This window comes from Blastopirellula retiformator (genome assembly GCF_007859755.1).
Lineage (GTDB): Bacteria > Planctomycetota > Planctomycetia > Pirellulales > Pirellulaceae > Blastopirellula > Blastopirellula retiformator.
On record NZ_SJPF01000001.1, the window covers coordinates 115,344 to 173,014 of the forward strand.

The following is a 57,671-nucleotide window of genomic DNA, read 5'->3' on the forward strand; positions in this document are numbered from 1 at the left end:
CCGCTTCGTAGTAGCCATGCTCTTCGTCCCAGGTTTTGAAGTTCCGCCCCTGGGCAAAATGGTAGCGCGGCTCTTCGTCATCATACGGATCACGAAACAGCTCAAAGAACTTGGGCAACGTCCCGACCACGCGGAACCGTTTGTAATAGTCCCCCAGACAAACCGGAATTGCGAAGTCGGTGTGTTGGGCGTACTTGCCGTCCTTCACCTCGCCCAGCACGTCTTTCGACATCAGTTCTAGTTCTTTCCGCTGTTGGTCGGCGGTCAGAAACTGCTGGTAGAAATCGTAAGGGATGTTCTCAACCGGTTCGCTCAAGTAGTAGGTCGTATTGAGAACCAGCTGCAGCTTGCCCCCTTTTGCGCCGGCGATCAGGCCGTAGCCAAGGTTCGAGTTCCCCATGAAAGAACGGGAAACCATGCCGTAGGTCAGCAACACCCCGGTTACCAGGGCGACTCCCATCGCCATCGACAACGCCGTCAAACTGGAAGCGAGCGCCCGTTGGGTGACGCTGCGCCATGCAATCGCCCACCGCGTCATGTCGTCACCTTGCTTAGTTGGTTGATTTCGTCGAGACGTTCGACCCGGTCGAACTGACCCGCCACTTCCATCGAGTGCGTCACCATCATCAAGGCGATCTTCTCTTCGTTACAGGTTTCGCGAATCAAGTCGATGATTGACTGTTGATTCGAAGGATCGACGTTGGCGGTCGGCTCGTCGGCCAGCAGCAACTTGGGTCGATTGGCAAGCGCCCGAGCGACGGCGACGCGTTGTTGTTCGCCAACCGACATCGTCTTTGGTTTGTGTGTGATGCGATGCGACAGGCCAACTCGCTCGAGCAACTGCGTCGCCCGGCTGCGATCGGCGCCTTTGCCAGAGAATGACATCCCCAATAGGACGTTCTCTATCGCCGTAAACGCCGGCAGCAGATTGAACGTCTGAAAGACGTAGCCGATCTTCTCGGCTCGCAGCCGATCGCGCCCTTGTTCCGACAGCCGGCGGAGATCGAGACCGTCGATCTGCACCGTGCCGCTGTCGGCGTGGCTGATCCCAGAGATAACGTGCAGCAGCGTCGTTTTGCCGCAACCGCTCCGCCCGACCAGAATCATCTGCTCGGCCTCGGATAGCTCAAATCGGGGGATATCGAGAATTGGCAGGAGCGCCCCGTTGGGCTCCGTGTATGATTTTTTGACGTTTTCCAGCAGCAACATATCGCTTGTCTGTCTAACGTTAGAACCAAGGAAAAGAACGGCAATCCGCCCAATAAGGTCGGTTTTGACCGGTTCTGGGAAACCCTCTATTGAAGTTCAGCCGGCCAGGATCGTCCAGGGCCGCCGGGTCTCTTTTTGCAAATCAATTGTAGAAACTTAACTACGGGGTCGCTAGCAAAAAGGTTCGCAGTGGTCCTGCGGAAAGGGTAAACTCGCACTTTCCTCCTCAAAACCTCCCACACCACAGCCAAGACGACCCCAATCATGCACCGCTACGGATTCCCGCTCTTGCTTCTCTTCGCTTCCATGACCGCCATCGCCCAAGCGGACGATGCGGATTCGCCTGTCAGGTTAACCGGACAGCCAGGAGTCGTTTCGGTGGAATACCTTACTGATGGCGCCCCGCACGACAGTTGCCATGCGTCGACCATCGCCCTGACGAAGAATGGCCTGGTCGCCGCGTGGTTCGGCGGCACCCGCGAAGGCGCCAAAGATGTCGGGATCTTCTTCAACCGGCAGGTCGACGGCAAATGGATCACGCCGGTCGAAGTCGCCAATGGCGTGCAGTACGTCACGCCCGATGGCAAAGAGCATCGTCATCCCTGTTGGAACCCAGTTTTGCACCAGGTCGAAGATGGCGACCTGACTCTCTTTTACAAATGCGGACCGTCCCCCAGCGCGTGGTGGGGCATGGTGATGAATTCCAGCGATGGGGGCGTCACCTGGAGCCAACCGCGGCGGCTACCCGAAGGAATCGACGGTCCCGTCAAGAATAAGGCGATCCTGCATGATGGAAAGCTGGTTTGTCCTTCTAGCAGCGAGAACGACGGTTGGCGGCTGCACTTGGAGATGACGTCGGACGGGGGCCGTAGTTGGACTCGCGTTGGCCCGCTGAACGAAGGTCACAAGGTTGGCGCGATTCAGCCAAGCGTGCTGATCCATGCCGATGGCCGCTGGCAGATCTTGGCTCGCGATCGCAATGGCGACGGCAACGTCTGGAGCACTTGGAGCGACGACCAGGGAATCACCTGGACTCCGCTGAAGTCGAGCGGTCTGCCCAATCCCAACTCGGGCACTGACGCAGTGATGCTGGCCGACGGCCGAGCGCTGCTCGTCTACAACCACACGCATCGCAGCGGTTCGTTTCCCAAAAGCCGCAACATGTTGAATGTCGCCGTCAGCAAAGATGGCAAAGCGTGGGAAGCGGCGCTGCTGCTGGAGAAGAGCCCCGGCGAGTTTTCGTATCCGGCGGTGATTCAAACGCCGGATGGGTTGGTTCACATCACGTACACGTGGCAGCGGAAAAAGGTTCGCCACGTCACCGTCGATCCGGCCAAGCTGCAGACCAAGCCGATTCAGGACGGCGTCTGGCCCGAGTAACGGCCTGGCCTACTTCGACTTCAGATCGAAGTCCTGTTTGTTCTCGCCGGCTGCAACTTCCAAGGTCAGTCCCGACTTGGTGTTGTAGCGGGGCGGGATTAGCGAGCGGGTCATGTCCTTCTGCGGGCTATCCGCTTCGCCCGCATAGGCGGCCCGCTGACCAACAACCCGCGACGCGTTGATCTCAATCCGCTTCGCCCCGATCGGTACGCGGGCCTGATAGACGCCGTTTTCGATTCGTTCGCCGGCGGTGGCCGTTTCGCCATCGACCGGCACAAACGAAATGGCGCCGTTTTCTAGCGGCTGCCCGTCGAGGGTGACCATCCCTTCGACCATGCCATAGTTGTTATCGCCGCCGCAGCCCGAAAGGCCGCCGATCCCAATCGCCAGGGCTGCGCAAGCGCAGCATAAAGTAAGCGTTCGCATCGGTCTGGTCGCTCCTCAGAGAAACATCGATAAGAAAAGAAGTCTGTCAAAGCGACCTTAGCAGTCCGTTGATTTTCTCGACGGACTGCGTGATCGCACGGATGCGATCCCAAAACAACGACGTAAGTCGTTATTTTGCGAGCCGCGAAGAGCTATGCTCTGAGCCTGGCGAGGTTGAAAAATGCCACGGTGGCATTTTTCAACAGGCAGTTAGGGAAGCTGCAAAGACTCATTGCCGGCGCTCGAACCGACCGCGTGCCACACATTGGCCGAAATCGTTTCGCCGACAAACGTCACCGCGCCATCTCCCAGCAAGACGTTGACGCCCCCGGGATGTTGACTGCGAGCGGTGACATACATCGGCGACGACGCGGTCACGCAAGGAGGATTGGGCGCCGTGTTGGTGCAGAACTGCGGCGCGTCGACGCCGCTGTTGGGCGTGTTGTTGGTCATGAATGCGCAGCCCGGGCCGTCGTCGTTGAAGATATCGCCGCGCGAGTCCCGATCTTCTTCGCGGGCCATGATGATCTCGGACATGACCAGCGTATTGGAAAGGCCGTCCGTAAAGCTCGAGAAATCGCGGGCCTTCTGATTGCGAGCAAACGGAGCGCTTTGCGCCACTTCGTCGGCGCCCGCCGTGTTGCCGAAGTTGACGACATAGTTGCCGCGCGATCGCCAGTAGGCGTCACCTTTCCAAAGGGTCTCTCCTTTTTCGCTGGGGCAGAAATAGAGACCGATTGGCTGCGTGCACAAACCGGTCGTCGCATTCTGCGTGATGTGGTTGTGCGCCGGCGAGGTGCTGGTGGTATAGAAGGGCTGATCGGGCAAATACTGATCAGCGAGGGCCGATTGTTCGATAAACGCCCAGATTTCGACAACCCATGTATGTCGCGGCGAATTGGTCGCGCCGATCGGCAAATTATGGAAGGTATCGTGGCGGTTGTGCAGCGCCAACCCATATTGCTTGAAGTTGTTCATACATTGCCCGCGTCGGGCCGCTTCGCGGGCTTGCTGCACCGCAGGCAGTAAGAGAGCGATGAGCACGCCGATGATCGCGATGACCACCAGTAGTTCGACAAGCGTAAAGCCAGATCGGATCGATTTCATGGCACAGACTCGCAGATAGGGTCGAAGAAGAAGGAGGATGAGACAAATTCCGCCCTAGCAGATGGAATATTGGTGCACTGAGGCAAATAGCTCAGCACCTAGTCAATAAATCAGATTAGTTTTATATTTTCAAGCCTTTTCTTCTCTACGCAGATAACTATTTGCTGACTCAAGAAAAGGCCATGAACCCTCTTTGTTTTCTCCTCATTCTTCGGTTCGCTCGGCAGTTGCAAAGTCACGGCCAGATCGATGTCAGGAAAGCCTTTCTTCTTGCCGCCGGACACTCCAAATCGGCGTTCGAGCGATGTCGAAGTTTTCGCCACCAAGGGGACAGAATCGGGAATGTCGAAGCCGTCGTTAGCTTCGACCCGTTGTCACTATACAGCTGTCCCCTAAAATAAAGAGTTTGCCTAACTTTCTGCCGAATCGACGCATGGATGGGCCCTTATGCCGGTAACCGATATCGAGATCAAAGGCGCACGCGAACACAATCTCCGCGACGTCTCTCTCGTACTTCCCCGGAACAAGCTGATCTGCCTGACCGGCGTCAGCGGTAGCGGCAAGAGCTCGCTCGCCTTCGACACCGTCTATGCCGAAGGGCAGCGCCGGTATGTCGAAAGCCTCTCGAGCTATGCCCGGCAGTTCATGGGGCAGATGCCCAAGCCAGAGGTCGACTTCATCGGCGGCCTCACCCCGTCGATCTCGATCTCGCAGAAGACGACCGGCAACAATCCTCGCAGTACCGTCGGTACGATCACCGAGATCAACGACTTCCTCCGCATCCTCTATGCGCGGATTGGCAAAGGTCATTGCACCGAGTGTGGCAAAGCGCTGACTGCGCAAACGCGTGAGCAGATTCTGGAACACATTCTGGCGATGGAGGAAGAGTCGCAGATCGTCATCCTGGCGCCGCTCATCCGCGGGCAGAAGGGTGAGCACAAAGATCTGTTCATCGATCTCTTGAAACAGGGCTTCGTCCGCGCTCGGGTCGATGGGCGAGTCGTCAATCTGACCGATGACCTGTCGCTCGACCGTCAGATGCGGCACAACATCGAACTGGTCGTCGATCGCTTGACCATCAAGCCGAGCGTTCGCGGCCGGTTGGCCGAAGCGGTCGAACTGGCGATGAAGATGGGCGAAGGAAGCTTGATCGTCGCGCCCCGCGTCGACGAAGAAGAAGCTGACGAGGAAGCTCCCAAACCGACCAAAAAAAAACCGCGCGCCAAAAAGCAAAAGAAGACCGACGTCGCTGGCGACATGATGTTCTCGGTCGACTACGCCTGCGTCGATTGCGGCGTTTCGTTCGATCCGCCGACGCCGCAACTATTCAGCTTTAATAGTCCGCAAGGGATGTGCCCGGTTTGCGACGGGCTTGGGCAGATCTACACCTTTGATCCCGAACTGCTCGTCCCCGACGTCACGCTGTCGTTCAAGAAAGGCGCTGTCGAGATCCTCGGCAAGTGGTCTGATCTTGGTCGTTGGAAACGCCACATCTACAAGGGGGTCGCCGAGACGATGGAGCGGAAGCTCAATCTCGACGCTGGCGCCTTTTTGGATACGCCGTGGCGTGAGATGGAAGACGAGGTCAAGAACCTCCTGCTCTATGGCGCCGGCGAACAACACATCACCTTCACTTGGCGAGCCGGCTCGTCGCCGCAAAAGTATGGCGGCACCTACGACGGGATCGTTTCCGACCTGCTCGAAAAATACAAGACTAGCAACTCCAAGCCGCAGTTGCGACAGCTCGAAAAATATATGTCGACGATCGGCTGCCCCGACTGCGGCGGTCAGCGACTCAACCCGCAGGCGCGGTACGTCAAGCTGGGCACCAAAAGCAAGGCCTTCAAAGACAAACCGGAACTATCCTTGCCGGACGTCTCGGACCTGTCGATCCAAGACGCTACGGAGTTCTTCAGCAAGCTCGATCTCGACGATATGTCGCTGAAGATCGGCGCCGAAGCGATCAAGGAAGTCCGCGGACGACTTGGCTTTCTCGAAAACGTCGGGCTCGAATACCTGACCCTGAGCCGCACCGCACCGACGCTCTCCGGCGGAGAGTCGCAGCGGATTCGCCTGGCCGGGCAAATCGGTTGCGGTCTGGTTGGCGTGACCTATATCTTGGACGAACCATCGATTGGTTTGCATCCCCGCGACAACGATCGATTGCTCGCGACGCTCAACGATCTGCGCGACCTGGGCAACACCGTGCTGGTGGTCGAGCATGACGAAGACACGATGCGGGTCGCCGACCATGTGATCGACTTTGGTCCCGGCGCCGGTGTCCGCGGCGGTTACATCGTCGCCCAAGGTCTGGCCGAAGAAATCGCCGCCAATCCGAAGAGCGTCACCGGTCAGTTCTTGGCCGGAACCGAGAAGATCGACGTCCCCGAGACGCGCCGCCAACTGGGTGAGAAAAAGCTGACGATCGTCGGCGCCGCCGAGAACAACCTGAAGAACGTCAACGTCGAGATCCCGCTGGGCGGTTTCGTCTGCGTTACCGGCGTCAGCGGCAGCGGCAAAAGTAGCGTCGTCAACGACATCCTGGTCGAAGCGCTCCGTCGCGACTTGAACCATGGCCTGGGCGAACCAGGCGCCCATGAGCGGATCGACGGGCTCGACCATCTCGACAAGATGATCGCCATCGACCAGTCGCCGATCGGCCGCACCCCGCGCAGCAATCCGGCGACCTACATAAAGGTCTTCGACGATATCCGCAACCTGTTCGCCCAACTGCCCGAGTCACGTCGTCGCGGCTACAAACCGGGGCGATTCAGCTTTAACGTCGACGGCGGACGCTGTTCGGCCTGCGAAGGGAACGGCGCCAACAAGCTGGAGATGGACTTCCTGGCCGACATCTGGGTCACGTGTCCCGTTTGCGAAGGGCATCGCTTCAACCGCGAAACGCTCGAAGTGCGGTTCAAAGAGAAGTCGATCGCCGACGTGCTCGAAATGGACGTGCAGGAAGGGCTGACGCTGTTTGAGAACGTGCCGACCATCGCCCACAAATTGCAAACGCTGCACGACGTCGGTCTCGACTACATCAAACTGGGACAACCGTCGCCCACGCTCTCTGGCGGCGAAGCCCAACGGATCAAGCTGGCCAAAGAACTGGTCAAACGCAGCACCGGCCGCACGTTGTACCTGCTCGATGAACCGACGACCGGGCTTCACTTTGCCGACGTGAAGATGCTGCTGAAGGTGCTGCACGCCTTCGCCGAGCAGGGAAACACGGTGCTGGTGGTCGAGCACAATCTGGACGTGATCAAAACGGCCGACTGGCTGATCGACATGGGCCCCGAAGGCGGTTCGTCCGGCGGTACGGTTGTCGCCTCGGGACCGCCGGAGGTCGTCGCCGAAGTCGAAGCTTCGCACACGGGTCAAGCGCTCAAAGCGGTGCTGGCCGGCAAGCAAAGCCGCGCCGTGACCGAGATCAAGCGAGCCGCCAAAGCCGCGCAGCAGAAGCGCGACCAGAAGGCGGCCAAGGTGATCGAAGTCCGCGGCGCCAAGATGCACAACCTGAAGGATGTCGACGCCAAGATCGACCGCGAGAAGATGACCGTCTTCTGCGGACCGAGCGGCAGCGGCAAAAGCTCGCTGGCGATGGATACGATCTACGCTGAAGGACAACGGCGTTACGTCGAAAGCCTGAGCGCTTACGCGCGGCAGTTCGTCGGTCAGATGCAAAAGCCGAAAATCGACCATATCGAAGGGCTCTCGCCGGCGATTGCAATTGAACAGAAGAATCTCGGCAACTCGCCCCGTTCGACCGTCGGAACGGTGACCGAAATCTACGACTACCTCCGCGTGATGATGCCGCGGCTCGGTACGCCGTATTGCCCTGACTGCGAAATTCCGATCAGCACGCAGACCTCGTCGCATATCACCGACAAGATCCTGAGCGAGCCGGCCGAGACGAAGCTGTTTCTGATGGCGCCGGTCATGCTGGACGTGGGTCAGCAATACTCGGAGTTGTGGGAAGACCTGAAGGCGACCGGCTATCAGCGGATCCGCGTCGATGGGGTCGTTCACACGCTCGACAAACCGCCGAAGATCGATCGCCGCCGTCATCACGATATCGAGGTGGTGGTCGACCGTATCTCGGTCAAAGAAGAGTCGCGGAGCCGCATCGCCGACAGCGTCGAGAACGCGCTGAGCCTGGGCGCCGGTTTCTTGCATGTCGCGTACGTCGACGACAAGCTGCCGGAGCATCGCTGGCGGATCAAACGGCATAGCCAAAAGCTGTCGTGCGGGCAGTGCGATCGCAGCTTCGATCAACTCTCGCCTCACAACTTCTCGTTCAACAGTCAGCTCGGCTGGTGTCCTGACTGCGAAGGGTTGGGAACGCAAACCGGCGCCGATCCGACCGCGCTGCTCAGCGACCCAAAGCTGTCGCTGCGCGAAGGAGCGCTGAAGCTGTGGCCCGGCGTCCATCACGACATCTCGGTACGGATGCTCGAAGCGTTGTCTGCCTCGGCCGGCGTGCCGCTCGACACGCCGTTTGAACGACTCAGCAGCCGCCATCGCCGCGTCTTGCTGCATGGTACCGGCGACGCTTGGTTTGACGTGCATGATAGCGAAGATCAGACCAAGCGACCGATCTTCCGCTTCCAGTTCAAAGGGTTGTACCCAGCGCTGGAAGAAGCGTCGCGTTTGTCGCCGGCGTTCCGCATGCAGCTGGAAAGCCTGGTCGCTGAGGTCGAATGCACCACCTGCTGCGGCAGCCGTTTGCGTGACGATTCGTCGGCGGTGCGGTTCCGCGATCAGACGGTCCTCGACATCTGCAGCATGCCGATGGGGCAGTTGCTGGAGTTCATCCAAGGTTGGAAGCTGAAAAAGCGGGAAACCAAGATCGCTGGCGAAATCGTCCGCGAGCTCGAAAACCGCGTGCAATTCCTGTGCGACGTCGGTCTCGAATACCTCACGCTCCGCCGCACGGCGCCAACGCTGTCGGCCGGCGAAGCGCAACGCATCCGACTCGCCAGTCAGCTCGGCAGCGGGCTCTGCGGCGTGCTGTACGTCTTGGACGAACCGACGATCGGTCTGCACCCCCGCGACAACCGCCGCTTGCTGTCAGCGTTGCATCGTCTGCGCGACCTGGGCAACACATTGATCGTGGTCGAACACGATCACGAAGTGATCGAAGGAAGCGACAAGCTGCTCGATTTCGGTCCCCAGGCAGGCGTCAACGGCGGTACCATTGTGGCGACCGGCACGCCCAAGCAAGTCAGCAAGGCGAAGGACTCGATCACCGGTCCGTACATCAGCGGCAAGAAGGCGATTTCGGTTCCGTCGAACCGCCGTATGCCTTCCGTCCGAGAGCTGGCGGCCAAGGGAAAACCGTTCGAGCTCAGCTCGCCGACCGGCGAATGGCTGGAAGTGGTCGGCGCCCGGCATAACAACCTGCACAACGTGAACGTGCGGTTCCCGCTTGGCAGCCTGATCGCAATCGCCGGTCCCAGCGGCAGCGGCAAGAGCAGCCTGATGCAGGAAGTGGTTTACAACTCGCTGGCCCGCACGCTGCATCGCGCGTCGACGACGCCTGGCGCTCATGACGCGATCCGCGGCATCGAGGCGATCAACAAGGTGATCCGCGTCGATCAACAGCCGCTCGGCAATTCGCCCAGCTCCAACGCGGCGACCTATACCGGCGTCTTCGACGTCATCCGCGATCTCTTCTCGCAACTGCCGGAAGCGAAACTGCGCGGCTACACGCCGCGGCGGTTCAGCTTTAACGTCGATGGGGGACGCTGCGAGACGTGCGAAGGGATGGGCCAGAAATGCATCGAGATGCACTTCCTGCCCGACGTCTGGGTCACCTGCGAAACGTGCGATGGCCATCGCTACAACGACGAAACCCTGTCGGTTCGATACCACGGCAAGTCGATCGCCGACGTGCTGGAAATGCCGATCGGTCAGGCGGTAACCCTATTCGAGAACATCCCCAAGATCCGCCGCATTTTGCAGACGCTGTGCGACGTCGGTCTCGACTACGTGACGCTCGGCCAACCGGCGCCGACCCTCTCCGGCGGTGAAGCGCAGCGCGTGAAGCTGGCGTCGGAACTGGCGCGGCCCGACACCGGCAAGACGCTTTACCTGCTCGACGAACCTACGACCGGTCTCCACTTTGAAGACCTGCGGAAGCTGCTCGACGTCTTCCATCGCCTGGTCGATCTCGGCAACACGGTCGTGGTGATCGAACACAACCTGGACGTCATGAAGCAGGCCGACTGGATTCTCGAGATCGGTCCCGAAGCAGGCGCCGAAGGAGGTCGACTGGTCACCGCCGGTACGCCGGAAGATGTGGTCGCCTACAGCAAGGCGTTCGACAAGGGAGACGAGCCGCTTCGTTCGCACACCGGCGAAGCGCTGGCGCCATTCCTGAAGGCCGGCCCCTACGAAGAGCGCCGCCGCTTTGACGAGGCGGCCCTCGACCAAGAACGCGAAGGGGACATGGAAATCGCCGACGTTGGTCGCGCCACCAAGATGCCGTGGGAACTCGACGGCCGCCGCTGGCACACCAAAGATCGGGTTGGCCGCAGCGGTGAGGCCTGCAACTGGGACGGCAAGATCCTCTCGGCCGTGGTCGATAAGATTCAAGAGCTGGGCGAGTTCAGCGAGATCAACTGGAACTCGCGAACCATCGTCGAAATCTCGGGGCTCAAGAAGAGCGACGGCTGGTTCTTCCACGCCATCACCGGTGAAAGCTGGTTGGTGAAAATGAAATTCCGCGTCGCCAAGGGAACCTTCGACCGGATGGAGTTGCCCAGTCGCTTGGCGCTGCCGACCTTGAACGAATTGGAAGATCTGCCGATCTACAGCAACGAACCGCGCTGCAAGGTGAAGAACCTCCGTGGGCCGTTCCAGGAAATCGAAATCCGCGCCCATACTTACGAAGAGGTCAACCGCAGCGAATTCTGGGAGTTCCTCGGCCAAGCGGTCGCCGGCTTCGAGAAGTACCTCGGCATGATCAACCAAAACGTCGAAGACCACATGCCCTGGAAAAAGCTGGGCGAAAAGTGGCATCTGTCGCGGAAAGGCTTCCCACCGGGCAAGAATCCGCAGTGGGATCCGAACGTGCTGGAAGACCTGCTGGGTCTGTTGGTCGACACGGCCGACGATGGTGAGATCCTGTGGAACAACCAGGTGATCGTCAACGTGATGGCATCCGGCGTTAATGGATCGTGGGCCAGCGTCACCAGCAAACGCCCGGAAGACGTCCGCCTGACGATCCGCGTCCCCCGCGGCGCCGTCGCCCTGGGCCGCATCGCCGGCTTGGGTCATGAGCCTGACATCGACGCCAAAAGTGATGGCGACGTCGTCCGAATCCACTTCCGGACGACCGACGACCTCGAAAAGGGAGATCTGGCCGAGTTCCTGCAGGAAACGCTCAGCGCGATCGGTGAGTCAAACGGCCAGAAGAAGCTGTTCTGATCGCCAGCAGCTCGTCATTCGTCATTCCGGGCGCTGCTAGCACCCTCGCAATTCACCTTGCGTCCAATCAGCGGCGACCAGTATAAGTCTGCTCCTTATTTTCCGCTGCGGCGGACGTTTTTCGTTGTTTGGAAGGAGCCGACGACATGTTGCGAACCGCTTTACTGCTGGGGGCGGCTACCCTTGTCGCCGCATCCGGATGTACGACCACGCCGATGATGTTTGGCAAATCGCTCGCCAAAGAGCTGGTCGAAGAGAACGTGAAAATCGTCGAGCGGCGGATCAGCGAAGAAATCCCCGGCGACACCCCGCAGGAAACCGCCGTCGCGCTGCTGAAGAAGATGGGCTACGAGTGCAAGATCGAGCACGCCCAAAAGTTCGTCTATCACAAGCCGATCGAAGATGGCTCGCTGGTTCCGGTCGAACTGTATGATCGCGACTTCATCCAGTGCAGCTACACCCGCAAACATTACTTCGCCGCCGAAGACACGACCACCTTCGCCGTGCTGCTGAACCACGGCCGCGTCGAACGGGTGCTGGTCAACTGGGAAGCGGACATCGCCGACATCGCCAAGGTCGACGTCAATCTGACGACGCGGTAACGCCAGCGCTGTCTTTGCGCTCTCTCGCCTGCTAGAGTAAGAGCGAGGATCCGCCGCTGGGTCCCGCTCTTTTTTCGGCGATATCTGTTTTTGTATGACGCGCAAAGCGAAGACTTATCTATTGGTCGTGGGGAGCGCTCTGGTCACCCTGATCGGCGTGCCAGCATGGATGATTTTGGGTCCGCCGCGGGCGCTGGTCATCTCGAAAGAAACGACCCATCTAACCAAGCCGCTCGATGCGGAAGGAAACGTCGACTATGTCGCCGCGGTGCTAGAGCGGCAGCGAGCCGGCGTCACTCCAGAAAACAACGGGGCGATTCCGCTGCTGCAGGCGATGTGGCCGTGCGGGCTAGAGCCCGATGAACTCGCGCTGATTTGCGACGAACTGAACATCTCGCCTCCGGCTGCCGATGGCTTGGTGATGCTCGATGATTCGGATGTGCATCAACAACAGATCATCGATTGGGCGAGCAAAAAATGGGGCGTTGACCTGGGGGACGAAGAGCAATACGACTTCGACCCAGCGGAGCATGTTTACGAGGCGATGGACACGCCTTGGCGGCGCGACCAAATTCCACCGCTCGCTCAGTGGGTTGACGATCATCAGCGCTCGTTTGAGCTCCTGCACGAGATGGAGACACATGACGCCTTCTATCTTCCTTCGCCAAGTCGGCTGAAGCTTGGCGCCACATTGCTGTCTGGCGGCACGCCAGAAGCGTCGATCTTACGCGATGCGGCCCGCGTTCTTACCACACGCTCGATGATGTACATCGGCGAAAATCAACCAGAGCTCGCGTGGCGCGACCTGCGGCTGATTTTCATCCTCGCGCGTATGTCCTGGACCGAATCCTCCACCGTTCATTCCATGGTGGCGTTTGCCATCGAAGGACTCGCCGGCAGCGCCACGCAGCAACTGCTCGGCAGCGGACAGTGTGACCGGGCGCTGCTCGACGAGATGGAAACGTTCTTCGCCGATCTGCCCCCCATCGCCGACATCGCGCGGATCACCGATCAACACGACCGCTGGATGGTTCTGGAGATGGCGGCGGCGCCCAACTCTGACGATTTCGAGCGCATGCTCTATCTTCCTGATGACCTACCGCAGGGGCCGCTGTGGCTTTTGCAGCTTCCGCGCGATCGGAATACGCTTCTGAAACGATTGAATCAGCGCTACGACGAGATGGTGACGATCTTGTCGCTGCCCGACCCGGCCCAGTTCATGGCGGCGAAAGCCAAATTCCAATCGGACATGAAGCAGGCCGAACTCGACTGGCATGCCAGACTACCGACGACCGCGGCGCTTTTCAGCCAGTCCGTGCGCGGCATCTATGCGGGCGACCTACTCATGGCCCATGGTCTCAGCATTCAGACCGAGGCCAAACCGCCGCAATATCGCGTAGAAACAACTGCGCGTCTGCTGCGCATCGCAATCGCACTCGAAAATTTTCGCTTGGCTGAAGGTGAATATCCTCAACAGCTGACGGAACTAATCGAACTTTCCGATGCGGCGTTGCTGAACGATCCCTATGCCGCCGGTCAGCAGCTGCGTTACGAGCGTCGCGGCGAAGGCTATCTTCTTTACAGTCGCTACGAAAACGGAATCGACGATGGCGGCACTTCGATCAACTCCAAGGTTCTGGGCGGCGAATGGGCCAAGGAAGGGGAGTACAACCACGACTTTCGTGCCGTCGATCTGGTTTTCCGCTTTCCGATTCCGCCGCTGGTCTTGGCCAAGCCAAAATCGCTTGAGGACGAAGAGCGAGAACTCTACGGCGACCTTCTCTTGGACGAATACGATGGACTGGAAGAGCCGCCGGAGTAAAATCGTCGCGGCGATCTGGTTTCCCCATTCTCCGTTTCCTTGAAACCTCGGGCTCATGACGCGCAAGACCAAGACCTATCTGCTGATCCTCGGCGCCGCCTTCTTGCTGCTGGTCGGTCTGCCGCTGTGGTTCATCTTTGGCCCGCCGCGGCGGTTGGTTATCTCGAAGGAGACGACCGTCCTGACGCAGCCGTTAAATGCCGAAGGGCAGGTCGACTATGTCGAAGCGGTGCTCCAGACGCAGCGTGCCGGCGTGACGCCTCAAAACAATGCTGCCGTACCGCTGGTGCAGGCGATGTGGCAAGAGAAGGGGCTGAACCCGGAACAGAAAGATTTTCTCTGTAAGGAACTGGGGATAACGAAGCCCGAGCAGGAAGGAATCGACGACGATCTGTGGAATCAGCGCTACAAAGACTTGATCATCGCGTGAGCGAGCGAAAAGTGGGGCGTCGATCTTGGGGGACGAGTCGCTCTACGACTTTGACGCCAGCTTCTATTTGGATGACGTTCGCTACCAACCTTGGCGCCGCGCTGACTATCCGCCGCTGGCGACTTGGGCGGACGAAAACCGCGACCGTTTCGACCTGCTTCATACGATCGAGCAGCGAGATCGATTCTATTACCCGTCCCCCTATCTTGCGAAGCCTGATCGGATCTTGATCTCCAATATCCTGGGTGGGAGCGAACGTTTGCGGCATGCGGCGCGAGCGCTGCAGTGCCGAGCGATGATGTACGTCGGCGAAGGAAACGCCCAACTTGCCTGGAACGACTTGCGTTTGATTTATCTCTTTTCGCGATTACAAATGCCGCAGTGCACAATCATCGACGCCATGACCGGGCATGCCATCGAAGGAGTCGCCTACGACGGCATGAAGTATCTGCTCGACAGCGGACTCTGCGATCAACAACTGTTGGACCAAATGGCGCAATTCTTGAGCGACTTCCCCCCGCCAGTCGATATCGCAGGCGTCATCGACACGACCGATCGGTGGGCGATGCTGGAAGTACGTATGCGCGCGAGCGATGTCGAAGACGTCACGATTGGACAAGACATTCCAGGCAACGTCGATCTCTTCGACCTTCCCTACGACAAAAACATGACGCTGCGGCGAATTAACCAGCGCTTCGACGAGTGGACCGCCATGATGAAGATCGACGATCCCGCGAAGTACTTGCAAGCCATTGAGCAGTACCCTGTCCAAGCGCAGGCCGACCTGCAAACTTGGAACAATCGGGGGGCCATCGTTGCCGCAACCATCAGCCAATCGGTGCGGGGAATCTATGCTGGCGACGCAATTTGCAGTTGGACCTTCAGCAACCTGGGTTCCGCCAAACGCCCTTACTTCCGTACGCTGACCGAAGAACAACTGACGCGAATGGCGATTCAGTTGTCGAAGTATCGACTTGAGCATGGCGAGTATCCGGAGTCGCTTTCCGCCATGGATCCGCAGCTAAAAGCGGCCGACCTGCACGACATATGCGCTCCTGGAGAAGACTTGATCTACGAGCGACGCGCCGATGGTGGGTTTCTGCTCTACAGTCGCTTCGAGAACGCCCTCGACGACCAAGGAACGTCGTGGTTCGGCGAGATTTTCCGCGGTGATTGGACGGCGCCTGGCGAGGACTTGGAAATCGACGGCGAATTTGTCTCTGTAACGGACGAAGACATCGACCTGGTCCTCCGCTTTCCGCTTCCCGGCCCGCCACCGCTCGCCAAGCCGAAGTCGAAGGCGGAGGAAGAGGCGGAAATGAAGGCGATGTTCGGCGAAGACTTTGAGATGGAGATCGACTAACGCCGCCGAGGCGATTTCCGTTTTGGTAAACGACGCGAAGCCGAGAATCATCCCCGGCGTTTTCTCAGGCGTCGCCGAGTAAAGATCGACCGGGTGATACTCGATACCCGCCTGATCGGCCGCTTGATGCAGATGACGATTTCGCCGGGCGTCGCTGGCCTGCGCCACGACATGCAAGCCTGCTTCGTTCCGGCGAAACTCGATCGCCGAACTGACGGCCCACTTTGACGAGACCGAAATCGTCGACCTGACGGCGGCCATCGCCAACATCAACGCTTGGAACCGGTTCGCCGTTTCGTTCCGCAAAGAACCGGAGATCGAAACGGCCGCCACCGCGTAACAAAAAACTCGCCTGCAGCGCAAGTAAGGGAATGCGTGCGGATATCTGTATCGAGCTTGCAGCCGCATTCCCTCGCTGACGTTGCGGGCTAGTGTCGAGTCTTACCTACCTTTGAACACCTGGCGCAGATCCTCAATGTTCAAACGATACCTAGCGCTGGCCGTTCTGCTGTTGACTGGCGTAACGGTGTGGCGCGTCGCCGCTCATGAAACGGCGGAGCAAGGTCCGACCGTGAAACCGGTGTTGTCGGAAGAGATCCAAGAGAAGGTCGAGGGCGTCGCGACTCGCGCCGTCATGGCCGAGGTACCCTGGCAGGGGAGGCGGCTTCTCGCCAGGCTCAGAGCGTAGCTCTTCGCGGCTCGCATCCATGCGATCACGCAGTCCGTCGAGAAAATCAACGGACTGCTACGTGTTGGAAGGGGAACTCGAAACGCAGGTCGAAGATGGACCGGTCTTTCGACTCAAACCAGGCGACACCCTTTGCGAACCGTCGATGGCCCTGCATCGAGCGACCCGCAATGTGAACCCCGACAAACCGGCCAAGATTCTGGCTGTGCACCTGACGCCGATTGACGCCAAAGAGTTGGTGATTCCGGAACCAGAGAAGTAGTAGTCCGAGGTGCAAGCCGACGGAAAGAGGCTGCAAAAAAAACGGGAATTCGTAGGGCAGGCCGTGCCTGCCGAAAGCCCGCCGCTCTCCTCTAGTCCGCGGATCGATGCCTCTGACGGCGCCGCCGCCCCGATAGCGGAGCTATCGCGGCCAACCACGTAAACTACTTCAACACATGCAACAGATTGCTATAGTCATCGGTCCAAAGACGATCGACCACCAATTGCGAAGGTTCGGTCGTCGCGGCGCGGCGAAGTAAGTCGTTGGCCAAGAGCGTTTCGTTGTTGGTCGCGATTACCCAATGGGCGCCGGTCTTTTGCTGGGCGACGTCAGGAGCGGCGAAGAAGTAGAGCGATTGCAGATCGCAATCGTCCGCCAATCCTTCGACCACTGGTCGTAGATCGACATGCATGTTGCTGATATGGACGGCGATCGCGCCGCCGGGGGCGAGACGCTGTCGATAAATGTCGAACGCTTCGCGGGTCAACAGATGCGTCGGAATGGCATCGCCGCTGAACGCATCGAGCACCAGCAGGTCAAACTTCTGGTCGCTTTCCGCTTCCAACGACAGCCGGCCGTCTCCCAGCACAATCTGAATGTCGGCCGCCGAGTCTTTCAGGTAGCTGAAATAGTCTTCGGCCAATTCGACGACTTCTGGATTGATCTCGTACATGCGGAACGTGTCGCCCGGCTTGCCGTACGCGGCCAGCGTTCCGGCGCCAAGTCCGACGACGCCGACCCGCAGCGGTCGCTGTTGTTGTTCCAACTGTTGCAGCACGATGCCGACGCCTGTCTCGGGTGCATAGTACGAGGTTGGTTCGGTGCGGCGTTTGTCGTCGAGAAATTGAAATCCGTGGACGATGCGGCCATGAAACATCATTCGTCGTCGCTGGCCGTCGGCCGTTTGATCGTCAATGTGCAACACGCCGTAAAAGTTGCGGCGAGACACCAGGTAATCGCTACCAAAATTGCGGAGTTCGCCGTAGACCACCAATAGCAGCAGCGGAATCGCCCAGGCCAACCGTTTCGGCAAGGGTGGCGGCGCCGTTTGACCAACGGTCGTCGGCAAACTAGTCGCCGAGAACAAGATGCCGCCGGCGATCAGAAAGCTGCCGAGGATGAAAATCGGCGATTCAAAGTAGTCGGTCAGCGCCATTGGACAGACGAGCGAAACGAGAACGCCCCCCAGTGCGCCGCCGGCGGAGATCGTCAGGTAAAACTCAGTCAAGCGAGCCGGCAGTGGTTTCAAACGGACCAGTTCGCCATGGCAGGCAAAACAAGCGAAGAACAACGACGCAAAGTAGACGCCAATCGCGGTGGTCAGCCCGAGCGAGCCATTGGTCCAATCGACCAGCGCCACGCCGGCGAGCGAAACCAGCGTCAGCCAAGCGACCGTTTCGCGACGGTACCAACCTTCGCCATCGAACGCCAGGATAAAGGTCAGCAGGTACAAGCTGAGCGGAGCGACCCACAGCAGCGGCACCACCGCCATGTCTTGGCAAACATGATTGGTGACCGCCAATAGGCCAAAGCTGGCCCAAGCCGGCAGCAATAACCATTTGGCTCGCGTACGCCATGTAATCGTAGGTGGTTTCTCCGGCGAAGCCGTTTCCGTATCGCAGAACGCCTCGGTAGCGGGGACCGCGCGAAGTTGCCAGACGACCACCGCCAACAGCGCGGCGAACAAGCCGAAGCCAATCGACCACTGCGCCGCTTGCGTCGATACTGCGAAGTTCGGTTCGATCACAAAGGGATAACTGAGTAGCGCCAGTAGCGAACCGATGTTCGACAGCGCATAGAGTCGGTAGGGGGTAACGCCGGGAAAGCGTCGGCCGAACCAGGCTTGCAGCAGCGGACCATTGGCGGCCAGCAAGAAGTACGGGAGCCCGATCGTCGCAGTGAGCAGCAGCAAGATGCGCAGCGCCGGCGCGTCTTCCGGCGCAGGCTTCCAGCTGATGTCGGCCAACACCGGCGCCAGGAACGCCGCCGCCACCACCAACAGCAGATGCAACGCTCCTTGCCATAGCAGCGGCAGGTATCGGGTCGTCAGGTGTGCGTAGAGATATCCAAGAAACAGCACGACCTGAAAGAAGAGCATCGCCGTGGTCCAGACCGCTGGACTGCCGCCGAACCAGGGCAAAATCGACTTGCTGACGATCGGCTGGATCTGAAACAACAGCAGCGCACTGACGAAAACCGCTGCGGCGAAGCAGCAACGCAGGAGTTGGCGGCGGCGAAACATAGATCGGAGATCACTTATGCGTTACAATTTGGCGTCGCGCTAAGATAGCTCACAGGTCGGATTGGAACGCCGCAAACGGTTGAAATGCGCAATAGAGCGGGGAGCAATTCAACTCTAGATCCACAAGGGGGGTTCTGTTTGTGCGATTTGTTCAGAGTTTTTCAGTAAGAAAAGGTTCAAATTTAACACCGGTGGGGGCGGAATTGTTCTTTTCATGCCGGAAACGCCGACATTAGAATCGGGTTTGTTGTCCTCATCCTACCGTCACTTGGACTTTGCCGTCTGATTGACGAAAAATCCTCTTCTGTTGCTTGGAGACAATTTATTCGTGTACGCCACTGTTTCTCTTGAAGCGGAGGCGATGGCAGTCCTACGGGAATTCGCCAGCGCTTACGCTATTCGAGATCTGGAGAAACTGCTGGCGGTGTTTTTGCCTGAACCGGACGTAGTGCTTCTGGGAACGGGCCAAGACGAAAAGCGTCTTGGTCTAACCGGAATCTGCGAACAGGCGGAGCGTGACTGGGAACAAGCCGACACGTTGCATTTTCGCTTTGGATGGCGAAGCGTTTCGTGCTACGGCGACGTTTGCTGGATCGCGGCCGATTGTTTTGCTCTGGTTCAAGCGGGTTACCGCCAAGCGGAGATTCCTCTCCGGATTACTGCAGTCCTGGTTCGCAACGCAGAAGATTCGCTGCGAATCGCCCAGCTTCATTACTCTTCGCCGGTCCTGCCGGAAGACGAGTCCGATACCTGTCTCGAGTAGAATTTTGCACTTATTTGATCACAAGGTTATTCCTTGACAGGCAAAAAGCCCCTCTGACTTCAGAGGGGCTTTTTTCATGCGCCGCGATCCAAGGTATAATAAGCCGTTCTGTCTCCAATGCCGCAATCCAAGTAGTCTGGGATGATCCGAACCTTTCTCAAATCGAAGATCCACCGCGCCACCTGCACCGAGGCTTGCCTCGATTACGAAGGAAGCGTGACGATTGATAGTCTGCTGATGGAGGCGGCCGATTTGCTCGACCACGAACAGGTCGATATCTACAACATCACGTCGGGAACTCGCCTAACCACGTACGCCATTCCGGGCCCGCCTGGCAGCGGCGTGATCTGCATCAACGGGGCGGCCGCCCATCTGGTGAACCCGAAAGATCTGGTCATCATCGCCAGCTACGCCCAATATACCGAGCAGGAGCTGGCTGATTACGCCCCGATCGTCGTCCAAGTCGATCAGCAAAATCAGATCATGACGCCGGTCGCAAAAAATTAGTGTCGCGGCTACTGCCTTAAAAGCGCAATCTGCCCCCCCCTTGCGGCAGACTGGAAATCAGCACCCCGAAATAACTATAAGCGTCATTCTTAAATTTTCCAGTTTTTCTCTCGCGATCGGTAAGCGTCTGTCGATGGATTCCTTTACTACGCTGTTATCCGCGACAATGCGTTGAATTTCGGGGCAGCCTCCCTTACGGAGGGAAAATTCAACAGGGCAGCACGGATAGCAGCGTTTTCCTTTTCTTGACCAACTGACCTCGCGGACTGCCCGCAAATTCCTTTTTGGCGACACATGCGGCAAATTAAGAAATCTGCCGCCATGCATCTTCGCTAACCCGCAATCTGGTCGAAGTTAACCGACATGCGCTCGGCAGACTTTCTCTTGCTGGGCGCTGCCGATTCTCCCCCACGATTTCGCCTGCCGAGCCTATAAGAGGAACCTGCCGTGTTGAGCAGTAACGCCGTCCACTGGTACGAAGGAATGTTCCTGTCGCCGCATCATTTTCAGGCGTTCGAACAACACCAGTTCCATCAAAACCGGCGGGGCGACCTCTGGATCCAGCGACATCACTGGGGCCTGCGTTCGATCGATCTCGATATCGACGCGCTCACCAACTCGCGTCTGGTCGTTCGCTCGCTGGAAGTCCGGCTGCGCGATGGCGCCACGATTTCGGTCCCCAGTGACGGGCAACTGCCGATCCTTGACCTACGGCACGCGATGGCTGATCGCCAGAACCTGACGATCTACCTGGCCGCGCCGCAGCTTGTCTCCGGTCAATCGAACGTCGCCGACAACACCGGCTCGACGGCTCGCTTTTTGGTCGAGAACCTGGATGTCGAAGACCAGAACAGCGGCTCAAACCAACAAACGATTCAAATTCGGCGGCTCAACCTGCGTCTGTTGCACGACGGCGACAATCACGCCGGCTACGAAACGTTGCCGATCGCCCGCATTCGCCGCTCGGACCGGGGCGAAGCGGTGCCGCAACTTGACGAAACCTACATTCCGCCGCTGTTGGCCTGCGACGCTTGGCGTCCGCTGCAAGCGAATATCCTGCAGCGCATCTACGATCGCCTAGGTCGCAAGCTTGATCTGCTCGCCTCGCAAATCGTCAGCCGTAAAATCTCATTCGACAGCCGCGGGCAAGGGGACCAGCAACTGCTGGAGCAGCTGCGAGCAATCAACGAATGCTACCCAGCAATCCAGATGATCGCCTTCACCCCGGGCACGCACCCGACCACGGCGTTTTACGAACTGGCCCGCACGATCGGCAAACTGGCGGTGTTTGGTTCGATGCGTCGTCCGCCGGAGATGCCGGCCTACGACCATGACGACCTGGCCGGTTGCTTCTGGCGGCAGAAACAATACATCGACTCGTTGCTCGACGCCGTCGTCGAGCCGGACTATCGCGAACGTCACTTCGAGGGCGCCGGTCTCCGGATGCAGGTCGATCTCGAACCGTCGTGGCTGGAAGGTTCCAACAAGCTGTTCGTCGGCGTCGAAAGCTCGCTGCCGCCGCAACAGGTCGATCGCTTGTTGACCCGCGGGCTCGACATGAAGATTGGCAGTAGCGATCGCGTCGTCGAACTCTATCGTCTGGGTCAGGCTGGACTCCGGTTTAATTACGCCAGCCATCCTCCGCGGGCGCTACCTGCGCTGCCGGGCGTTTCGTATTTCGAGATCGACCGCGACAGCCAACCGGCCCAGTGGGACCAGGTGAAACACTCGCTGACGCTGGCGATTCGCTTGAACGAGAACCTGATCGTCAGCGATATTGAGGGGCAACGCCGCTTGACGATTCGCGTTGACGGCCAATCGACGACGCTGCAGTTCACGTTGTACGTCGTGCCAAACGAGCCAGGCGCCAGCCAATAAGTGGACAAAACTAGCTGGCGACTTTACTTTGCCCTAGCGCTGGACCTGAGCGGTCGACATGGTAAAGTCGATCGCATCGCTCGATATTCGCGTCGAGCCGGTTCAGTTCTAGTCCTGGCGAAAAGGTTCCGCTGTGCAAGTTGCCGTCTTCAGCACCAAGTCGTACGACCGCGAGTTTTTGATCAAAGCCTCGGCCGATACCGAAATTCACTACGACTTCTTCGAAGAACGGCTGACCGAGCGAACCGTCATCTTAGCCCGCGATTTTCCGGCGGTTTGCTGTTTTGTGAATGACGAGCTCTCGGCGAGCGTTATCGCCGCGATCTCCTCTGGCGGCGCCCGGATGATCGCGCTGCGGTGCGCAGGCTTTAACAACTGCAACTTGCAGTCGGCGGCCGAACATGGCGTGAAGGTGGCCCGCGTTCCGGCGTACTCTCCCTATGCGGTCGCCGAACATACGGTCGGGCTAATTCTGACGCTCAACCGCAAGTACCACAAAGCGTACAACCGCGTTCGCGAAGGGAACTTCGCGCTCCACGGAATGCTTGGCTTCGATCTGCACGGCAAGACGGTCGGCGTCGTCGGCACCGGCAAAATCGGCCAGATCGCGGCGTCCATCTTGCAAGGCTTCGGCTGCCGCGTCTTGGCGTTCGACGTGCACGAAAACCCCGAGTGCGTCGCCGCCGGAATCGAATATGTCGAGCTCGATCGACTCTTCGCCGAAAGCGACGTCGTGACGCTCCATTGTCCTCTTCTGCCGTCCACCAAGCATCTGATCAACAAGCAGAGTATCGCGAAGATGAAGCCAGGCGTGATGCTAATCAACACCAGCCGCGGCGGCCTGGTCGACGCCAAGGCGACGATCGAAGGATTGAAGACGGGCCAGATTGGCTATGTCGGACTCGACGTTTACGAAGAAGAAGCGGATCTCTTTTTTGAGGACCGCTCAGAGCTGGTTATCAAAGACGACGTCTTCTCGCGCCTGCTCACTTTCCCCAACGTGCTGATCACCGGCCACCAGGCGTTCTTTACCCGCAACGCCTTGGAGGCGATCAGCCAGATAACGACCGAAAACTTGCGTCAGTTTGACCAAGGTGAGAAACTGACGAATGAGGTTGTAGCCGGTTAGAGAAAGTTGGGTTATCGCTGGGACGCAGCCGCCGCGACGATAAGTCCCACGATCATCAATCCGTACAAGACGACCGAGAATAGCCCGAACAGGATCGCGATCACCGCGTGAACGCTTCCTTTCACCTCCGGCTGACGGTTGCGTTTTACCAGACCCATGATCCCCAGGACCACGGCGGCGAATCCAAACGGAAAACCGATGAGTGGGATTAGCGCTACGATTCTCCCAGGTAATAGCCGATCAACGCCGGCAAATTCTTGTAGGGAATGATACCGCCAGTTGCATCTCCTTCGGGGGTGGCCATCTTCGCACGTCCGTAATTCGTGAACAGGAGTAAAAGCTCGCGCCAGAAGTTATCAATATACTCCCTGTGCTCAGGGTAGATAGCCGTTTCTCAAAGGCGTTCTCCAACTTCGTATCGGCCGTCCGTTCATGCTACGATGAAGTGACCCGCAGATCCTGCTCCCGCCATTGCTCCTCACCTCCCCGGATCGCCCCATGCAACGTCGCCATTTTATCGCCGCCACCTCCGCCGCCGTGATCCTGCCGCATCTCGCCTTTGGCGACTCGCCCAAGCGCAAAGTCGCCGTGATTGGTCACACGGGGCGCGGCAACTATGGGCATGGACTGGATACCGTCTGGCAACAGATTCCGGCGACCGAAATTGTCGCCGTGGCCGACGCCAACGCGGCCGGGTTGCAGAAGGCGCAGGCGAAGTTGAAACTCGATCGCGGGTTCGCCGACTATCGCCAAATGCTTAGCGACGTGCAGCCCGAGTTTGTGGCGGTGGCGCCGCGATATATTGATGAACATCGCGACATGATTTTGGCGGCGATCGATGCTGGCGCCAAAGGGATCTACTGCGAGAAAGCGTTCTGCCGAACGCCGGCCGAAGCGGATGAAATTGTCGCCGCCGCCGACAAGCAGGGAGTAAAGATCGCCGTCGCCCATCGCAATCGATACCATCCGGCGCTGCCGCAGGTGAAGGCGCTGATCGAGTCGGGCGAGCTTGGCAAGCTGATCGAGATGCGCGGCCGCGGCGTGGGCGATCGCCGCGGTGGGGGCGAAGACCTGTGGGTGCTCGGCTCGCATGTCTTCAACCTGGTTGACTACTTTGCCGGGGCGCCCAAGTTTTGCTCGGCGGTTATGCTGCAAAAGGGTCGCCCGGTGACCGCCGCCGATGTGCGGGAAGGAGGGGAGGGACTCGGTCCGCTGGCCGGCAACGAGCTGCATGCCCGCTACGAAACGGAGCAGGGGATCGTCGCCTACTACGATACGGTCGCCGACGACGGCACCAATCGTCAAGCCTATTGCCTGCAGCTGATCGGTGGCAAAGGGATGGTGACGATCTTCATCGATCAAAATCCGCTCGCCTACTTTTCGCCCGGCAATCCTTTTCAAACCACGAAGCCGCGCAAGTGGCTGCCGATCACGTCGGCCGGCGTCGACCAGCCGGAACCCAATCCGGAAGGCTGCCGCGAAACGTCCAATCATGTTCGCGGGGTGAAAGACCTGATCGCCGCGGTCGACGACAACCGGGCGCCGCTCTGCAGCGCGACCGACGCCAGAATGACGGTCGAAATGATCTGCAGCGCGTTTGCATCGCATATGGCGGAAGGGAAGCGGGTGGCGTTTCCTTTGGAAAACCGGGGGAATGCGCTGGCGGGTTGGAAATGATCTAGTTTGGTTTATTACGCAACGCGGCTCGTTTTCCAATCTTAGCTGCTTGTTGAAAAATGCCATCGTGGCATTTTTCAACCTCGCCAGGCTCAGAGCATAGCTCTTCGCGGCTTGCAAAATAACGACTTACGTCGCTATTTTGGGATCGCATCCCTGCGATCCAGCAGCCCGTTGAGAAAATCAACGGACTGCTAACCATCTATCACTCCAAATTCCAATTCCATAATTGTGAAATCTGGCCACAAACCTAAAAGAACCCACCGCCTCCCATCGGTTGGTCACCGGCATTTAGAATCTCGACGCCAACTAGCAGCAGGTGGCGCACGCCGCGCGAATCTTGGGTCGAGAGGACCGTCGCTTGGCCGCTTTCCAGCATCACGACGGTTTCGATGGTCATCGTCGTCGTTGCCGGCGGTTCGAGCGTGCGACGTATATTGTCTTCCTCGTCTTCGTCATCCTCTTCATCTTCGTCGGGGTGGACGATGTCGGAGCGTTCAAAATTAACGCGGAGCACAGCGCGATGGCCGAACATCTGCGGGGCGACCTTCAGTAGCGTCCCAACGTTTTCCTGCGAATAGCTGTTCGCTCGGCTGGCGGTCGCGCGGCCATCCGGTCCACGCTGCGGGATGAACTGCGTGCCGGTCACGACTGGCTTGCGGGCTCCTTGCTGCACTTTCGTCTCATGGCCGGAGACGGTGGTTAGGTCAAAGCTGTGGATTACCTCGAACGTCTCCTTCTGGTCGATCATCTCTTGCATTTCTTCGATCGATAGAAGCGCCTCTTGCGGCGTTTTCGCTTTCGGCCCCGCTTCCAACAGCGTGACGCGAACCCGCAGCATGCGCGGCATCGCCGTCGGCGGTGCAACGGCCGCAGGCCCAAACACTCCGCCCATGGCCGGCCCTTGGTATGGAGTCGGCTGCATCGCGCCCGATTGCACGGCCGTCGATTGCGGCGGGCCATACTGCACGGTGCCAAACTGGACTGTCCCGTTTTGCACGTTGACGTCGGCGCCCTTGGCGGGTTCCGGTTTGTTTGAACGACGTGGCGATGATTCTTCTTCGGCCGCCGCCAAAGCCGGACAGAGCGCAAGCAGCAACAGCAGGGCAAGTCGTGAGGTCATGCGATTTCTCCAACGAAACATGCAGAATGGGGTTTGAAAGGGATGCTAGGGAAGCTCGCGCCGCAGGTCGAGTACCCAGTCTTCACTGCTGGGCGCTTCAAAGGTGAGCGTCGAGCCTTCCTGCTGGGGGCTTACCGGTTTGCCAAACTCGCCGGTCCGCGGATTGAACCAGCGAGCGTTTGAGGAATCTGGCAGTTGGTCCGCTTTCAGATCCAGCTTGCCGCCAACCGGCATGTAGACGACGCTCCAGTCGCCATCCTTGGTCGAAGCGGCGGCAACAAAATGGTTGCGGTTCTTCTTGCCAATTTGCGTCGCCAACAGTTGTTGATTCGGGCGTAGCTTTTGTCTGGGGCCGCTGGCGAAGTAGTCAAACAGGACGGTCATCGATTTTGTCCCCGGCGTCTTGAGCCCAGCGGTCCAAGGTTCGACGTTTCGCAGGCTGCCGTGGTTTTCGGCGGCTCCCTGTTTCTCGTTCCAAATCCAGATCGAGTTGTGTCCGTACGTTACGCCGGCGGGCGGTGAAATGAGCAACGACCAATAGGCGGCCCGGCGGACGTGTTGATCGTCGTGCTTCTGCTTTGACTCGTAGGCGGGGATGGCTTCGTAGTTCGGCTCAAGATTGATGATCGGCCGCGTGTTTTTACTTTGGTTCCACGCATCTTTTACCGGACCAGCCAGATGCCATTGGAGGGCGCTGCCGCCATCGCCATGGCCCGATTGATAGCCGATAAAGTCGTACCAAGGCTGATCGGCGAACTTGCCGAGGATCCAGTTTTGTCCCGAGGCGTGCAGCGTGCACAATCGCTGTCGATCGCCAAACACGTTTTTCCCGATTCGCTTCCAACGCTCGGCCGAGTCTCCCTTGAAGGGGCAATCGCCGCTCAGCATCCAGATCACGTTGTACGCGCCCCAGCGAGCCTTGATGTACTCGGCCAAACGCTGGGCGTCTTTCTCAGGCAGTGCGTTGCCGGGGTCGCTGCCAAGAAGGGCCCACAGGACGACTGGGCAAGCGACCATTCCATGCTGATTGATTGCAACGACGCGTTTGTCCAGTCGCTGGAACTCTTTCGCATTCACGCTAATCGGTTTGGTGGGATAGTAGACGCGATCCGGAATCGTCTTGTCGCCGCCACGCCATTGCGTGCTAACAAACTGGATCGCGGTGAACTGTTGCTGTTGGCGAATCGTTAGATAGCGCCCCCAATCGTCATCGGTCGCTTTCAACACGCCGTTCCAAGCGGTGTCGCCCAGAAAGAAGTAGGGCGTGCCGTCGTCATACTGAAAGAAGAGACGATTCTCGCTTAGGCGGATCGGGCCATGTTGGTAAATCGGACTGTCGCCGAAGTACTCGATGCAATCGAAGGAGCCTGACTTGCCGCTGAGCGACGATTGCTGCTCACAGCGGGTCGTCCACTTCCAGACGCCAAGCTCACCGGGACAATAGCGAAATCGCCAAGTCGCTCCGCCGTCCCAAAACGCTTCGACCGTCGTCTGTTTACCGCTGGGGAACGTGAGATCGACGTAAACTTGGGCATCCCATAGCGGTTGAGCGAGTTCTTTCTCACAAGAGAGCGACTGGTCAATCACGTCATAACGAGCGACGGTCGCCGCCGACAGAGAAGGTGCGACCAATACCATCACCGCGAGTGCGGCGAGCGAGCGAAACATGGGGCGTCTCCAGAGGAGGGAACAGGATGGGCATCCGCCATTCTAGAGCCGCGTGAAAGTGGAACGCCAGGAAAAAACAGCTCGCCGCAGCGTTAAAACACGCCCAGCGCCATCAGGCTATACCGCACCACAAACCCAGCGACCACGACGCTAACCATGCTCATTAGTTTGATCAGAATGTTCAAGCTCGGTCCGCTGGTATCCTTGAACGGATCGCCCACCGTGTCGCCGACAACCGCCGCTTTGTGGGCCTCAGAGCCTTTTCCGCCGTGGGATCCAGCTTCGATATACTTCTTGGCGTTGTCCCAGGCGCCGCCTGAGTTGGCCATAAAGATCGCCAGGCAAAACCCGGTCGTCAGCGTGCCGACCAACAATCCCAACACGCCGCCCACACCCAGTAGAAAGCCAATCACCAGCGGCGTCGCCAGTCCCAAGACCGAGGGCAACACCATCTCCCACTGCGCCGCCTTGGTACTGATCTCGACCGGCAGGGCATAGTCAGGCGTATCGGTCCCGGCCATGATCCCTGGCTTTTCGTTGAACTGACGTCGGACTTCTTCGACCATTCCCTTCGCTGCCCGGCCGACCGCTTTCATGGTGAGCGCGCAGAAAACGAAGGTCGCCATCGCGCCGACAAACATCCCGCCCAGCACCTTGGGATTCATCAGGTTCGCTTCGTAGTAGTTCGTAAAGTCGACCAGCGTCGCTGTGTGAACCGGCAACAGTTCGGCGTCGCGGCCGACCATCTGCAGGTGAACGTGATCTTCCCCTTTTTCAACGGTGAGCATCTCAGCCGGAACTTTGACCGGGCCGCGAGAATAGTCGAGTTCGTTCCAGGCGGCGGAAACCCGCTTGTCGCGGCGATCGGTGGGCAGCAGAAGATAGCCGTGGACATGCTCTTCCTCCCCATCGACCTCTTTGTAGATGACAAAGCCTCCCGAGACGCGATACGGCTGATCGGCTTCAATGACATGCGCCAAATTGTCGCCCCAGCGCTCGAAGCCGATTCGGACTTCTTCGACATACGCCGCCAACAGGGCGAGCGCGGTCAGCGCCGCCGAGCCGATCGCAAACCCTTTACCGGTCGCGGCGGTCGTGTTCCCCAGACTATCGAGCGCGTCGGTCCGCTCGCGGACGATCGATTCCAGGCCGGACATCTCGGCGTTGCCGCCGGCGTTGTCGGCGATCGGTCCATAGGCGTCGGTCGCCAGCGTGATGCCCAACGTGCTGAGCATGCCGACCGCCGCGATACCGACGCCGTAGAGTCCCAGGGCAAAATAGTCAGGGTCCGAGAACCGCCAGCCATTGGCGGCACCAAACGCGACCAGCGTCGCCACGGCGATCACAATCACCGGCGCCCAGACCGACATCATGCCGTCGGCGATACCGCCAATGATGATCGTCGCCGGACCGGTCACCGCTTGGTCGGCCAGCTTTTTGGTCGGCTCAAATTCATCGCTGGTCGAGTACTCGGTCCACTTGCCAATCAACCAGCCGGCCGCCAGTCCGGTAAAGATGCTGAGCGCAACTCCGGGTACAAACATGTAAACGGCGCCGCCCACCTTGGGCATCAGCCACATCGACAGCAAGACCGCCACGATCGCGACCAGACCGGTCGAAAAGTTGATCCCCCGGCCAAGCGCCGCCAGCAGGTTCTTTTGAGTGGCGCCCTCTTCGGTTCGCACCATGTAAACGCCGGCGATCGATAGCAGAATGCCGGCCGCCGCGATCGCCAACGGCAGAAAGAGGGCATAGAACTGCGCTGTCGGCACATCGAGACCAGCCGAAGCAGCCAGCGCCGGTGAACTAAACGCCGCCACGCCCAGCGCCGCAGTCGCCAACAACGAACCGCAATACGACTCGTACAGATCAGCGCCCATACCGGCGACATCGCCTACGTTGTCACCTACGTTGTCGGCGATCGAAGCGGGATTGCGGGGGTCATCTTCCGGGATCCCTTGTTCGACTTTGCCAACCAGATCGGCGCCCACGTCAGCCGCCTTCGTAAAGATCCCACCGCCAACCCGGGCGAACAGCGCCTGGCAACTGGCGCCCATCCCGAAGCAAAGCATCGTGACCGTCACGTCAATCAAGCTGAGCTGAAAGACCCACCGCAGTACGGCAAACCAGATGGTGATATCGAGCAGCCCAAGCCCAACTACGGTCAGCCCCATCACGGCGCCGCTGCGAAAGGCGACTTGCAATCCTTGATTGAGCGAAGCCCGGGCGCCGGCCGAAGTGCGACTGCTGGCGGCGGTCGCCGTCTTCATGCCGATCCAACCTGCCAGGCCGCTGAAGAAGCCGCCGGTGACGAACGCGAAAGGAACCCAACCGCTTTGCGCTCGGAAGACGTACGACAACAGGGCGAGTAGCGCGAAGATCACGATGAAGAAAATCGCCACCACGCGATATTGTTGCGTCAGGTAGGCGTCGGCCCCTTCGCGGACGTAGCCTGCGATCTCCTGCATCCGGGCATTACCGGGATCGGATCGGAGCATCTGCATGAAAAAGAAGTAAGCTTGGACAAGGGCCGCGAGGGCCGCCAACAGCACAAGCAACCAGATCAAGACCTGCATGAGAATAGCTACCTTCCGTGAAACTGCCCCCGATGGGGGATTACTCCAGCCGTCGGTCGAGAAATCGCCCCCGGCGAAAGCTCGCCAGCGGGGAGAGGAAGCGGGCAAATCTCAGGACGGTCCATCACGCTGCACTGCCAACTTTTTGGGGAGTGATAGCAGCCCAATTATCAGTCTTATGGCGTAATCTTAAAGGATAAAATTTGAAAAAGCGGGGAAGTTCTTCCCCTCTACCCCCAATGCCGACGAGGCAAGAAGAAGTTGAAGAAGTTACTGCCGCCGGCATATTTGGAATTTGGGAAATTCTGGGGTGGATGGTCAAATTTCGCCTGCAATTTATTAGGAGCTTTTTGGTTTCTCGACTACCGTAGGGATTCCTGGAAATTTTCCACTCGTTCGCTAGGTGTTCTGGCCTACGATCGATTTGGAGAAACTCGTCTCTTTCTTACTCAAGACTCAGATAAGAAAATTGACCATGAAGGTGATGTTCGCTCGACGTCTGGCGATGACGTTCGCTCTACTCGCTACACTTCCTCTGGCGGTTGGCGCCAATGCGGCCGAAACCTCTCCGGCTCGCGCTGCGGAAGGGGAAGAAGTCAACATGTTCCAGGCTATGGAACAAGGTGACATCGACGTGAAGTTCATTCCGATGAACGCAGAGCGTGGAACCTTCATTATCACCAACAAGACCGACAAGAAACTGAAGGTCGAAATGCCCTCGGCGTTCGCCGGCGTTCCGCTCGCCCAGTTTGGCGGTGGCGGCGGCGGTTTTGGGGGCAATGGCGGTGGCGGCTTCGGCGGCGGCAACCAGTTTGGCGGCGGTGGCGGCGGCGGTAACCAAGGCATCGGCGGCGGTGGCGGTGGATTTGGCGGCCAAGGCGGCGGTGGCGGTTTTGGTGGCGGCAATGGCGGCGGTGGCGGCGGCGGCTTCTTCAACGTCATGCCGAACAAAACGCAAAAGGTGAAAGTCGACGGCGTCTGCCTGGATCACGGCCTGGATGATCCGAACCCGAGAATCCCGTACGACGTCAAACCGATCGAGCAATACACCACTAAGCCGGGCGTTGCGACCCTGTTGCACATGCTGGGCAGCGGTAAGATTGACCAACGCGTCGCTCAAGCGACCGCTTGGCACTTGAACAACGACATGAGTTGGGAAGAGCTGGCCGCCAAGTCGATCAAACATCTCGATGGCCGGGTGGAGCCCTACTTCTCGCGGAAAGAAATCATGACCGCGATGCAAGCCGGCGAGTTCGTCGTGAAGTACGAAGCCGAAATGAAGAAGGCGCCCGAACCGAGCCAATCACTCAGCGAAAGCGTCTCGACCACCGTCGAATAAGACGGCGAGCAACAGTCAGCAATCCTCCGAAAAGAGTCTGGTCCGCGTGGCCAGACTCGTTTCGTTTCTTGACCAAACGGCAGAAAAGCGAGTTGAAAAGCCGACAACATGCGACTCTTTGGCACTAATTGCGCGTTTAGCGCAATACCCCACGTATGTGGATGATTCTATTGCAAATCGCTTGGTCGGCTGACAATTCTCGATTAATCTAAGATTTCACTAGAAAATAAGGGCTCTCGCTGGCGCGAGCAGTCCTTTACGTGTCAGTTCGGCCTGCAAACTGGTCACGATCTTCTCTCTACTGAAATCTTAGGCGCTGCAGACAGAGGAGCTCTTCCGTATGAAGGTGCAATTGTATCAGCGATTGGCGACTGCTTTCGCCATTCTCGCCTCCCTCGTTTTTTCCTTTCCCACCATGGCGGATGATTCGTCCGGTCGCTTCGCCGATGCGGAAGAAGTCAACATGTTCAAAGCGATGGAAGAGGGCGTCATCGACGTCAAATTCATCCCGATGAACTCCGAGAAAGGGACGTTCATCGTCACCAACAAGACCAACAAGAAGCTGAAGGTCGAGATGCCCAGAGCGTTTGCCGGGATTCCGCTGGCTCAGTTTGGCGGCGGCGGCTTTGGCGGCAACGGCGGCGGCTTTGGCGGTGGAAACCAGTTTGGCGGCGGCAACCAATTCGGCGGCGGTGGCGGTAACCAAGGCTTTGGCGGTGGCGGCGGCGGTTTCGGTAACCAAGGTGGCGGGGGCTTCGGTGGCGGCGGCGGCTTTGGCGGCAATGGCGGCGGCGGCGGGTTCTTCAACGTCATGCCCGAGAAGACCCAGAGAGTGAAAGTCGAGGGGGTCTGCCTGGATCACGGGCTGGAAGACCCGAATCCGAAAATTCCTTACGACGTCAAGCCGATCGATCAATACACTAGCAAGCCTGGCGTGGCGACGTTGTTGCACATGCTCGGCAGCGGCAAGATCGACCGGCGCGTCGCCCAAGCGACTGCCTGGCACTTGAACAACGACATGAGCTGGGAAGAGTTGGCTGGTAAGACGATCCATCACCTGGATGGCCGCAGCGAACCTTACTTCTCGCGGAAAGAGATCATGACCGCGATGAAGGCGACCGAGTTTGTCGTGAAGTACGAAGCCGAGATGAAACAGAACTCGGCCGAGCCGAGCGAGTCGCTCAGCACCAGCAGCGTTTCGACCAACGCTCCGTAACGCGAATTGACCATCATCTGACCGAACAGGCCTGATTCCCGCCATGGGATCAGGCTTGCTTCGCTTCTTGCGGAGCAAACCGCATCTTCTGCGACAATCCCCGTTCGGCGGCGGCCAGCCGGGCCGCTTGTTTCTCGAGATCCTCGTGCCGGACCGAGAGCCACTGTTGAAAGCGGCGATATTCGTCGGCGATTTCGGTTCGTCGCTCTTCGAGCCGGGCCAACAGTTCGTTGACTTCGTTCTGACGACGGCGCCAGATCGCGGCGGCGTCTTCGTGCGACTGGCGAATCTTCACGCGGAGTTCGGCCGTTCGCTGCGTCAATTCGGCGGTCGGCGCATGACGCATTAGATCGGGCCACAGCTCGGCGACCACCAATTGCGACTCGAGCGCTTCGCGATGCTTGTCGCGCAATTCCTGTTCGATCTGTTCGACGGCGGCCTGGCGTCGTTCGAGTCGCGCTTGACGTTGGTCCAGCTGAGCCGCCATGGCGATCAACTCCGCTTCGCCCCGCTTACGAGCTTGCTCTTGCAGTTCGCGTTGCTTGGCGACTTCCGCTTCCCAGGCTTTTTGCTGACGGGCAAGTTCAGCTTGCTCGCGACTGTAAACCAATGCGTCGCCAGTCTGACCGCGCTCGGCGTCGGCCAACTGGGCGGCGATTTGATCGAGCTGGGCCTTGCGCTGTTCGAGCTCTTGCTCGCGCCCCGCCAGTTGCGTCTCGCGCTCGCGGACTTGGGCCGAGTATTTCTCGACCGCCGCTTGCTGCGCCTTCACTTCCGCCAGTTTACGATCGACGGCGCGACGCTCGGCCGCCGCTTTCTCTTCGAGCGACTCATGCGTGATCCGCAACTGCGATGCGGTCTTGGCCAGTCGGGCGTCTTCTCGCTTTTGAGCGCCGCGGGTTTGTTCCAGCTTGCCCGCTTGTTGATCGAGCTTGAGCACCTGCGCTTCGATCTCGCTTTGACGATCATTGAGCGCGGCGTCGCGTTGCTCTAGCTCGCGCTCGCGGCGATCAAGCGACTTGGTTCGTTCGGCCAGGGCGGCCGCTTGTTGATCGACGCCCAGTCGCGCGATTCGGGCTTCGTTATCAACCGCGGCCAACTGCGATTGCAGTTGCGATTCGCGCCGCTCCAGATCGGCCCGTTGCTCACGCAAGGTTCCGGATAACTCTTCCAGATGACGACGTTGGGCTGGCGACAGCTCGAGCGGTTCGAGCTGGGCGACAATATCGTCGTCGGTCGGTTCGGTCGTCGCCGGAGGCGCAGCTTGTGCGCTGGACGGCACGTGCGGACCATCGACGCGCATCGCTTCGACCAGCTTTTTTTCGGCGGGTTGAGACGACTTGTCTTTTCGTGTTTTGCGCTGAGTAGCCATAAGGCGATCGACGAGTTAGCTAGCGTTACAACCGGAAAAGTCTTCCACGTCTTTCTTGTCATCGGCAAACTTCGCCGTCGACTTTGAATCTGGTTCGACCTGGTAAACTTTTGCGCATAAAAAAAGGGAGACCGGAGTCTCCCTTATCGCTAGCTTGCTTTCGCCGCTATCGCGCTGCGGCTTAGGCCTTGGCGCTGTCGATCGCTTCTTGCAGTTTGGCTTTCGGCTGCACGCCCATCAGTTGCGAAACGACCTTGCCGTCTTTGAAGACCATGACCGTCGGAATGCTCTGGATGCCATACTTGCGAGCGAGGTTCGGGCTTTCATCCGTGTTGACCTTGCCAACCTTGGCGCCGCTTTCATATTCCTTGCTCAGCTGGTCGATCACCGGGGCCAGCTGACGGCAGGGACCGCACCACGGGGCCCAAAAGTCAACCAAAACCGGGTCGGTCGACTGCAACACTTCCGTCTCAAAATTGGCTTCGTTAAATTCAATCGCCATGGCGAATCATCTCCACAACCGTAAAATATCTTGTTTCCAAGCGCCAACGATCCAGGCGCTTCTGGCTATGCTGGCAGAAACCGCTCAATTATAGGTGGCGCTAAAGGGGTGTCAACGAACCCGGGCCCCCGGCCACTGGCCATAAAACGGTCTGCAGCAAGCGTTTTGTGCGTCTGCGGCGTTATTATTTAGGATGCCTTATGTCTTCCAAGGTTACGATCTACCACAATCCCCGCTGCCAAAAGAGCCGCCAAACGTTGGAACTGCTGCGATCCCATGGGGTTGAGCCGCAAGTCATCGAATACCTGAAGACGCCGCCCGACGAAAAAACGCTAGCGAAGTTAGTCAAGCAGCTGGGGGGGGACGCGAGCAGCCTGGTTCGCGAAAAAGATCTACGAAAGCTCGGATTGCCGCGACCAGCCGACTCGGCCGAGGTCGTGAAAACCCTGGCGGAACATCCGGCGCTGATTGAGCGTCCAATTGTAGTCAGCGGCGGCAAGGCCCGGTTGGGTCGCCCGCCAGAGAACGTCTTGGAACTGCTGTAACGCTTCGGGCGGTTTCTCCTTACCGTTCTCGCATTTCCCTGGCCGCTACGGCTATAGTAGACTTGTCCGCCGCAGTTTGCCCCCGCCGGGTAAGCTGGTTTTGTTCATGACGACAACCTCCGACCGTCTGCTGACGTTACCGTCGCGCATGCGTCGATCAATATAGAAATAGCTGATGGCCGATTACGTAGTCCGTTACGGGTCGATGCGCCTCTTGGGCGTCTTTTCGGCGCGAGCGAAAGACGAGTTTGAACGAGACGAATCGGTCATCGTGCGAACGAAGCGCGGCCTCGAGAATGGAACCGTATTGTGCGTAGCGACCGAACAAGCGATCGCCAACCTTCCCGATCCGACGCGGGGGCACATCTTACGGGGCATGACCGCCGAAGATGAAAGCGAAATCACGCACTTGCAAAACAACTCGTCCCGCGAGTTTGAGCTATGCCGCAAGTTCGTCGATCAATTGAAGCTGGAAATGCAGCTGGTCGATATTGAACACTTGTTTGGCGGAGAGCGAATCGTCATTTACTACCTGGCCGAAAACCGAGTCGACTTCCGCGACCTGGTGAAGCTGCTCGCCGCCGAGTTTCATACTCGGATCGAGATGCGCCAGATCGGCGTGCGGGACGAAGCGAAACTGCTGGCCGACTATGGCGACTGCGGCAAGCCGGTTTGCTGCAACACGCACTTATCCGAGATGCCGCCGGTCTCGATGAAGATGGCCAAGCTGCAGAAGGCGACGCTCGACCCGACCAAGATCAGCGGACGCTGCGGCCGGCTGAAATGTTGTCTCCGCTACGAGTACGATACGTACGAAGAGCTGCAGCGCGAACTGCCGCCGATCGGCGCCGAAGTCGTCACCCGCGACGGACGGGGCAAAGTCATCAATCAAGAGATCCTGGCCGGCCAGGTGCTGTTGCGAATGGAAGACAATCGCACGATTCTGGTCGACGCCGGCGAAGTCTTGTCGGTGGTCAAAGCGGCTCCACCACAATCAAAAAAACGCCGAAAACCAGACCGAGGCGAAAATTCCTCCCAACCCAAGAGTCGCCGGCCGCAAACCGACGATGACGCTTCCAAAGACTCATAACGCAACACGCCGCATCGCGCTTCCAACCTAACCTTTCGCCCAACGACCACCCGCGACATGACCGACGAAACCTATTCCGACTTTATGCGGATGCTGAAAGACGATCCGCGTTTTAAGCTGGAAGCGTACCAGTTTGTGCGCGAAGCGCTCTCCTTCGGCCAGAATCAGTTTGAACTGGACGACGAAGATATTGAGGACGAAGATCTCGACCTTGATGAAGAGTTGATCCTGGACGAAGACGAAGAGTTCGACGACGAGGATGACGATCCTAGTTGGCATGAGCAGGAACGGCACCTGACCGGACAAATGCTGTGCGAAGCGATCCGCAATTTCGCTCTCCAGCAGTATGGCTTGATGGCTAAGACGGTCCTCAACAGCTGGGGCGTCGAAACGACCGGCCATTTTGGCGACATCGTCTACAACCTGATCGACATCGGGATGATGAAGAAGTCGCCGCAGGACCGCCGCGAAGACTTTGACGACGTCTACGACTTTGAAGAAGCGCTGGTCCGCAATTTCCGCATCGAAGTCTCGGAGGAGTCGTCGTCGCGATGAGCCGCCCCAAAAAGAAATCGCCGCCGCCGGTCGAGCTTTCTCCCTACATGCTGCCGACCTGCGATCCGCCCAAAGCGCAACCCAAGGTGGTGCGATTTCTATTGGTGTTGTTGGCAGGCTGGTTGCTATTTCTGGTCGCGATGGCGTCCGACAAGCTCTAACTGCCTGTTGAAAAATGCCATCGTGGCATTTTCCAACCTCGCCAAGCTCAGAGCGTAGCTCTTCGCGGCTCGCATCCATGCGATCACGCAGTCCGTCGAGAAAATCAACGGACTACCAAGGCCCTTAGCCTTTCTCGACACGCAACAAAAGAAGCCGCCTTCGAACGCGCGACTAGGCGCGTTCCAAGGCGGCATTCGATGCAGCCGGCCAAGGGCGAACCCCCGGAATCAGCGATCCCTTGTGGGCGTTCGCCGGAAAGCGCTCGCTTGATATCGACGCTCCGGTTGATCCTTGGTGGAGGATCTGCCGATAGCGCCTACCAGCCGAGACTCGCCGCAATTATCGAGGAAAGGGAACATGTGGTGCGACTTATTTGTCGCGGGCGGGCGAATCGCGATCAATCAAGCGAGCAGAAAACCGGCTGCTCGTGGTGGTACGACGTCTCTCCGTCGTCCCGACGGCAATCTCGCGCATCCCTTCGCGTCAACTCACTTATGAAAAGGTCTTCCTAGCGGGTGAATCTTACCCAAGGGAGGAATGACCGAACGTGACGCTCTTTATGAGAGTATTGTTTGACGTTGCGAGCGCCGGACGATTTCATCTAGCAGGCCCGATTTGATTCTCAACAACGTCAAAATCGTTGCTTTCAAGAACGTCACCCTAGCGAAACCCAAAACGAAGTTCAAGAAAAAACTGGCGGATAATATCCAAGAGTGGGGATTTTTCCTCGACTTGATGCGCATGCGGTCAGATGCCAGAATCTTGGCTTGCCTCTTTTAATGCGCAAACCCCTTTTCGCTGCGCTGATCCATCCACTAAGGTCGATCGGTACGAGGTACTCGCGAAAGAAATCGATCGCGACTTTGCGCCCTGCATGGAGTTCAATCCAAAGATGAAGATCGTTCCCCTTGGTGACAATCTGGTGTTGAAACGTCTCGACGCCGAAGAGACGACCGCCGGAGGCATCGTGCTTCCCAGTTCTGCCCAAGAGAAGCCGAAACAAGGACGCGTCCTCAGCGTCGGCGATGGGCGACTGCTGGCCGACGGCAAGCGGGCCGCACATGACGTTAAGGAAGGGGACCGCGTCTTGTTCTCCGCCTGGGCGGGAACCGAAATCAAAGTGGACGATCAAGAACTGTTGATCATGAGCGAGTCCGAAATATTAGCGGTACTCGAATAACCAATACAACCAGAACTTGCTGGCCTGTTGCGCCAGCGGTCCTAGAATGGAAGCGTCCCTCCAATAAATCGGGGTGGCAGGCCAGTCGCCATATTCGCCGGTTTTGAAGCGGTAGCGAACGAAAGCTCCGCTTCCAGGTACTTTCATTCCAGAAGAGGAAAACTTGATGCGTGCACTTTTCTCACTTCGCCGAGGACTGGCCATCGCTGCGCTGGTCGCTTTCTGCTCGCCCCTGATGGCCGCCGATGATCGAGCCGCCTACGACAAGGCGATCACTTCGGCCGTCAACTTCTTGGCCTCCCAACAAAACAAAGACGGCTCGTTTAGCGAATCGTCGCCGATCGGCGTCACCGGGCTGTGTGCCGCCGGTATCTTGGAGCATGGCCGCACCGCCGATGATCCGACGGTGAAGAAGGCGCTGACCTACTTGGAATCGCAAGTCAAAGAAGATGGCGGCATCTACGCCGAGGGAAGCAACCACAAGAACTACGAAACGTCGCTCGCCGTTTTGGCGTTCGCCGCCGGTAACAAAGATGGTCGTTACGACAAACTGCTGGCCGGTACCGACAAGTTCCTGAAGGGGATCCAATGGGACGCCAGCGAACACAAAGATGAAACCGATCCGTTTTACGGCGGCGCCGGTTACGGCGGGCACAAACGTCCCGACCTGTCGAACACCGCCTTCATGATGGAAGCGCTCAAAGCGACCGGTAACGGTCCCGATGACAAAGCGATGAAGAAGGCGCTCGTTTTCGTTTCCCGCTGCCAGAACCTGGAATCGGAACACAACACCTCCGAGTTCCCGGCCAAGAACCCCGACGGCGGTTTCTACTACACCATCGCCGCTGGCGGCAGCAGCCAAGCCGGCGAAACCCCCAACGGCGGTCTGCGGAGCTACGGCTCGATGACCTACGCCGGTCTGAAGAGCATGATCTATGCGGGTCTCGACAAAGAAGACCCACGCGTGAAGGCCGCCTCGGAGTGGCTCGGCAAGCATTACACCTTGGACGAAAACCCAGGCATGGGTCAGCAAGGTTTGTTCTACTACTACGTCACCGCCGCCAAAGCGCTCGACGCGTTCGGCGAAGAAGAGTTCGTCACCGCCGATGGCGCCAAACATGCCTGGCGTGCCGAACTGCGGAAAGAACTGCTGGGCCGTCAACAAGCCGACGGTAGCTGGGTCAACGAAACGACCCGCTGGATGGAAGGGAACCCGCTGCTAGTCACCGGCTATACGCTGCTGGCCCTGAAGCACGCCCAACCCGACGCCGGCAAGTAAGCGGCTGTCGCCAAGCGGAAATCATTCAAACATGCCAAGCCTTGTGCTTGGCATGTTTTTTTGTGCGCATTCGCTGGGCTAGAATCGACCCAACCGCACATCCAAGATTAGAAGTTGCTCATGCACAATCGCTCAAATTTTTATCGCCTCTGGTTGGTCATGCTGCTAGGCATCGGCTTGGCCGCTTGCGATCACCGGCAGGCGGTCGAAACCTCCCAGTGGACCAATCCCAACGGCAGCATCCGTTGGCCGCCCAGCGAAGGTTTCGCCGGCAAGCCGAGCGATGTCGAGATCGCGGTCGGCGTCGAGCTTGAGCGTTGGGGTTATCCCGGCGGCACGTTCGTCTCGAACCTGGGCGTTCCCCCGGCCGATCTCTCGCTCGCGCCAGGCACGCTCAAGAAGCCGCACTATGTCTATCGCGTTCTCAAGCCGCTGCCGGCGCTCGAAGGAAAAGCGGCGCCCTGGTTCGATCACCCCGGCGGCGGCGTGCAGTACGACCTGGTGAAGTCGGTCGAGCATTGGCTTACCGACGGCTATTTAGAAGTGGTGACGCTCGAAGGGAAGCTGGAACAATCGTTTACGACCCTGGAAGAAGCGGTTGCCGCCGAGATCTTGTCGCTGGAAGGAGGCTTGCCCAACGAAGCGCATGTCCTGGAGCAGTTGGCCGATGGAACATGGAGCACCTATTATAGCGAGCGAGGGCGTAAGACCGGGCTGCAAACGTTTGCGACCGAGGAAGAGGCCCGCGATGATTTGAAGCGGCGGATCGAAGGCTGGCGATGACCACTACGAGTTTCGCGACGATCTCCATTTTGCTCTAGGTAGTCTTCGCCGCCGGTCGTTATGTTGACGGCTGGTTTCGTGGCCCCTATCTGGAGAATCTGATGCACATGATCATCATCTGTTTGTTGCTAGCGGCAACTTGGTCTCCGAATGACTCGGTCGAGACGATTTCGTTGATCCCAGGTTGGGCCCAAAAAAGTCAGATCGAGCGAAACGTCGATTCGTTCCTATGGCGACACTTCCCGCACGCGACTCCTGCGGTGCCGACGCCGCTCAAGCCGCCGTTAGATTGGCGTACTATCACGCCGGGCGGGCCGATCATTCAGGAAGAAGAAGAGGTAAGCATGGGGCTTGATATTCCCACGTCAAAGAAGGTCGTCATTCGGGGCAAAAGGGTCGGCACGGTCGCGCCGACGATTATTATCACCGAGGAAGAAGAAGAGACTCTGACGCTGGATGATCTGGGCGAATGAGATTCAGAACCACGCGTTGAGTAGAGGAACGTCCGTCGTCTTCGTGTTCGGTTCATCGCCCGGCCGTATTCTCTCGGCAGATGATTGCCGACTGCTGGCGGGCCTCTGGCCTTCTATCTGCGCAAAAAAACGGCCTTGGCGTGTTTACCAAGGCCGTTCTTGTTATCAGGGTTGAAGCGTGCGGACGCGATCGTCCGAAGCGTGGTTAAGCGAAATTACTCTTCGCTATCGTCCCACTCTTCTTCGTCGTCCTCTTCGTATTCGTACTCTTCTTCGTCCTCGTACTCTTCATCATCCTCTTCGTATTCTTCGTCGTCGTCCTCGTACTCTTCGTCGTCTTCGACCTCTTCCCACTCGGTCTCTTCGTCTTCGTCGTACTCTTCGTCGTCGTCTTCGTCTTCGTCGTCTACTTCTTCATACTCTTCATCGTCGTCTTCATACTCTTCTTCATCTTCCTCGTACTCTTCGTACTCCTCTTCGTCGTCTTCATACTCTTCATCGTCTTCGTATTCGTCGTCTTCTTCGTCTTCGATCGGCGCTTGCGCCAGCGGGAACGCCAGAGTCAGCGACAGTTCGTCTTCCGCGGTGCGAGAAACTTCGGGAAACAGCGTGATCGACACGTTAAGCTCCTTTTCACTCCGCACGGCCATCGGCCGTCGATTCAGTACAGGGTGTGGTTTCGTTCGTATTCGAATCCCCAATCGGACGTCGGAAGTCGTCCGCTCGAGGCAAATCATCTAAATTCCGTAACCCAAACATACGCAGGAACGTTCGGGTTGTGGAGTACAGGTAAGGCCGACCCAACTCTTCGCTGCGGCCGCTGATTTTGACCAGGTCGCGATCCATCAACTGTCGCAGCATTTCTCCGCAGTTGACGCCACGGATCGCTTCGACGTCGGCCCGCAGTACGGGTTGCCGATAAGCGACGACCGCTAGCGTCTCCATCGCCGGCGAACTAAGTCCCGCCGCAACCGGTTGGTTTCCTAATCGGCGGATCCAGTCGGCGAACTTCGGTCGCGTCATCAACTGGTAGCCCCCAGCCGACTGTTCGATGCGAAACGCCCGATGGGCCGCGTCATACAGGCGGTTGAGGAAACGAATCAGTGTACGGGCTTCAGTTCCGTCCGCCAAGTTGGCGAGTTGGGCCAATTTGCGGCTGGAAAGGGGCTCTCGCGCCAGAAACAAAATCGCTTCCAAGCGCTGCATCCGCGAGTCCCGATATTTGCTTTCGGTCTTCTTCGCAGGAGCAGTCCGGCGTTTTATTCGGCCAGCGGGCCGCCGGTTCTTGCGGAATTTCGCCGACCAGGCCGAAGTTGCGCTACCGGCGAGTCGACGTCGATACGTCCAATGTCGAAGGCAAGTAGGCATTGCAGGCGCTCAATGGCCAAATCGAAGGGGCGAAAATACGATTGGTCGCTATTTTAGCGAGATTGCGAAACTCCGCGAGTTCTCAGCTCGTCGTGCCACTGCCGCAGCAGCTCGAGCGTCTTTTGCATCGCGTCGATCGGGTGCTCGGCGGTCGCTTCAAACCGCTCCGATTCTTCCTGGCCCCCAAAGCGGACCTTGGCCACGCAATGAAAGCGGTAAATCCGCGGTTTGTCGCCCCAGGCTTCCAGACGATAGTAGGAAGCCCCCATTTGCTGCAATTCGTCCTCTAAATCGCTCGATCGCTGTGATAAAATGCCATCAAGGGCCTTTCCTAACGAAGGGCCGTGCTCGTCGAAGACCGGGACGATCTTGTCCGAGCCTGGCGTCTGCCGCGATTCGGCGAAGGGATCCTCGGCCAGCGGAAAAGCACGTCCCTCGGGGGTCGGCTCTTCCCGCAATGGCGTCCGGACTGGTGGTTTGACGAGCGGTTTTTCGCCTGAGTCGACGCCGTTTGGCTCCGATGTCGATTGCTCAAATGCAGCCACGACGCGGCGCAAACCATCGGGCGCAAGCGCCGCGGCCGGCAAGAATATCAAGAAGCCCAGCATCACCAACGATCGCAGGGTGACGGACCCGGAAGACTCGTGACTCACGTACGTTCCTGACCTTTGTTTTTCCTATCGAAGCGCAGAATCTTAGGTGGATAACCGCTGGTCGGAAATACGATTTTCCGCCAATATCCCGTATTTTTCCAGTTCTCTCCTCCAAATTGGGTCGCCTGCGGCCGCTAGCAACCCCAGTCCGAATCTTCTCCTTCAACAGCCGTAGAGACAGCACCGATGGCCAATCCTCCGATCTTTCCACGCAGGCCGTCCCCTGGCGCAGGCCGCAGTTGGCCGATCATTTTTCCGGTGGTCGTCTTCAGCGTGATCATCGCGTTTGTGATGCTGATCGTCTGCTCGGGCGGTTTTCTCCTGGTCACCGGAACCCAGTTCCATCCCGAAGGATTCCGCATTCGCCGCTTTGTCGCCCTCCGCATTCCGATCATCGGCGTTCAGGCCGGCGGCACGACGTACACCGACGATACTCCACAATTGTCCAAGTTATTGGTCAACAAGGGTTGGATCGCTCGAGCTCCACTGAAACCAGCCGAAGCGGAGTGGGAGTTGATCGAAATCGATGGAGACTGGAAAGGATCGCCAAGATACCTGACCGACTATCTCCGCGATGACACGACCCGCGTTAGCCTCAACCAATGGAGCGAAGACAACCCGCTGTTGGCAGGGATGCTGTGGAGTGAAATCGAACAGGCAGCCAAGCTGAAGCTCTATTGGATGGCGCCAGAGATGATCAACAAGATGATCGATTTCTCGCAGCTGAAGCCGGTATCGAAGTCGCTTACCAAGGATGCCCGAGCCGATCAAGCCAAAAAGACGCTGACCGCCTACCTGCTGACCAGCTACCAACAGACGCAAACCGGCGCCAAAGCGAGCGGCGAAACCGAACTTGCCTCCGCCTGCGCGAAGCAGATCGAACGCCTGGAGAGCGTCGGCGTCGTTATCCCCACGAAGGCGAAAACGCCGGAAAAACAAGGGGATACGCAGTCGAAGAAGGAAAACGAGGAGAAGTCGGACCCCAAGAAATCGGACGAGAAACAGGAAGTCGAAGCCGAGGTCGACTCCGAGGATGCGTTTGAGTGAAACGCCAGCCGATCTATCTCGACAACAACGCGACGACCCGCATCGATCGGCAAGTCGCCGAGACTCTTTCGCACGCGTGGAGCCAGGGGTACGTGAACCCCTCGAGCCAACATGCGCTGGGACGCCGCAGTCGCGCGGCGCTGGAAACGGCCAAAGAAGATCTGCTGAAGGGGATCGGGGCGCAAACCCAAGGTTTCGCCAGTGACGAACTGCTGCTAACCAGCGGCGGTACCGAGTCGAACAACCTGGCGATTTTCGGTCTGGTCAAGCCGCAGCCGGGCAAGGTGATCGTCTCGTCGATCGAACATCCCAGCGTTTCGGCGGCGGCCGATCTCCTCCGCATGCGGGGGTACGACGTGCAGGCGATTCGCGTTCAGCAAAACGGATTGGTCGACCTCGATCACTTCCGCCAACTACTGTCGCCTGATACGCAATTGGTCAGCATGATGCTGGCCAACAACGAGACCGGCGTGCTGCAACCGGTCGCCGAAATGGCCGCGATGTGCCGAGAAATTGAGGTCAAAACGCATACCGACGCCGTCCAGGCAGTCGGCAAATCGGATGTCCAGTTCCGCGAACTGGGCGTCGATGCATTGACCCTGACCGCACACAAGATGCATGGCCCGCGCGGTGTCGGCGGGCTGGTATTGCGACATGGCGTGCAGATCTCCCCGCAACTGCATGGGGGAGGGCAGCAACTAGCGAAACGCCCTGGGACCGAGCCGGTTGAGCTAGGAATCGCCATGACCGAGGCGCTGCGGTTGTCGCTCGCCGCGAAGGCGGACTACGCCGAGATTGCCCAATTGCGGGCCGAAATGGAAGCGAGCTTGCGAGAGATCGATCCAACGGCGGTCATTCATGGCGCTGATGTGGCGCGACTTCCGCACACGATCAGCGTCTCATTTCCGGGGATCGATCGTCAGGCTTTAGTAATGGCGGTCGACCTGGCAGGGGTCTGTATTTCGACTGGTTCGGCCTGTGCGAGCGGGTCGAGCGAGCGGTCTCCGGTGCTGATCGCGATGGGGCTGGAAAACGACCAAATTGAGAGCGCGGTGAGGATAAGTTTGGGCCGGGATACGACCGGCGACGAAGCCCGCGAGGCGTTAAGTCGTATCTCCAAATGTGTCAACAACTTACGATGAACAATTAAACGCCAATCTAGCCCCTCTGAGGCTATTCATTCGCCCGAAAATTCGCTATAATCCGGGCTTGAAAAAAAGCTTGTCGCAAGCACATTGCGGCTGCTTCTTCTGGCCGTTAACGGAGTCTCGGTGAATACGGACGTTTTCGCCATCGGTTTACCCTGGGCGCCTGGTGCGCCGGATGGCTCGTCCCCAGAGACGATGCCCGGTGGAGCGGTGCGCCGTTTTCTCGGCGGTCCCGAAAATCGTCTCGTTCGCACGGCTGTTGAAGCGCTCGACGCCCCCACGCCCCCCTGGAATCCGGTCGTTTTCTACGGCCCAACAGCGACTGGAAAAAGCCATTTAGCGGCTGGTTTGCTGGCGCGGTGGAAACAGGCTCGCCCCGATTCTCAGGTCGTAACTACAACGGGCGCAGACTTTTCCCGCGTTATTACGACAGCCGCTCGTCGTGGAGAACCTGTCGATTTCATGTCGATGTGGAAGTCGGTCGATGCGCTGCTGATTGACAATTTACACGAATTGGCGAATTTTCCCTCGGCGCAAGAGCAACTCTCCTTGCGGCTCGACGAATTGGTCGCGGCCGATCGGTTAGTGCTGGCGACGTGCGTTGGTAATCCGCTCGAGAACTACTCGTTGTCGCGACGCCTGGTCAGCCGGCTCGCCTCAGGATTGTTGGTGCCGGTCGAGCCTCCCAGCGCGTTGACGAGGCAAGCGTTGGCGGTTCACTTCGCTTTGCAACATCAGGTCGACATGACCGCGCCGGCCGCCAAGCAGTTGGCCGAAGCGTTCGCGGTCAATCTGCCGCAGCTGCAGGGGCTGCTGTTGGAGCTATTCGCGAAAGAGTTTGGCGCCGCGCCGCAGTTGGGCAAGATGCGGCGCATCGATTCGCTCGCGGCACGGCGGTTCATTTCGGCCAAGCTGACCGGACGGACGCCAACATTGCAGTCGATCTCGTCCGCGGCGGCTCGCTACTACCAGGTCAGGCTTGCCGATTTGCGGGGACCGTCGCGGCGGCAGTCAATTGTGGCGGCCCGTGACGCGGGGATTTACCTGGCCCGCAAGTTGACGCAATCGAGCTTCGCCGCGATCGGCAAACATTTCGGCGGGCGCGATCACACGACGATCATGCACTCGATTCAAAAGTTAGAAGCACGGCGCAAGCGGGAAGCGGCGACGCAATCGGCGCTGGACGAACTAGAACGACTCATCCAACGGCAAGCGTCATGAATCACGAACCTCGAAGTTGCGATGGGGAAAAGATGGCGCGCAAGTGGCGCGCAATGTCGATAGATTGGGCCGCTAGCGACATGAGAATTTCGCTTGTGATTAACCAACCGATTAGCGACACGCTAGCGCCGCGAAAAAGACGGTTGCGCGCCTACTTTTCCACCACGTAGAATTTTGCTTTGACTCGATGATTTACGAGTCCAAGAGTCGATAGCGAGACGACTATCGACGGCCCCAGACTTCGCCTTACTACTACGACTTTGATTTAAAAAGACATATAAGAAGAGAACCGGCGAGACAATGAAAATCACATTTGATCGGGAACAGTTCCAGCAGGCCTTCCAAACCGCAGCCGCCGTAGCGCCCTCACGAAGTCCGAAGCCGATTCTGCAAAACGTCAAACTCGACGCAACCGAAAGCGGCGCGATTATTATGGCGACCGATATGGAAGTCGGCGTTCGAATTGAGGTCTCTGGAGTCGAAGTTGAAGCGCCCGGCAGTATTGTGTTGCCGGTGCAACGGTTTGGGTCAATCTTGCGGGAAGTAGGTGATGAGAAGCTCAAGATCACCCGCGAAGAAGGGGGTACCATCGTCCAAGGTGAGCGGAGTAAGTTTACCCTGTCGACAGAGAACCCCGAAGAGTTTCCCGCCGTTCACTCCTTTACCGAGTCGAAGTACCACGAGCTTTCGGCCCGCACGCTGAAAGAACTGATCCGCCGCACCCTGTTCGCGGCCGATAGCGAGAGCGGCCGTTACGCGCTCGGCGGCATCTTGCTAGAGATGGAGTCGGAACTGGTAACCGCGGTCGCCACCGACGGACGTCGCCTGTCCAAGATGAGTGGCCCTGCCGTGGCGATCGAAGGGCATGGCGGCGCCAGCGACGTGATGACGATTGTACCGGCTCGCGCAATGCAATTGATCGAACGGGCCCTGACCAACCTGGAAGCGACGGTACAGATTGCGGCTCGCTCGAACGACGTGTTGGTCAAGATTGGCGCCGCGACGATTTATGCCCGCCTGGTGGAAGGTCGTTTCCCGAAATGGCGCGACGTGTTGCCGGAGAAGCGCGACGCCAAGGCGATTGAATTGACCGTGGGTCCAGCGTTCGCCGCGCTGCGTCAAGCGGCAATTGTCGCTTCCGACGAAAGCCGCGGCATCGACTTTACCTTTGGGGGCGGTTCGGCCGTCTTGTCGAGCACGACCGCCGAAGTGGGGCAATCGCACATTGAGTTTCCGATCGCCTACGACGGCGACGCGGTCGAAATCACGATGGACCACCGTTACGTCGCCGACTTTTACAAAGTGCTCGACGGCGAACGCCAGTTCACGCTCAACCTGCAGGACGCCGACAGTGCCGCTCTCTTCTCGACCGACGACAATTATGACTACGTAGTCATGCCGTTGGCTCGCGATCGCTAGGACGCCCGATTAGTCGCCTTGCAAGCGACTGAAAGTAAGGACGGATGAAATCACCACGACGACGTGACGATCGATCCGCAGCTCGCGGACCGCAAGGGATGGGCGACTTGGTCGCCGGGCTGATGGCCCGTAGCGGCTACGGCCAGGTGCAATCGGCCGACGCTTTGCAAGAAGCGTGGATCCAGGCGGCCGGCGAAGAGTTCGCCGCGCATAGTCGCGCCGGTAATGTGAATCGCGGCAAGCTGGAGGTCTGGGTCGAAAACTCGGCGATCTCGCAAGCGATCAGTTTCCAGAAGCGAGAAATCCTGAAACAACTGCAAAACATCGTGCCTGACCGGCGAATCGAGGAGATTCGCATCAAGGTCGGACGCATCCACTAAACGGCCCGCGCGGTGCACCTTCTGCGACGCATAAGGCCCCTCGGACGCACTTCCTTCTGAACAAGGACGTTCTCTAGTAGAAACGATTAAGATCTTCCATGACTGACGAATCGAACCAACCGCTGCCGGAACCGGAAAACAAAGACGCCGCCAAACAAGCCGAAATGGCCAAGGCCAATTCGGAATACATCGCGACCGACTTGGAGCATCTTTCTGACCTGGAGCACGTCCGCGAGCGTCCGAGTATGTACATCGGCGACCGCGGGGTCCGCGGTTTCCATCACCTGGTCTATGAAGTTGTCGATAACTCGATCGACGAAGCGATGGCCGAGTTCGCCTCGGCGATCACCGTCACGATCCACAATGACAACTCGGTCACGGTGGAAGATGACGGCCGCGGCATCCCGGTCGAACGTCACCCGCAACTGTCGGAACAGATCGGCCGCGAAGTCTCGACCCTGGAAGGGGTGATGACGGTGCTGAAGTTCGGCGGCAAGTTTAGCAAGGGCGCCTACCAAACCTCCGGCGGTCTGCACGGCGTCGGCGTGACGGTGGTCAACTTTCTGTCGGAATGGTGTGAAGTCGAAGTCCATCGCGACGGCAGCATCTGGCAGCAAGAGTACCAGCGGGGCGTGCCGCAAGGTCCGGTTCGCAAAGGTGGCGCCACCAAAAAACGGGGAACCAAGACCAGCTTTAAGCCCGACAGCCAGATCTTCTCGGTCAGCAAGTTCAACTACGACACGCTCTTCAAGCGTCTGCAAGAGCTGGCGTTCCTCAACCGCGGCGTAAAGATCATCTTCAAGGATGAGCGAACCGACGAAGGTGGCGAGTTCCAGTACGAACGCGGCATCGTGGAATACGTCGAACATCTTAACCGCGCTTCCACTGCGATGCATCCCGAAGTGATTTCGCTGGAAGGCGTCTCGGAAGAGGTCGGCTTCGACATCGCACTGCAGTACACCGAGGAATACACCGAAAACCTCCACTCCTTCGTCAACAACATCAACACGCACGAAGGGGGAACGCACGTCAGCGGTTTCAAAACGGCCCTGACCCGCACGCTGAACAACTATGCGAAGAAGGAAGGGTTGCTCAAAGACATCTCGCTGTCGGGCGACGACTTCCGCGAAGGTTTAACCGCGGTGATCTCATTGCGGGTGCCTAACCCGCAGTTTGAAGGGCAGACCAAGACGAAGCTAGGCAACAGCGAAGTCGAAGGGATCGTCAACTCGGCGGTCGGCGACTTCCTGACCAAGTACCTGGAAGAGCATCCGAAAATCGGCAAGCTGATCATTCGTAAAGCGGTGCTCGCCAGTCAGGCTCGCGAAGCGGCTCGCAAAGCCCGCGAAATGATGCGGAGCCGCAAGAACGCCCTGGGGGGCGGCGGTTTACCCGGTAAACTGCGCGACTGCATCAGCCGCGACATGGAAATCTGCGAACTCTACCTGGTGGAAGGGGACTCGGCCGGTGGATCGGCCGAAGGTGGCCGCATGCGAGAGTTCCAGGCGATCTTGCCGCTGCGAGGTAAGATCATCAACGCCTACAAGGCGCGCGAAGATAAGGTGCTCGCCAACGAAGAAGTGCAGAGCATGATCCAGGCGATCGGCGCCGGCATCGGCGAAGAGCAAGATATCCACAAACGCCGGTACAACAAGGTCATCATCATGACCGACGCCGACGTCGACGGATCGCACATTCGGACGCTGCTGCTCACGTTCTTCTATCGTCAGATGTACGCCTTGGTTGCCGGCGGGCACGTTTACGTCGCTCAGCCGCCGCTCTTCCGCGTGACCCGCAAGAAGCAGGTCACCTACATCCAGACCGAAGAGGAAATGAAGGAACGCCTGCTGGAACATGGTCTGCAGGACGCGTCGTTCGTCGATGAAGCGGGCCGCGAGATCGTTGGCGCCGAGATGGAAAAATTGTGCCGTTCTCTCGCCGCCATCGAAGAAGCTGTCATTGCCTTGGAACGTCGTGGTATTTCACTAAAGATCCATGCGGTGCGGCAAGACCCGGTCAGCGGCAAGTTGCCGGTTTTCCATCTGGTCTACGGTTTGACGGAAGAGTGGTTCGCCACGCGGAAAGAACTTGACGATTACCTGATCGAAAAAGGTCTGGTGACCGAAGATGCCGGCGAAGCCGAAAAGACCGAAGAGCCGGCCGAAGGAGAAGAAGCGGCGCCTGCCGAAGAGAATGGCCAGGCCGAAACCAATGGTCAGCCAGCCGAAGTTCCGCACATCACCGAACTGCATGAAGTTCGCACGATCAACATCCAGATGGGCGAACTGGCGGCGATGGGCTTTGACATTCAATCGCTCATCCCGCAGGAGCGAACCGGCTTGCAAGAGTCGCGCTATCGCTTGCGTCGCGGCGAAAGCGAAACCGGCATCGAAGACCTTCGCGGTCTAGTTGGCGCCATTCGCTCTGCCGGCGAAAAGGGACAAACGATCACCCGCTTTAAAGGTCTGGGCGAAATGAACGCGGAAGAACTCCGCGAAACGACCCTCGACCCGAGCAACCGCACGCTGCTGCAAGTCACGATGGAAGACCTGAGCGCGGCGGACGACATGTTCCGCGTCTTGATGGGCGACAAGGTCGAACCGCGGCGTGAGTTTATTGAGAAGCACGCGCTGGATGTGCGGAACTTGGACGTTTAATCCTCGCTCTGGCAAATCCAACAAGCCGACCCGATTTAGCCAGGTCGGCTCGCCCCTTACGTCGATTGATCGGAAGCAATCGACGGGCTGGCGGCCGCCTCATGTACTCCACCCATCAGCCGCAAGAAACGTCCATACGCTTTCCGCCAATAGCGAAAGAAGCCGATGCCGCTTCGCCAGAAGACTTCGCCGTGGGAAGAGATAGTTCGGACCAACGTTTACTTTGCCGACTCGTCGTGCTCGACAATGGAAGCTCGATCTTGCGGGGCGACTACCAAAGCCACTTTTTTCCGAGCGCTTTGGCCTGGGCCGCGGTTAGCTCCTTCACCCCATGTTTGCCCAGCTGAATCAGCTTCATTAGCTGTTCTTCGGTGAAGGTCGCCTCTTCGCCGGCGCCTTGCACTTCGACGAATTTGCCGCTGCCGGTCATCACCACGTTCATGTCGACTTCGGCGTCGACGTCTTCGATGTAGTCGAGATCAAGTGCGCCTGCGCCATTGACCAAACCAACGCTGACTGCGGCCACGCTGTCGACCAGCGGAAACTTCTTGGGGTCAGGCAGCTCGATCGTTTGCAAAGCGTCGACCAGCGCAATGAAGGCGCCGGTGATGCTGGCGGTGCGGGTGCCGCCGTCGGCGTCCAGCACGTCGCAGTCGACCGTGATCATCTGCTCGCCCAGCGCTTCCAGGTCGGCCACCGCCCGCAGGCTACGACCGATTAGCCGCTGGATCTCGGTGGTGCGACCATCAACTTTGCGCGACTTGCGGGTCGGCGTGCTGCCGGGCAGCATGTTGTACTCGGCCGTGATCCAGCCTTTGCCGCTTCCTTTCAGCCACGGGGGAACGCTTGACTCGACGCTGGCGGTGCACAGCACGGTCGTAGCGCCGGTTTGAATCAGCACGCTGCCGGCCGCGTTCTTGGTAAAGCGGCGTTTGATCCTCAGTTCGCGAATTTGACTCGCTTTGCGTCCGTCGTGGCGTGCCATGATGTCCTTCGTGGTGATTCTACAAACCCGTAGGGCAGGCCGTGCCTGCCGAAATGGAAAACGTATCAGTCTCGGCAGGCATGGCCTGCCCTACGATTGGGGACTAACCCTTCTGTTGCGACAGCCAGACCAGTACGCCCTTTTGAGCGTGCATGCGGTTGCCGGCTTGTTCAACGATGCGCGATGTCTTGCAGTCCATCACTTCGTCGGTCACTTCCTGGCCGCGCTTCGCCGGCAGGCAGTGGAGGAAGATCGCGTCTTTGGCGGCGGCGTCCATCAACTTTTTGTTGACCTGGTAGTCGGCGAAGTCGATCTCGCGTTTCGCTTGTTCCGCTTCCTGACCCATACTGGCCCAGACGTCGGTATACACGGCGACGGCGCCATCGACCGCTTCAAACGGATCGTTGGTTTGCTGGACTACCGCGTCGGGGCAAGCTTGATCAACGCGAACCAGGAACGGTTGATCCAGCTCGTAACCTTTCGGCGACGCGATGGCGAACTCGGCGCCCATCTTGGCACACGCCAAAGCCAGGCTGCGGCTGACGTTGTTGCCGTCGCCAACATACGCGATCTTCATTCCCTTCAGCTTGCCGAATTCTTCCTGCACCGTCATCAAGTCGGCCAGCGCCTGGCACGGATGGAACAGGTCGGTCAGGCCGTTGATAATCGAGCAAGTGCAGTGGGTCTCCAGCTCAATCACCCTCTCATGCGACTTGGCGCGACAGACGATGAAGTCGAGATACTGGCTGATCACGCGGCCAAAGTCTTGCGGAGCTTCGCGTTTTCCCCAACCGACGTCTTCGCCGAGAAACAGGCTCGAACCGCCCAGCTGCGCCATGCCGGTCTCAAAACTAACGCGGGTCCGCAGCGACTGCTTTTCAAACAACAAGCCCATCACTTGACCTTGCAGCAGCGGCTCGCGTACGCCTTTGGCGAGCTTCGCTTTAAGATCGGCGGCGATCGAGAAGATCGACTCCATTTCTGCGGTCGAGAGATCAAACAGGGAAAGCAGATTTCGCATAACAGTCTCGCTTCGAATCGGATCGGTCGAAAACGTTTCGGCCAGTCGTGAGAAAGAGGAGAAAAGCGAATCGCCGCGGTGGAGAGTGACCGCGGCGATCAAGTCGCAACAAGTCGGTTAGGCGGCAGGCGCCATGTTGCGGATGACGTCGACCAGGATATCGCATCCCTGGTGAACTTCTTCCGGCGTCAGGTTCATCGCCGGCAACAGTCGTACGACGTTGCCTTGCGTGCAGTTGATCAGCAGCCCTTTTTCCAAACAGGCTTTCACCGCTGGGGCGCCTTCGATCGTCAGTTCGACGCCGATCATCATGCCGACGACGCGAACTTCTTGCACCAGGTCGCATTCTTCTTTCAGCGCCAACATCCGCTCGCGGAAGATCTCGCTGATCACGCCGACGTTTTCCAGCAGGTTGTCGCGTTCGATCTGTTCAATCGCCGCAACGCCGGCCCGGGCCGCAATCGGGTTGCCGCCAAAGGTCGCCGCATGCATGCCAGGTCGTAGGCTGGGGGCGATCTCTTTGGTCGTCAGCAAAGCGCCGCCGGCAACGCCCCCGCACAAGCTTTTGGCGAGCGTCAAAATGTCAGGCGTGACGCCAAAGTGTTGATAGGCGAACCACTGGCCGGTTCGTCCGCAGCCAGTCTGCACTTCGTCAAAGATCAGCAGCAGACCATGCTCATCGGCCAGCTTGCGAAGCCCAGCGAGAAAACCTTCCGGCGGAATGCGAACGCCCCCTTCCCCTTGGATCGGCTCGACCATGATCGCGGCGGTCTGATCGTCAATCAGTTGTTCGACCGCTTCCAGATCGCCAAACGGTGCGTAGCTGAAACCAGCCAACAGCGGGCCGATCCCTTCGTGGTACTTCGGCTGCGCGGTGGCCGAGGTCGCGCCAAAGGTGCGGCCATGAAAACCGCCTTGGAAGGTGATGATCTTGTAGCGCTCGGCCGGCGTGTGCAGGCGAGCCAGTTTGATCGCCGCTTCGTTCGCTTCGGTTCCGCTGTTGCAGAAGAAGGCCTGACCGCCAAAGCTGCGCTCCGACAATAGCTTGGCCCATTGACCTTGGGCTTCGATCAACCAGCTATTGGGAACATGAATCAGCGTGGCGATCTGTTCCTGCACGGCCGAGACGATCATCTCCGGGCAGTGACCCAGCAGATTGCAGCCCCAGCCAGGGAAGAAGTCGAGATACTCTTTCTCTTCGGCATCCCACACGCGCGAGCCTTCGCCGCGGACCAGACTGACCGGGTACCGGCCATAATTGGGAACGACGTATTGCTTGAATAGCTCGACCGTTTCGGGCGAACTGAGATGGCTAACGCTGGTCGACATCTATCTGGCCTCCAGGCACATGGAAAAGGGAAAGCAGGGGGACAGATCGCCGCGGCGCTGGTTCGCGCAGCTCGGCTAATGAACGATTTCAGTCCCGACGCCGATGTTGGTGTAAATCTCCAGCAGCAGCGAATGTCGCATGCGGCCATCAATAATGTGGATCTTCTTGACGCCCCGGTCGAGCGTCTGCAGACAGGCTTCGACCTTCGGAATCATGCCGCTGGCAATCCGGCCGTCGGCCATCATCGCCCGGGCCTTCTCGCCGTTGAGCGAGTGGACCAGCGTTTCGGCGTTGTCTTTGTCGGTGCGAACGCCGTTGACGTCGCTCAGGAAGACGAGCTTCTCGGCGCCGAGCGCTTCGGCCACGGCGTTGGCGGCGGTGTCGGCGTTGACGTTCAGTTTTTCGCCGGTCGCTTCGTCGAGCGCCATCGACGGGATGATCGGCACTTGCCCGGCGTAGCAGAGGTTCTCGATCGTCGTCCGATCGACGCGGGTCACCTTGCCGACGTTGCCCAGATCGAGCGACTCGCCGTCGGGACCTTCCAACTGCATCTTCTCGCCGAACAAGACGTTGGTCGTCTTGAAGTTGAGGTTCATCGCCCGGCCGCCGATCTCTTCAATATTAGCGGCGATTCCTTCGTTGATTTCGCCGGCTAGAACCTCTTCGACGATTTTCAGCGTGGCGTCGTCGGTATAACGGCGGCCATGGATAAAGCGAGGCTCAATCTTGGCGGCTTCCATCGCGCGGCTAATGGCGGCGCCACCTCCATGCACGACGACCGGCCACATGCCGACCGTTTCCATAAAGACGATGTCGATCAATACGTGCCGCAGGGCGTCGGGGTTTTCCATGACGCTGCCGCCGAGTTTAATGACCGTGATCTTGTCACGAAACTGACGGATCCAGCCGAGCGCTTCGATCAGGACATCCGCTTTTTGGATCGCTTCTTCCAACGAGGTCTCCGTCTACGGCACTGGGCCGCCAGCAAGAAATAGATTACCCCTCCCTGTCGATCTTTTGCGCCCAGGGAGAAACGCGCCATTTTAAATGGGGCCGAATCGGCGTGTCAATTGGCGCGGATTTCGGGGCAAGTCCCGCTAAAGTGGCCGGTTTTTTTGGGACCCAAACTCTTGAAGGGTGCGTCGGGACGCACCTTGGAACCTGTTGTGACGGCCACGATCGGCCTGGCGTAGCAACGCAACCTGTTGGCGCCATTGCGTTTCCACGCGAACTAAATTGCTAGTCGAAAGCGGGACTTTGGTGCGTCGAGACGCACCCTACCCGGACCCGGAAAACTGGACCGCGGAGCGCCGTTTTTTTGTGATCTTAACCTGCTGCGTGGAATGTTAACTTAGGCGATCTGTCCAGCATATTGGGCGTCTCTGTGCGCTAGTGACCATCCAGACGGGACAAATTCGCAACGGGTGCTCCGACTGGACTAGACGTTTTCGTTTTTTCTTCGCCGCTGCTGACTGGTGGCGGCTGCATTCCCTCGGCTTGCGCACTTGGGTTCGTGTGGGACTGGACCGCTGGTTTCGTTTTTTTCGCGCGGTGGTGGTGGATCGGCCGGGTAAAGTGTCACCCATCTGTCCGAACGCTGGGGATCGGCTGATTGGGACTGGACTGGACGATTCGTTTTTTTGTCGGTGCCGCAAACCAGTGGCGACCGCATTCCCTCGGCTTGCGCACTCGGGTTAGTTTGGGACTGGACCGCTGTTTGCATTTTTTCTTGGGTAGGGTGCGTCGAGACGCACCGAGATCCTGCCAAACCGGGTTGTCTGTCGATCGACTTGGGGGTTAGCCGCGCGAACCGCGCAGCATTAACCGGCAGGGAACGTGAGCTTCGTTCCCTGGTTTTCGGTATTGTGCCTGGACAAATTTATACCAACAGTCGACCCCCGCGGCAAGGCGGTTTGGTCCCTTTTGGGCTGCCGTTATCGACATCATCAACAGGCTGTCGACGCTGAATCGACGGGGCGTCGACCGCCTATCGACAGGGTGTGAACGGGGATTCGACAAGTTTTCCCCAGGTCGATTTCGAGATTCAGGGGAGAGGCTTGAAGTAGAGCCTATGACCGCGCAACGGGCGCCACTGCTGGCTCGTCCAGCAGTGCTTGGCCTCTAGGTCTTGGAAGGTGAGACCTGCTCGGTCGCGTCCCGGTGAATGGCGTGGGAGATTGGTCCGTTGTTCTCACTGCTGGACGAGCCAGCAGTGGCACACGGATGAGCATGCCTTGAATGCGTTTCGTCACTTCGAAGACATGCTTCAAGCCGGCGAAGACGCCGCAAGAGCATGGCGCTATGCACCCCTGTTGTTCGTTTAGAACGGAGCAGGCGCGGTGAACCGCATCCGCTTGCCGCTGGCTGGGTGCGTGATCTCCAGCTCCTGCGCATGCAGCATCAAGCGGGGCGCTGCGGCTTTGATCTCGGGCGGAGAATAGAGGGGATCGCCGAGAATCGGGTGGCCGATTGCCTGCAGATGAACTCGCAGTTGATGACTACGCCCGGTTTGCGGAATCAGCGCGAGTCGCGTCGCATCTTTTAGCCACGTTTCGATCTGCCAATCGGTGATCGCCGGTTTGCCCAGCTCGGGATCGACCATGTGCCGCGGGGGATGGTCGAAGTCTTTGCGCAGGGGGAGTTCGATGCGACCGGAATCATCTGCGACCTGACCGGCGACGATCGCAACGTATCGTTTGCTGGTTTCCCGTTGTTCGAATTGGCGACTGAGCTGGCGATGCGTTTCGGCGTCGAAGGCCATCACGATCACCCCGCTGGTGTCGCGATCAAGCCGGTGCACATTGCGGGCTCCGGGGTAGTCGGCGGCGACCTGCACGGCGAGCGAGTCGTACTTGTCGTCGCCGCGGCCGGGGACCGAGAGAAGCCCGCTCGGCTTGTCGAGCACGATCAGCTGCTCGTCGAGATGCAGGACTTTCCAGGCGCGGGGCACCAGCAGGGTTCCATGTTCAGCAGGGGCGAAACGAACTACGATGAATTAGAGACGGAGACCTCCTTTTTTGATAGACGCCGTGCAATGCCTGACGCTGATCCGCCAGAACTGATTGAAACGCTGCAAGCGCTGGGCGCCCGGCTGCGGTTGCGCAAGAGTGGACGTCTGCATACGGTCGACTTTTCGACCTGCGGCGAAGCGATTGGGGACGAGCAACTGGCCCTATTGGATGACGCGCAGAAGCTGGAAGAGCTGGACTTGAGCGACACGGCCGTTACCGACATCGGCGTTGAGCGTTTGGCCGCGAACAAATCGCTGAGGCTGCTGACCTTGAGCGGATCGCAGGTAAGCGGCGAACTGGTGAAGTCGCTACGGAAGCGGATGATCGGCTGCCGGATCGTCTATTTGGAGAGCCGCTGAGGTGAGCGAGTTTTCCACCAGCGAAGAAGTTCGGCTCGTCTATTATCGGCGACTGTTGGCGGTTGTCGGACTGTTACTAATCGGCACGTCCTACAAGTTGTGGTTGCCGCAGACCGATTATCCCCAGGTGCCGGCCCTGTCGGTATTGGTGGGTGCTCCGGCGGCGATTGATTTTGTGCTGGCGGTTGGCATCTTTGGTTCGCTATTGGCGTGGCTGGTCGCACCGAAAAGGATCGCGCCGCTGGCTGCGTGGTCGGCGGCTTGTTGTTTGACGGCCAGTTGTTTGCTGGACC

The 57,671-nt window shown here is 58.7% G+C and carries 52 protein-coding genes (2 of these 52 cut by a window edge); 32 read left to right on the forward strand and 20 right to left on the reverse strand.

Going from position 1 to position 57,671, the window contains the following annotated elements; translation table 11 throughout:
- Nucleotides 1-538: the 5' end (the start) of an ABC transporter permease gene (locus Enr8_RS00455; RefSeq protein WP_146428662.1), read on the reverse strand. 905 nt of this gene lie to the left of the window's left edge; 538 of the gene's 1,443 nt are visible here — the first part of the coding sequence; it begins with the start codon at nucleotides 536-538; the stop codon falls past the left edge of the window.
- Nucleotides 535-1,209 (reverse strand): ABC transporter ATP-binding protein, encoded by a 675-nt coding sequence (locus Enr8_RS00460; protein ID WP_146428663.1) that lies wholly within the window; start codon nucleotides 1,207-1,209, stop codon nucleotides 535-537. The genes Enr8_RS00455 and Enr8_RS00460 overlap by 4 nt, the downstream gene beginning before the upstream one ends.
- A 378-nt stretch (nucleotides 1,210-1,587) precedes the next feature.
- Here Enr8_RS00460 and Enr8_RS00465 point away from each other — a divergent pair, with 378 nt between their 5' ends.
- Nucleotides 1,588-2,589 carry a sialidase family protein gene (locus Enr8_RS00465; protein ID WP_246119898.1) on the forward strand — a complete coding sequence of 334 codons (1,002 nt, stop codon included), beginning with the start codon at nucleotides 1,588-1,590 and terminating at the stop codon, nucleotides 2,587-2,589.
- Nucleotides 2,590-2,598: 9 nt separating this feature from the next.
- Here Enr8_RS00465 and Enr8_RS00470 read toward each other — a convergent pair whose 3' ends face one another.
- Nucleotides 2,599-3,015 (reverse strand): hypothetical protein, encoded by a 417-nt coding sequence (locus Enr8_RS00470; protein ID WP_146428665.1) that lies wholly within the window; start codon nucleotides 3,013-3,015, stop codon nucleotides 2,599-2,601.
- Between the two features lie 210 nt (nucleotides 3,016-3,225).
- The gene (locus Enr8_RS00475) at nucleotides 3,226-4,122 is read right to left on the reverse strand and encodes a DUF1559 domain-containing protein (protein ID WP_146428666.1); all 897 of its coding nucleotides are present in this window, start codon (nucleotides 4,120-4,122) and stop codon (nucleotides 3,226-3,228) included.
- Nucleotides 4,123-4,569: 447 nt separating this feature from the next.
- On the opposite strand from Enr8_RS00475, the gene uvrA reads away from it, so the two are divergent.
- From uvrA to Enr8_RS00515, 8 genes are all read left to right on the forward strand, one after another.
- Entirely contained in the window at nucleotides 4,570-11,553 is a 6,984-nt protein-coding gene (gene uvrA / locus Enr8_RS00480) for an excinuclease ABC subunit UvrA (RefSeq protein WP_146428667.1), read from the forward strand.
- 146 nt (nucleotides 11,554-11,699) lie between these two features.
- Nucleotides 11,700-12,155 (forward strand): hypothetical protein, encoded by a 456-nt coding sequence (locus tag Enr8_RS00485; protein WP_146428668.1) that lies wholly within the window; start codon nucleotides 11,700-11,702, stop codon nucleotides 12,153-12,155.
- 94 nt (nucleotides 12,156-12,249) lie between these two features.
- The gene (locus tag Enr8_RS00490; protein WP_146428669.1) at nucleotides 12,250-13,977 is read left to right on the forward strand and encodes a hypothetical protein; all 1,728 of its coding nucleotides are present in this window, start codon (nucleotides 12,250-12,252) and stop codon (nucleotides 13,975-13,977) included.
- 55 nt (nucleotides 13,978-14,032) lie between these two features.
- Entirely contained in the window at nucleotides 14,033-14,407 is a 375-nt protein-coding gene (locus tag Enr8_RS00495; protein WP_146428670.1) for a hypothetical protein, read from the forward strand.
- A gap of 25 nt (nucleotides 14,408-14,432) precedes the next feature.
- Nucleotides 14,433-15,770, forward strand: coding sequence for a hypothetical protein (locus Enr8_RS00500; protein WP_146428671.1), 1,338 nt, complete (start codon nucleotides 14,433-14,435; stop codon nucleotides 15,768-15,770).
- A gap of 93 nt (nucleotides 15,771-15,863) precedes the next feature.
- On the forward strand, nucleotides 15,864-15,998 hold the full coding sequence (locus tag Enr8_RS26350) for a hypothetical protein (RefSeq protein ID WP_261342390.1): 135 nt from the start codon (nucleotides 15,864-15,866) through the stop codon (nucleotides 15,996-15,998).
- Nucleotides 15,999-16,245: 247 nt separating this feature from the next.
- On the forward strand, nucleotides 16,246-16,458 hold the full coding sequence (locus Enr8_RS00510) for a hypothetical protein (protein WP_146428672.1): 213 nt from the start codon (nucleotides 16,246-16,248) through the stop codon (nucleotides 16,456-16,458).
- Between the two features lie 19 nt (nucleotides 16,459-16,477).
- The gene (locus Enr8_RS00515) at nucleotides 16,478-16,720 is read left to right on the forward strand and encodes a cupin domain-containing protein (protein WP_146428673.1); all 243 of its coding nucleotides are present in this window, start codon (nucleotides 16,478-16,480) and stop codon (nucleotides 16,718-16,720) included.
- A 163-nt stretch (nucleotides 16,721-16,883) separates the two neighbouring features.
- Here Enr8_RS00515 and Enr8_RS00520 read toward each other — a convergent pair whose 3' ends face one another.
- Nucleotides 16,884-18,962 (reverse strand): fused MFS/spermidine synthase, encoded by a 2,079-nt coding sequence (locus Enr8_RS00520; protein WP_146428674.1) that lies wholly within the window; start codon nucleotides 18,960-18,962, stop codon nucleotides 16,884-16,886.
- A gap of 361 nt (nucleotides 18,963-19,323) precedes the next feature.
- On the opposite strand from Enr8_RS00520, the gene Enr8_RS00525 reads away from it, so the two are divergent.
- From Enr8_RS00525 to Enr8_RS00540, 4 genes are all read left to right on the forward strand, one after another.
- Nucleotides 19,324-19,725, forward strand: a complete 402-nt coding sequence (locus tag Enr8_RS00525; protein WP_146428675.1) for a nuclear transport factor 2 family protein — start codon at nucleotides 19,324-19,326, stop codon at nucleotides 19,723-19,725.
- A 141-nt stretch (nucleotides 19,726-19,866) separates the two neighbouring features.
- Nucleotides 19,867-20,232, forward strand: a complete 366-nt coding sequence (gene panD / locus Enr8_RS00530; protein ID WP_146428676.1) for an aspartate 1-decarboxylase — start codon at nucleotides 19,867-19,869, stop codon at nucleotides 20,230-20,232.
- 447 nt (nucleotides 20,233-20,679) lie between these two features.
- Nucleotides 20,680-22,110, forward strand: a complete 1,431-nt coding sequence (gene tssK / locus Enr8_RS00535) for a type VI secretion system baseplate subunit TssK (protein ID WP_146428677.1) — start codon at nucleotides 20,680-20,682, stop codon at nucleotides 22,108-22,110.
- 133 nt (nucleotides 22,111-22,243) lie between these two features.
- Nucleotides 22,244-23,239, forward strand: a complete 996-nt coding sequence (locus Enr8_RS00540) for a 2-hydroxyacid dehydrogenase (RefSeq protein WP_146428678.1) — start codon at nucleotides 22,244-22,246, stop codon at nucleotides 23,237-23,239.
- 11 nt (nucleotides 23,240-23,250) lie between these two features.
- Here the strand turns inward: Enr8_RS00540 and Enr8_RS25150 are convergent, their stop codons facing one another.
- The gene (locus Enr8_RS25150; protein WP_186767349.1) at nucleotides 23,251-23,412 is read right to left on the reverse strand and encodes a hypothetical protein; all 162 of its coding nucleotides are present in this window, start codon (nucleotides 23,410-23,412) and stop codon (nucleotides 23,251-23,253) included.
- 325 nt (nucleotides 23,413-23,737) lie between these two features.
- Here Enr8_RS25150 and Enr8_RS00545 point away from each other — a divergent pair, with 325 nt between their 5' ends.
- On the forward strand, nucleotides 23,738-24,916 hold the full coding sequence (locus Enr8_RS00545) for a Gfo/Idh/MocA family protein (RefSeq protein WP_146428679.1): 1,179 nt from the start codon (nucleotides 23,738-23,740) through the stop codon (nucleotides 24,914-24,916).
- Between the two features lie 250 nt (nucleotides 24,917-25,166).
- On the opposite strand, the gene Enr8_RS00550 is transcribed toward Enr8_RS00545, so the two are convergent.
- From Enr8_RS00550 to Enr8_RS00560, 3 genes are all read right to left on the reverse strand, one after another.
- Nucleotides 25,167-26,039: a hypothetical protein gene (locus Enr8_RS00550; protein ID WP_186767350.1), complete on the reverse strand. Its 873-nt coding sequence runs from the start codon at nucleotides 26,037-26,039 to the stop codon at nucleotides 25,167-25,169.
- Nucleotides 26,040-26,084: 45 nt separating this feature from the next.
- Entirely contained in the window at nucleotides 26,085-27,707 is a 1,623-nt protein-coding gene (locus tag Enr8_RS00555) for an apiosidase-like domain-containing protein (protein ID WP_146428681.1), read from the reverse strand.
- Nucleotides 27,708-27,799: 92 nt separating this feature from the next.
- Nucleotides 27,800-30,283: a sodium-translocating pyrophosphatase gene (locus tag Enr8_RS00560; protein WP_146428682.1), complete on the reverse strand. Its 2,484-nt coding sequence runs from the start codon at nucleotides 30,281-30,283 to the stop codon at nucleotides 27,800-27,802.
- A gap of 475 nt (nucleotides 30,284-30,758) precedes the next feature.
- On the opposite strand from Enr8_RS00560, the gene Enr8_RS25155 reads away from it, so the two are divergent.
- A complete protein-coding gene (locus Enr8_RS25155; protein WP_186767351.1) occupies nucleotides 30,759-31,622 on the forward strand; it encodes a hypothetical protein in 864 nt (287 codons plus the stop codon).
- A 340-nt stretch (nucleotides 31,623-31,962) separates the two neighbouring features.
- Complete coding sequence (locus tag Enr8_RS25160; protein ID WP_186767352.1) at nucleotides 31,963-32,838, forward strand: hypothetical protein; 876 nt, start codon at nucleotides 31,963-31,965, stop codon at nucleotides 32,836-32,838.
- Between the two features lie 49 nt (nucleotides 32,839-32,887).
- Here Enr8_RS25160 and Enr8_RS00585 read toward each other — a convergent pair whose 3' ends face one another.
- Together Enr8_RS00585 and trxA are read right to left on the reverse strand one after the other, a co-directional pair.
- Nucleotides 32,888-34,210 carry a coiled-coil domain-containing protein gene (locus tag Enr8_RS00585; protein WP_146428685.1) on the reverse strand — a complete coding sequence of 441 codons (1,323 nt, stop codon included), beginning with the start codon at nucleotides 34,208-34,210 and terminating at the stop codon, nucleotides 32,888-32,890.
- 181 nt (nucleotides 34,211-34,391) lie between these two features.
- Entirely contained in the window at nucleotides 34,392-34,712 is a 321-nt protein-coding gene (gene trxA, locus Enr8_RS00590) for a thioredoxin (RefSeq protein ID WP_146428686.1), read from the reverse strand.
- Nucleotides 34,713-34,912: 200 nt separating this feature from the next.
- Between trxA and arsC the strand changes: the two genes are divergently transcribed.
- From arsC to Enr8_RS00625, 8 genes are all read left to right on the forward strand, one after another.
- Nucleotides 34,913-35,257 carry an arsenate reductase (glutaredoxin) gene (gene arsC, locus Enr8_RS00595; protein WP_146428687.1) on the forward strand — a complete coding sequence of 115 codons (345 nt, stop codon included), beginning with the start codon at nucleotides 34,913-34,915 and terminating at the stop codon, nucleotides 35,255-35,257.
- A 175-nt stretch (nucleotides 35,258-35,432) separates the two neighbouring features.
- A complete protein-coding gene (locus Enr8_RS00600; protein ID WP_146428688.1) occupies nucleotides 35,433-36,347 on the forward strand; it encodes a PSP1 domain-containing protein in 915 nt (304 codons plus the stop codon).
- Between the two features lie 57 nt (nucleotides 36,348-36,404).
- Nucleotides 36,405-36,902 (forward strand): Minf_1886 family protein, encoded by a 498-nt coding sequence (locus Enr8_RS00605; protein ID WP_246119899.1) that lies wholly within the window; start codon nucleotides 36,405-36,407, stop codon nucleotides 36,900-36,902.
- Nucleotides 36,899-37,063 (forward strand): hypothetical protein, encoded by a 165-nt coding sequence (locus Enr8_RS25165; protein ID WP_186767353.1) that lies wholly within the window; start codon nucleotides 36,899-36,901, stop codon nucleotides 37,061-37,063. The genes Enr8_RS00605 and Enr8_RS25165 overlap by 4 nt, the downstream gene beginning before the upstream one ends.
- An 893-nt stretch (nucleotides 37,064-37,956) precedes the next feature.
- Nucleotides 37,957-38,244, forward strand: a complete 288-nt coding sequence (locus tag Enr8_RS00610) for a co-chaperone GroES (protein WP_146428689.1) — start codon at nucleotides 37,957-37,959, stop codon at nucleotides 38,242-38,244.
- A gap of 166 nt (nucleotides 38,245-38,410) precedes the next feature.
- The gene (locus Enr8_RS00615) at nucleotides 38,411-39,523 is read left to right on the forward strand and encodes a prenyltransferase/squalene oxidase repeat-containing protein (RefSeq protein WP_146428690.1); all 1,113 of its coding nucleotides are present in this window, start codon (nucleotides 38,411-38,413) and stop codon (nucleotides 39,521-39,523) included.
- A 120-nt stretch (nucleotides 39,524-39,643) separates the two neighbouring features.
- Nucleotides 39,644-40,306 (forward strand): TNT domain-containing protein, encoded by a 663-nt coding sequence (locus Enr8_RS00620; RefSeq protein WP_146428691.1) that lies wholly within the window; start codon nucleotides 39,644-39,646, stop codon nucleotides 40,304-40,306.
- A gap of 101 nt (nucleotides 40,307-40,407) precedes the next feature.
- Nucleotides 40,408-40,779, forward strand: coding sequence for a hypothetical protein (locus Enr8_RS00625; RefSeq protein ID WP_146428692.1), 372 nt, complete (start codon nucleotides 40,408-40,410; stop codon nucleotides 40,777-40,779).
- 215 nt (nucleotides 40,780-40,994) lie between these two features.
- On the opposite strand, the gene Enr8_RS25170 is transcribed toward Enr8_RS00625, so the two are convergent.
- The 3 genes from Enr8_RS25170 to Enr8_RS00640 form a co-directional block, all read right to left on the reverse strand.
- Nucleotides 40,995-41,399 (reverse strand): hypothetical protein, encoded by a 405-nt coding sequence (locus tag Enr8_RS25170; RefSeq protein WP_186767354.1) that lies wholly within the window; start codon nucleotides 41,397-41,399, stop codon nucleotides 40,995-40,997.
- A gap of 13 nt (nucleotides 41,400-41,412) precedes the next feature.
- Complete coding sequence (scpB, locus tag Enr8_RS00635; RefSeq protein ID WP_146428693.1) at nucleotides 41,413-41,985, reverse strand: SMC-Scp complex subunit ScpB; 573 nt, start codon at nucleotides 41,983-41,985, stop codon at nucleotides 41,413-41,415.
- Between the two features lie 215 nt (nucleotides 41,986-42,200).
- Nucleotides 42,201-42,800, reverse strand: a complete 600-nt coding sequence (locus tag Enr8_RS00640) for a hypothetical protein (protein ID WP_146428694.1) — start codon at nucleotides 42,798-42,800, stop codon at nucleotides 42,201-42,203.
- Between the two features lie 186 nt (nucleotides 42,801-42,986).
- On the opposite strand from Enr8_RS00640, the gene Enr8_RS00645 reads away from it, so the two are divergent.
- The 6 genes from Enr8_RS00645 to Enr8_RS00670 all read left to right on the forward strand — a co-directional run bounded on the left by Enr8_RS00645 (nucleotide 42,987) and on the right by Enr8_RS00670 (nucleotide 50,672).
- Nucleotides 42,987-43,847 carry a type 1 glutamine amidotransferase family protein gene (locus Enr8_RS00645; protein ID WP_146428695.1) on the forward strand — a complete coding sequence of 287 codons (861 nt, stop codon included), beginning with the start codon at nucleotides 42,987-42,989 and terminating at the stop codon, nucleotides 43,845-43,847.
- Entirely contained in the window at nucleotides 43,844-44,989 is a 1,146-nt protein-coding gene (locus tag Enr8_RS00650; RefSeq protein WP_146428696.1) for a cysteine desulfurase family protein, read from the forward strand. Before Enr8_RS00645 ends, Enr8_RS00650 begins: the two co-directional genes overlap by 4 nt.
- 129 nt (nucleotides 44,990-45,118) lie before the next feature.
- Nucleotides 45,119-46,216, forward strand: a complete 1,098-nt coding sequence (locus tag Enr8_RS00655) for a DnaA/Hda family protein (RefSeq protein WP_146428697.1) — start codon at nucleotides 45,119-45,121, stop codon at nucleotides 46,214-46,216.
- 300 nt (nucleotides 46,217-46,516) lie between these two features.
- Complete coding sequence (gene dnaN / locus Enr8_RS00660; protein WP_146428698.1) at nucleotides 46,517-47,635, forward strand: DNA polymerase III subunit beta; 1,119 nt, start codon at nucleotides 46,517-46,519, stop codon at nucleotides 47,633-47,635.
- 44 nt (nucleotides 47,636-47,679) lie between these two features.
- Nucleotides 47,680-48,015 carry a DUF721 domain-containing protein gene (locus Enr8_RS00665; protein ID WP_146428699.1) on the forward strand — a complete coding sequence of 112 codons (336 nt, stop codon included), beginning with the start codon at nucleotides 47,680-47,682 and terminating at the stop codon, nucleotides 48,013-48,015.
- A 98-nt stretch (nucleotides 48,016-48,113) separates the two neighbouring features.
- Complete coding sequence (locus tag Enr8_RS00670; protein WP_146428700.1) at nucleotides 48,114-50,672, forward strand: DNA gyrase subunit B; 2,559 nt, start codon at nucleotides 48,114-48,116, stop codon at nucleotides 50,670-50,672.
- 56 nt (nucleotides 50,673-50,728) lie between these two features.
- Here Enr8_RS00670 and Enr8_RS25175 read toward each other — a convergent pair whose 3' ends face one another.
- The 6 genes from Enr8_RS25175 to Enr8_RS00695 form a co-directional block, all read right to left on the reverse strand.
- The gene (locus Enr8_RS25175; RefSeq protein ID WP_186767355.1) at nucleotides 50,729-50,887 is read right to left on the reverse strand and encodes a hypothetical protein; all 159 of its coding nucleotides are present in this window, start codon (nucleotides 50,885-50,887) and stop codon (nucleotides 50,729-50,731) included.
- 56 nt (nucleotides 50,888-50,943) lie between these two features.
- Nucleotides 50,944-51,657: a ribonuclease PH gene (rph, locus tag Enr8_RS00675; protein ID WP_146428701.1), complete on the reverse strand. Its 714-nt coding sequence runs from the start codon at nucleotides 51,655-51,657 to the stop codon at nucleotides 50,944-50,946.
- A gap of 103 nt (nucleotides 51,658-51,760) precedes the next feature.
- Nucleotides 51,761-52,678 (reverse strand): ornithine carbamoyltransferase, encoded by a 918-nt coding sequence (gene argF / locus Enr8_RS00680; protein ID WP_146428702.1) that lies wholly within the window; start codon nucleotides 52,676-52,678, stop codon nucleotides 51,761-51,763.
- A gap of 117 nt (nucleotides 52,679-52,795) precedes the next feature.
- Nucleotides 52,796-54,007, reverse strand: coding sequence for an aspartate aminotransferase family protein (locus Enr8_RS00685; RefSeq protein WP_146428703.1), 1,212 nt, complete (start codon nucleotides 54,005-54,007; stop codon nucleotides 52,796-52,798).
- A gap of 75 nt (nucleotides 54,008-54,082) precedes the next feature.
- Nucleotides 54,083-54,961: an acetylglutamate kinase gene (argB, locus tag Enr8_RS00690; protein ID WP_146428704.1), complete on the reverse strand. Its 879-nt coding sequence runs from the start codon at nucleotides 54,959-54,961 to the stop codon at nucleotides 54,083-54,085.
- Between the two features lie 1,367 nt (nucleotides 54,962-56,328).
- A complete protein-coding gene (locus Enr8_RS00695) occupies nucleotides 56,329-56,958 on the reverse strand; it encodes an RluA family pseudouridine synthase (RefSeq protein ID WP_246119900.1) in 630 nt (209 codons plus the stop codon).
- 84 nt (nucleotides 56,959-57,042) lie between these two features.
- Between Enr8_RS00695 and Enr8_RS00705 the strand changes: the two genes are divergently transcribed.
- A complete protein-coding gene (locus tag Enr8_RS00705; protein ID WP_186767356.1) occupies nucleotides 57,043-57,378 on the forward strand; it encodes a hypothetical protein in 336 nt (111 codons plus the stop codon).
- A gap of 1 nt (nucleotide 57,379) precedes the next feature.
- Nucleotides 57,380-57,671: the 5' portion of a hypothetical protein gene (locus Enr8_RS00710; RefSeq protein ID WP_146428708.1), read on the forward strand. Its footprint extends 950 nt past the window's final position; only the first 292 of its 1,242 coding nucleotides appear in the window; its start codon is at nucleotides 57,380-57,382; its stop codon lies off the right edge, out of view.

Excerpts from the sequence above, each read along its gene's own strand:
- Enr8_RS00460 (WP_146428663.1), bottom strand. The coding sequence starts at position 1,209 with ATGTTGCTGCTGGAAAACGTCAAAAAATCATACACGGAGCCCAACGGG.
- Enr8_RS00470 (WP_146428665.1), bottom strand. The coding sequence starts at position 3,015 with ATGCGAACGCTTACTTTATGCTGCGCTTGCGCAGCCCTGGCGATTGGG.
- Enr8_RS00475 (WP_146428666.1), bottom strand. The coding sequence starts at position 4,122 with ATGAAATCGATCCGATCTGGCTTTACGCTTGTCGAACTACTGGTGGTC.
- uvrA (WP_146428667.1), top strand. The coding sequence starts at position 4,570 with ATGCCGGTAACCGATATCGAGATCAAAGGCGCACGCGAACACAATCTC.
- Enr8_RS00485 (WP_146428668.1), top strand. The coding sequence starts at position 11,700 with ATGTTGCGAACCGCTTTACTGCTGGGGGCGGCTACCCTTGTCGCCGCA.
- Enr8_RS00490 (WP_146428669.1), top strand. The coding sequence starts at position 12,250 with ATGACGCGCAAAGCGAAGACTTATCTATTGGTCGTGGGGAGCGCTCTG.
- Enr8_RS00495 (WP_146428670.1), top strand. The coding sequence starts at position 14,033 with ATGACGCGCAAGACCAAGACCTATCTGCTGATCCTCGGCGCCGCCTTC.
- Enr8_RS00510 (WP_146428672.1), top strand. The coding sequence starts at position 16,246 with ATGTTCAAACGATACCTAGCGCTGGCCGTTCTGCTGTTGACTGGCGTA.
- Enr8_RS00515 (WP_146428673.1), top strand. The coding sequence starts at position 16,478 with ATGCGATCACGCAGTCCGTCGAGAAAATCAACGGACTGCTACGTGTTG.
- Enr8_RS00520 (WP_146428674.1), bottom strand. The coding sequence starts at position 18,962 with ATGTTTCGCCGCCGCCAACTCCTGCGTTGCTGCTTCGCCGCAGCGGTT.
- Enr8_RS00525 (WP_146428675.1), top strand. The coding sequence starts at position 19,324 with ATGGCAGTCCTACGGGAATTCGCCAGCGCTTACGCTATTCGAGATCTG.
- panD (WP_146428676.1), top strand. The coding sequence starts at position 19,867 with ATGATCCGAACCTTTCTCAAATCGAAGATCCACCGCGCCACCTGCACC.
- Enr8_RS00545 (WP_146428679.1), top strand. The coding sequence starts at position 23,738 with ATGCAACGTCGCCATTTTATCGCCGCCACCTCCGCCGCCGTGATCCTG.
- Enr8_RS00550 (WP_186767350.1), bottom strand. The coding sequence starts at position 26,039 with ATGACCTCACGACTTGCCCTGCTGTTGCTGCTTGCGCTCTGTCCGGCT.
- Enr8_RS00555 (WP_146428681.1), bottom strand. The coding sequence starts at position 27,707 with ATGTTTCGCTCGCTCGCCGCACTCGCGGTGATGGTATTGGTCGCACCT.
- Enr8_RS00560 (WP_146428682.1), bottom strand. The coding sequence starts at position 30,283 with ATGCAGGTCTTGATCTGGTTGCTTGTGCTGTTGGCGGCCCTCGCGGCC.
- Enr8_RS25155 (WP_186767351.1), top strand. The coding sequence starts at position 30,759 with ATGAAGGTGATGTTCGCTCGACGTCTGGCGATGACGTTCGCTCTACTC.
- Enr8_RS25160 (WP_186767352.1), top strand. The coding sequence starts at position 31,963 with ATGAAGGTGCAATTGTATCAGCGATTGGCGACTGCTTTCGCCATTCTC.
- Enr8_RS00585 (WP_146428685.1), bottom strand. The coding sequence starts at position 34,210 with ATGGCTACTCAGCGCAAAACACGAAAAGACAAGTCGTCTCAACCCGCC.
- trxA (WP_146428686.1), bottom strand. The coding sequence starts at position 34,712 with ATGGCGATTGAATTTAACGAAGCCAATTTTGAGACGGAAGTGTTGCAG.
- arsC (WP_146428687.1), top strand. The coding sequence starts at position 34,913 with ATGTCTTCCAAGGTTACGATCTACCACAATCCCCGCTGCCAAAAGAGC.
- Enr8_RS00600 (WP_146428688.1), top strand. The coding sequence starts at position 35,433 with ATGGCCGATTACGTAGTCCGTTACGGGTCGATGCGCCTCTTGGGCGTC.
- Enr8_RS00605 (WP_246119899.1), top strand. The coding sequence starts at position 36,405 with ATGACCGACGAAACCTATTCCGACTTTATGCGGATGCTGAAAGACGAT.
- Enr8_RS25165 (WP_186767353.1), top strand. The coding sequence starts at position 36,899 with ATGAGCCGCCCCAAAAAGAAATCGCCGCCGCCGGTCGAGCTTTCTCCC.
- Enr8_RS00610 (WP_146428689.1), top strand. The coding sequence starts at position 37,957 with ATGAAGATCGTTCCCCTTGGTGACAATCTGGTGTTGAAACGTCTCGAC.
- Enr8_RS00615 (WP_146428690.1), top strand. The coding sequence starts at position 38,411 with ATGCGTGCACTTTTCTCACTTCGCCGAGGACTGGCCATCGCTGCGCTG.
- Enr8_RS00620 (WP_146428691.1), top strand. The coding sequence starts at position 39,644 with ATGCACAATCGCTCAAATTTTTATCGCCTCTGGTTGGTCATGCTGCTA.
- Enr8_RS00625 (WP_146428692.1), top strand. The coding sequence starts at position 40,408 with ATGCACATGATCATCATCTGTTTGTTGCTAGCGGCAACTTGGTCTCCG.
- scpB (WP_146428693.1), bottom strand. The coding sequence starts at position 41,985 with ATGCAGCGCTTGGAAGCGATTTTGTTTCTGGCGCGAGAGCCCCTTTCC.
- Enr8_RS00645 (WP_146428695.1), top strand. The coding sequence starts at position 42,987 with ATGGCCAATCCTCCGATCTTTCCACGCAGGCCGTCCCCTGGCGCAGGC.
- dnaN (WP_146428698.1), top strand. The coding sequence starts at position 46,517 with ATGAAAATCACATTTGATCGGGAACAGTTCCAGCAGGCCTTCCAAACC.
- Enr8_RS00665 (WP_146428699.1), top strand. The coding sequence starts at position 47,680 with ATGAAATCACCACGACGACGTGACGATCGATCCGCAGCTCGCGGACCG.
- Enr8_RS00670 (WP_146428700.1), top strand. The coding sequence starts at position 48,114 with ATGACTGACGAATCGAACCAACCGCTGCCGGAACCGGAAAACAAAGAC.
- rph (WP_146428701.1), bottom strand. The coding sequence starts at position 51,657 with ATGGCACGCCACGACGGACGCAAAGCGAGTCAAATTCGCGAACTGAGG.
- argF (WP_146428702.1), bottom strand. The coding sequence starts at position 52,678 with ATGCGAAATCTGCTTTCCCTGTTTGATCTCTCGACCGCAGAAATGGAG.
- Enr8_RS00685 (WP_146428703.1), bottom strand. The coding sequence starts at position 54,007 with ATGTCGACCAGCGTTAGCCATCTCAGTTCGCCCGAAACGGTCGAGCTA.
- Enr8_RS00705 (WP_186767356.1), top strand. The coding sequence starts at position 57,043 with ATGCCTGACGCTGATCCGCCAGAACTGATTGAAACGCTGCAAGCGCTG.